This is a genomic window from Pseudooceanicola aquaeponti (assembly GCF_050897975.1).
Classification (GTDB): Bacteria; Pseudomonadota; Alphaproteobacteria; order Rhodobacterales; family Rhodobacteraceae; genus Pseudooceanicola.
The window spans coordinates 111475-166761 of sequence record NZ_JBPAXY010000008.1 but is presented as its reverse complement, the minus strand read 5'-3'; the positions used below and the strand labels follow the sequence as shown (position 1 = coordinate 166761).

The window sequence follows — 55287 nt, the reverse complement described above, 5'->3', positions numbered from 1 at the left end:
GTGCCGATTGCCCAGCGTCCCTATGTGCTGCCGCTGCGCGGTGGCGAGATCGACCTGGGCGATTGATCCCGGACCCCGTGACAGGACCCCGGGCGGCCACGCTGCCGCCCGGGGCCGGCCTGCCCTCAACGGATCCCTGCCATGCTGCGTTTCCTTGCCCTGCGTTTCGGCCGTGCGCTGATCACCATCTCGGCGGTGCTGGTGATCGCCTTTCTGACGGTGCGCCTGTCCGGCACGCCCTTTGAACAGATGTATCCCGACGGGCTGACCGAAGAGATGGAGGCGGCGCTGAACGCCAAGTACGGCCTGGATCTGCCGCTGTGGCAGCAGTTCTGGAACTACCTGCGCGAGGTCGCCCAGGGGGATTTCGGCCGCTCTCTCGACAATCGCCAGAAGGTGGTCGAGATCTACGCCTCGCGCATCGGGTTCACCCTGCAAATCGGCGCCCTGGCGCTGGTGCTGGCCACCGCCGTGGGGATCCCGCTGGGCGCCTATGCCGCCCTGCGCCGCACCGCTCCGGGCGCCCGGGCGGGGATGAGCTTTGCCTTCCTGGGCTATGCCCTGCCGCATTTCGTCATCGGGATCGGGATGATCCTGCTGTTCGGCTATTACCTGCGGCTTCTGCCCACCACCGGGCTGGACAGCCCGGCCCATTACATCCTGCCGGTGATCACCCTGTCGATCCCGATGATCGCCAGCCAGGCGCGGTTCATGCGCGCGGCCACCCTGGATGCGATCAGCTATTCCCACGTGCTGACGGCGCAATCCATGGGGCTGAAGCGCGGCCCGCTGGTGCGGCGCCATATCCTGCGCAATGCCATGCTGCCCCTGGTCACCGTGCTGGGGCTGGAGGTGGCGGGGCTGCTGAACGGGTCGATCTTCGTCGAGACGGTCTTTTCCCTGCCCGGCGTCGGCCGGGTTCTGGTGGGGGCGGTGAAGGCGCGCGACTTCCCGGTGCTGCAATTCGGTGTCATCGCCTATGCCGCCATCGTGGTGGTGGTGAACCTGATCGTCGATCTTCTGTATGTCGTGGCCGACCCCCGGGTACGGCTGGAGGAATGAGCCCATGAGCCTGCTCGACGATCCCGCCCCCAAAAGCGCCGCGCCGCAGCCGGACGCGCCCGCCCGGCCCGAGGCGCCCGCCGCCGTCGCCTCTGCCGCGCCCACGCCCGCGCCCCTGCGCCATCCGCTGCGCTTTCGCTGGGACAAGCTGACCCTGGCGGGGCTGGGCCTTTTGCTGATCATCGCCGCGGGCGCCGCGGCGCCCCTGCTGGCGCCCTATGATCCCGACGCTGTGGCGCTGCTGGCGCGCAACCGGCCCCCGGCCTGGCTGGCTGGCGGCAGCGCCGAGCATCTCTTCGGCACCGACAACCTGGGCCGCGATCTGCTGTCACGCTGCCTGTTCGGCATCCGCACCAGCTTTGCCATCGCCAGTATCGGCCTGATCTTCTCGGCCTGCCTCGGCATCGCCATCGGCGTGGCGGCGGGCCTGGGCGGCGCGGTGGTGGACCGGGTGTTGATGACCCTGGTCGATGTCTTCCTGACCCTGCCCAACCTGCTGTTGATGCTCTGCGGCGTGGCCCTGCTGGGCACCGAGACCTGGGTGCTGGTGCTGATGATCGGGCTGGTGAAATGGGAAGGCTATGCCCGGCTGGTGCGCGGCCAGGTCCTGGCCCTGCGCGAACAGGGCTATGTCGAGGCCGCCCGCACCCTGGGCGCCTCGGGCTGGCAGGTGGCCTGGCGCCATATCCTGCCCAACCTCGCCTCGCCGCTGGTGGTGATCCTGACCCTGGCCTTCCCGGGCGTCCTGCTGATGGAGGCGGGCCTGTCCTTCCTCGGTGTCGGCGTGCAGCCCCCCACCTCGTCGCTGGGCCGGATGATCGGCGACGGGCGCGATTACCTGATCCATTCCTGGTGGATCTCCGGAATGCCGTCGCTGGTCATCGTCGTCATCACGCTGCTGTTCCAGCTGATCGGTGACGGGCTGCGCGACCGTTTGGATGTGCAGATTGATGACTGACCCTGTCCTGCCCCCCGATTTCCCCGCCCCCGATCTGCTGGCGCCCGCGCTTCTGGCGGCCTCGGCAGGCGGGGCCGCGCCGCTGCTGTCCGTGCGCGACCTGGCGGTGCGGTTCGACACCCTGGGCGGACCCTTGCAGGCGGTGCGGGGCGTCTCGCTGGACATCCGCCCGGGCGAGACCCTGGCCCTGGTGGGCGAAAGCGGCTCGGGCAAATCGGCCTTCGCCCGGGCGCTGTTGCAGATGAACCAGCCGCCCTTCACCACCAATCGCACCCATATCCAGGGGCAGGCGACCCTGACCCTGGCAGGCAGCCGCACCGATCTGGTGGGGGCCGCGCCCGAGGCGCTGAACGCGGTGCGCGCGCGCCAGGTGGCGATGGTCTTTCAGGATGCGCTTTCGGCGCTGAACCCGGTGCTGCGTATCGGCGCGCAGCTGGCCGAGGCGCTGGCGGCGGCGCATCCGGGCCTGGGCCGGGCCGAGGCCCGCGCCCGCTGCCTGCGGATGCTGGAAGAGGTGGGCATTCGCGATCCGCAGGCCCGGCTGCGCCACTATCCGCACCAGCTGTCGGGGGGGCAGCGGCAGCGGGTGATGATCGCCATGGCGATGATCCGTGAACCGGCCCTGCTGATCGCCGACGAACCCACCACGGCGCTGGACGTGACGGTGCAGGCCAGGATCCTGACCTTGCTGCGCCGCCTGCGCGAGGCGCGCGGGCTGGCGATGCTGTTCGTCACCCATGACCTGGGCGTGGTCGAGCGGATCGCGGACCGGGTCGCGGTCATGTACGCGGGCCAGGTGGTCGAGACCGGCCCCATGGCCCGGGTCTTTGCCGCGCCGCGCCATCCCTATACCGCCGGTCTGCTGGCCAGCCGCCCCGGGCACCGGCACCGGGGCGAGGGGCTGCGCGGCACCGCCCCCGATGCCCGCCATCTGCCCCCGGGCTGCGCCTTCGCCCCGCGCTGTCCGCGCGCCGGGGCCGACTGCGCCCGCCCGCCCGCCTTGCTGGACGGCGTGCGCTGCATCAGGCCCCAGACATGACGGCCCAGACAGGAAGACCCCGACCATGAGTGCGATTTCCCTGACCGACGTCACCGTCACCTTCGGCGGCGGGCTGCTGCGCCGCCAGGCGCCCTTTACCGCGCTGCGCGGCGTGACCCTGTCGGTGGCCCCCGGCGAAACCCACGGGCTGGTCGGCGAAAGCGGCTCCGGCAAGACCACCCTGGGCCGCGTTGTGCTGGGCTTGCAGGGGATGGAGGCAGGCCGGGCCGAGGTGGCGGGCGCGGCCCCCGACGCCCTGCCGCGCGGCCTGCGCCGCAGCTTCCGGCGCCGGGTGCAGTGCGTCTTTCAGGACAGCGCCGCCTCGTTGGATCCACGTTTGACCATCGGCCGGTCGGTGCGCGAGGGGCTGGACATCCACCGCCTGGGCTCGGTCGAGGCCCGCGAAGAGGCGGTGCGCGAGATGCTGCTGCGCGTTGGCCTGAGGCGCGACCATGCGGAGCGCTATCCGCATGAGCTGTCGGGCGGGCAGCGTCAGCGGGTGAACATCGCCCGCGCCCTGGTGCTGCGCCCCGAGGTGCTGGTGGCGGACGAGCCGGTTTCGGCGCTGGACGTCAGCGTGCAGGCCCAGGTGCTGGATCTCCTGGCCGATCTTCAGGCCGAGATGGGGCTGACGATGCTGTTCATCTCTCATGACCTGGGCGTGGTGCGCGAGATCTGCCGCAGCGTTTCGGTGATGACCGAAGGGCAGATCGTGGAAAGCGGCCCGGCGGAACAGATCTTTGCCGCGCCGCGCCACGGCTATACCCAGGCCCTGCTGGCCGCGATCTAGGCGCAGGCCGGGTCGGGGGAGGGCCGGGGTAGGGCTGGGGCAGGGAGCGGGCCGGGGCCCGCCGCCCCTGCGGTCAGCCGCAGACCTCGGCCAGCCAGGCGCAGATGGCGCGCAGCCGGGCCTCGCTGTCGGGGCAGTATTCCAGCGCCCGCAGGTAGCCATGGATCAGCCCCTCGCCCGCGTCCAGCGTCACCGGCACCCCGGCGGCGCGCAGCGCCTCGGCATAGGCCGCGCCGCTGTCGCGGATCGGGTCGCATTGCGCCAGGGCCACGAAGGCCGGCGGCAGGCCCGCGTGGCTGGGGGCCGCCAGGGGCGCCACGCGCGGATCGCTGTGCCGCGCCTCGGGGTCGGGGCAGTACATGGCGTTGACCGCCTCCATCCCCGCCACCTTCAGCAGCGGCCCCTCGGCATTCTCGGCGTAGGACGGGCGGGACTGGTCGAAATCGCAGGCCGGGTAGATCAGCAGCTGCGCACAAAGCGCCAGCCCCTCGTCGCGCGCCGCCAGGGCGGCGGCGGCGGCCAGGTTGCCGCCCGCGCTGTCGCCGCCGATGGCGATCCGCGCCGGATCAATCCCCAGCGAGGCCGCCTGGGCATGGGCCCAGCGACAGACCGCCAGCACCTGAAGATAGCCCTTGGGGAAAGGGTGTTCCGGGGCCAGGGCATAGTCGACCGAGATCACCGTCTGCCGGTTCCAGGCGGCGATGCGCGCGGTGATGTCCCAATGGGTTTCCGGGCTGCCCTGCATCCAGGCGCCGCCGTGCATGTAGATCAGCGCGGGCTGGCGGTCGCCGCCCTCCGCATGGCGGAACAGGCGCACCCGCACCGGGCCGCCCTCGCTGTCGATCCAATGCTCTTCGTCGGTCTCGACCTCGGGCGGGGTGGGCAGGCGCATGTCGCGGGCGATGCCCTCGAAATGGCGGCGCCGGTCGGCGGGGGTGGCCCCGGGCGCCAGGCTGGCCCATTTCTCGTCCCAGACCTCCAGAAAGCGGAAGATGTCGGGGTTGATCACCCGTCGTTCCTCCCTCGGGCGGGGCAGTTCGCCTTCCGCCGACAGCCCCGGTTTCATCACCAGCCCCAGGATCATGTCGCCCACATGGCGGCGCAGCATGTGCTGGCCGCGCTCGGTGAACAGTTCCTGGCCGAAGATCTTCGAGAAGGTGGCGCGGTTCGACACGTTGAAGACCGACACCGCCGAGATGTGCCAGTGCAGTTCCAGCGCCGTCAGCCCGCGCCGGAACAGCCCGGCGGCGACGCCGCGCCGGTAGATGTCGTCCAGCAGCCGGATCACTGACGAATTCTTGCCCGCGATCGCATCCGAGGCGTTCATATGCTCGCCCAGGTGGACGTTCTCGATCATCACCAGGCGGACGAAATCGGTATTGTGGCGGTGGTGGTCGAAGGTGAATTCGGCCAGCTGGCGCAGCGCCGCGACCGGGTTCAGCGCCGCCAGATCCAGCGCGTCCTCGCCCTGGCGCATCCGAGAATAGGCATCCTCCAGCACCGCGCGATAGAGTTTGTCCTTGTCGCCGAAATAGTAATAGATCATGCGCTTCGACGTGCGGGTGCGGGCCGCGATCTCGTCCACGCGCGCGCCGGAAAGTCCTTGCGTGGCAAAGACTTCGCGGGCGACTTGCAGGATGTTCCTGCGCACCGCGTCCGGATCTTGTTTCCAGCCGCGACGCGTGCCGTCGCCGCCTGCCTCCCCCTCGGCCATATGCTCCTCCGTTGCTGGCATCCCGCCGGGATTGTCTAGCCCATACGGCCGCGCAAGGAAACGCACGACCTGCCGCGTTTTGAACCGTGGCGAACAATCTGTTGACATAATTAACCGCACAGAACAATGTGTCGTCAAGAACTACGGCCCGCGCGGGCCGACAGGACCTGACGGGAGGAGGTGCGGCAGTGCCGCAAGACGAGACTTTGAAACCGGTTGTCGGCAAGGATACCCCTGTGCGCATTGGCCTTCTGGGACGCGGCATCGCCGCATCGCGGACCCCGCGGATGCATATGGCGGCGGCCTCGGCCCTGGGTCTGGACTTCGATTACAAGCTGATCGATTCGCAGGTTCGCGACCTGCCCGAAGACGCGGGCGCGATCCTCGACCTGCTAGAGGGCGAGGGCTTTACCGGGCTCAACGTTACCTATCCCTACAAGCGGGCCGTGCTGGCCCATATGGACGAGCTGTCCGAGGCCGCGGCCAATGTGGGCGCGGTGAATACGGTCGTCTTCCGCGATGGCAAGCGCTTTGGCCATAACACCGACCACTGGGGCTTTGGCGAAAGCCTGCGCCGCAACCTGGCCGATGCGCCGCGCGACCGCGTGGTGATGATCGGCGCGGGCGGGGCCGGGGGCGCCGTGGCCCATGCCCTGCTGGACGCCGGGGTCGGCACGCTGGCGGTGGCCGATATGTCGCCCGAGCAGGCCGCCGCCCTGGTGGCCACCCTGACCGACCATTACGGCCCTGGCCGCGCCGAGGTGGCGGGGGATCTGCCCGCCGCCTGCGCCGCCGCTGACGGGCTGGTCAACTGTACCCCCATGGGCATGGACAAGCATCCCGGGATGCCGGTCGCCGCGACCGACCTTCGTCCCGATCTCTGGGTCGCGGATATCGTCTATTTTCCGCTGGAAACGGAACTGCTGCGCACCGCGCGCGCCCTGGGTTGCCGGGTTCTGCCCGGCTCGGGCATGGCGCTGTTTCAGGCGGTGCGGGCCTTCCGGCTCTTTACCGGGCTGGAGCCGGACAATGATCGGATGTGGGAGGCATTCCGGTCATTTGACACGGGGCAGGCATAGGCACACGCCGGGCAATCGTGAGGGAGGAAGACATGACACATAGCAGATGGAAGGCCGCCCTGTGCGCGCCGGGCAGGGCGGCAGGCCCCGTCCGCCAGACCTTCCGCACAGCGACGGTTTCGCAGGACCGGCCCGAGGGCGTCCTGGAGGCAATCAACGGCCTTTGAGGCCTCTTCATATGGTTCCGGGGGCGGCGAAACGCAGCGCCGCCGGGGCTTTTGGCAATCCGCACCCAAGGTAAGCGAACGGGGGGGACATGGAGCGACTAAAGACCATAGCGGGATGGGGCAGGGCCGGGGCCGAGGTGATCCTGGCGCTGATCCTCGGCTCTCTCTTCCTGAGTTTCCTGGTGCAGATCGTGTTCCGCTACGTGCTGAACCTGCCGCTGGGCTGGACGGTGGAATATGTCTCTATCGCCTGGCTGTGGGGGATCCTCTTCGGCTATGCCTTCGTGGTGCGCGAGGCGGATGTGATCCGGCTCGACATCATCTACGCCGCGCTGCCCCGCTGGGCGCGCCGGGCGCTGGACGTGATCACCGGCACCATCTGCGCGGGCATCTTCCTTTGGACCCTGCCGAAGGTCTGGGGCTACATCGACTTCATGTCGATCGAGAGCACCTCCTACATGAAGATCCGCTTCGACTACGTCTTCGCCATCTACGTGCCCTTTGCCCTGTCGGTGGTCATCCGCTGCGGCATCTCCATCTGGCGCGGCCTGAGCGGCGTTGGCCCGGGCTTCGACACTCCCAAATCGGCGGGAACCCACGACTATGACTGATCCCTTTACCGTTTCGATCCTGCTGATCGCCTTCCTGGCCTTTGGGGGCCTGTCCATGGGGCTGGCGATGATCTGCGGCTCTTCCGTCTATCTGATCCTGCGCGGCTTCGACCCCTCGATTGCCTCGGAGACCCTGCTTCAGGGGCTGTTCAACAGCTACACCCTGCTGGCCATTCCTCTGTTTATCCTGGCGGCCGACATCATGAACATCGGCTCGCTGGCCGACCGGCTGCTGCGCTTCAGCCAGGCCCTGGTGGGCCGGTTCCGGGGCGGGCTGGGGCATGTCAACGTGGTGTCCTCGCTGATCTTCTCGGGCATGTCGGGCTCGGCCGTGGCCGATGCCGTGGGCATGGGCAAGATCATCATCAACATGATGACCAAGGACGGCAAATATACCGCCAGCTACGCCGCCGCGATCACCGCCGCCTCGGCCACCATCGGACCGATCATCCCGCCCTCCATCCCCATGGTGCTTTACGCGCTGGTCTCGGACCAGTCGGTGGGCTTCCTCTTCGCGGCGGGCATGATGCCGGGCCTTCTGATGGGCGCCGTGCTGATGGTGATGAACCTGACCATCGCGCATCGCCGCGGCTTCGACGTGGACGAGGCGATCCCGCTGCGCGAGATGCCCGGCGTCACCTTCCGCGCCATCCCCGCGCTGCTCTTGCCGGTGATCCTGCTGGGCGGCATCTACGGCGGCATCATGACGCCGACCGAAGCCGCCGCTGTCGCCGCCTTCTATGCGCTGGTGATCTCGGTCGTGCTTTACCGTTCGGTCACGGCAGGGCAGTTCTATCAGACGCTGCTGTCCTCGGCGCGTTCCACCGCCACGGTGGGGATCCTGATCGCGGGGGCGCTGACCTTCCAATATGTCGTGACGCGCGAAAACGTGCCGGATCAGCTGGCCGAGTTCCTGGGGCAATACGACCTGGGCCCCGTGGGCTTCCTGCTGGCCATCAACCTGCTGTTCCTGGCCCTGGGCTGTATCCTGGAAGGCAGCGCGATCCTGCTGATCATCGTGCCGATCTTCATTCCCACGGCGCAATCGCTGGGGATCGACCTGGTGCATTTCGGGGTGATCTGCGTGGTCAACGGCATGATCGGTCTGATCACGCCGCCCTACGGGTTGCTGTTGTTCATCGTCTCTTCGATCACAAAGCAACCGCTGGGCCGGATCATCGCCGACCTCTGGCCCTTCCTGATCGCCCTGCTGATCGCGCTGATGATCATCACCTTCGTGCCCGACTTCGTCCTCTGGCTGCCGCGCCTGCTGGGCTACCAGGGCTGATCGGAAAGGATCGCGGATGAAAACCTCTATCGCCACCGTCTGCATTGCCGGGGATCTGCGCGAGAAACTGGCCGCCATCGCGGCGGCCGGCTTCGACGGGATCGAGATCTTCGAGCAGGATTTCATCGCCTTCGACGCCTCGCCCCGCGACGTGGGGGCGATGGTGCGCGATCACGGGCTGGAGATCTCGCTGTTCCAGCCCTTCCGCGACTTCGAAGGGCTGCCGGAACCCGAGCGGACCCGCGCCTTTGACCGGATGGAGCGCAAGTTCGACCTGATGCAGGAGTTGGGCACCGACCTGGTTCTGGTCTGTTCCTCTTGCCACCCCAAGGCCCTGGGCGGCATCGACCGCATGGCCGCCGATTTCGCCGAGCTGGGCGATAGGGCCAGCAAACGCGGGTTGCGCGTCGGCTACGAGGCCCTGGCCTGGGGCAAGCATGTCTGGGATCACCGCGACGCCTGGGAGGTGGTGCGCCGCGCCGATCATCCCAATATCGGGCTGATCGTCGACAGCTTCCACACCCTGGGCCGCAAGCTGGACCCCGACAGCATCCGCCGCATCCCCGGCGACAAGATCTTCTTCGTGCAGCTGGCTGATGCGCCGCTGATCGAGATGGATCTGCTGTACTGGTCGCGCCACTTCCGCAACATGCCGGGCGAGGGCGATCTGGACGTCACCGGCTTCATGCGGGCCGTGGCCGCCACCGGCTATGACGGGCCGATCTCGCTTGAGGTCTTCAACGACCAGTTCCGCGGCGGCAGCCCGCGGGCCATCGCCCAGGACGGGCACCGCTCGCTGGTCTATCTGATGGACCAGGTGAAACGGGCCGAGCCCGAGCTGAAGATCACCGCCCCCGACATCCCCGCCCGGGTCGAGGCCGAGGGCGTGGCCTTTGTCGAGTTCGCCGCCTCCGAGGCCGAGGCCGAGGGGCTGCGCAAGCTGCTGTCCTCGATGGGCTTCCGCCGGGCGGGCAAGCATGTGTCGAAACAGGTCGAGGTCTGGCAGCAGGGCGAGATCCGCATCGTTTTGAACACCGAGCAAGAGGGCTTTGCCCATACCGCCCATATCGCCCATGGTCTGAACATCTGCGACGTGGGTCTGACGGTGCACAGCGCTGCCGACACGGTGACCCGCGCCCGCGCCCTGGGCGCGACGCCCTTCAGCCAGCCCGTGGGCCCGGGCGAGCTGGACATTCCCGCCATTCGCGGCGTGGGCTCTGGCCTGCTGCATTTCATCGACCACGGCTCGGACCTGGCCAAGGTCTGGGAGATCGAGTTCGAACCCGCCCCCGGCGGTGCCGCGACCGAGGCCGGGCTGACCCGGATCGACCATATCGGTCAGACGATGAACTACGAGGAAATGCTGACCTGGTCGCTGTTCTACCTGTCGCTGTTCGACGTGGCGAAACAGGCCACCGTTGACGTGGTGGACCCGGGCGGGCTGGTGCGCAGCCAGGCGATCGAAAGCCCCGATGGCGCCCTGCGCCTGACCCTGAACGGCGCCGAGACGCACCGCACCTTCGCGGGCCGCTTCATCGCCGACAGCTTCGGCTCTTCGGTGCAGCACGTGGCCTTTGCCACCGACGACATCTTCGCCACCGCCGAGGCCCTGCGCGAGACCGGCTTCGAGGCCCTGCCGATGTCCGACAACTATTACGACGATCTGGCCGCGCGCCTGGGGCTGGAGCCCGAGTTCACCGACCGGCTGCGGCGTGGCAACATCCTGTATGACGAAGACGCCAATGGCGCCTTCTTCCAAGTCTATACCCGCAGCGTCGGCGACGGGATCTTCCTGGAGATCGTCCAGCGAAAGGGTGGCTACGTGGGCTATGGCGCCCCGAACGCGCCCTTCCGGATCGCCGCCCAACGTCGCCTGATGCCGCAACCCGGCATCCCGCGCACCTGACCCAACCCGCCGAGGAGCAAGAAGTGTCCGAACGTAAAGTCGATGTCGTGCAAAAGGTAGACGCCCGCCTGGGGGAAACGCCCCTGTGGGATGCCGCCGCCAACCGCCTGTGGTGGATCGACATCGAACAGCCCACCCTGTGGCAGCTGGATCCCGACAGCGGCGCCGCCGAGGCAGAGGCCCATCCCGGCACCTACCTGGGCTCGATCGCCATGACCCGTTCGGGCGGGCTGATCGCGGCGCGCGACCTGACGCTGGTGCACCGCGCCGCCCAAAGCCGCGACTGGACGCCCTTTGCCGTGACCCCGGATGAGGCGATGCCCGCGACCCGGCTGAACGACGGGCGTGTCGATGCCCAGGGTAGCCTGTGGATCGGCACCATGGACAACGGGCTGAGCCAGGGTCTGGGCGGTCTCTACCGCGTCGACCCCGACGGCACGATGACCCGGATGCTGGAGGATGTGATCGTCTCGAACGGGATCGCCTTCGCCCCCGACGGGCGCTCGATGTATTTCACCGATACCCGCCGCCACGTGACCTGGCGCCTTGGCCTTGACGAGACCGGGCGCGAGATCACCAGCCGTGAGGTTCTGGCCGACTACAGCGCCAGTGGCATCCGCCCCGACGGGGCCTGCGTGGATGCCGAGGGCTGCCTGTGGCAGGCCTTCTTCGCAGGGGGCCAGGTGGTGCGCTATGCACCCGATGGCCGCCTGGACCGGCAGATTGCCCTGCCGGTCACCAATCCCACCTGCCTGTGCTTCGGCGGGCGGGACCTGAAGACTCTTTTCGTCACCTCTGCCTTCAAGTTCCTCAGCGATGAGCAGCTGGCCTCCGAGCCCCTGGCCGGATCCGTGCTGGCCATCGAGGGGGTGGGGCAGGGCGTGCCGGAAAACCTGTTCAACATCTGACGTGATCAAAGGGAGGATACCATGATCCACAAGAACTTCCGCAATGTCACCGCCGCTGCCGCGCTGGTGCTGGGCCTGGCCGGGGCCGCTTCGGCCCAGGTCGAGCTGATCTTCTCGGACGTGAACCCGGCCGAAGTGCCGCGTTCCAAGGCGATGACCGAGATCTTCGCGGCCGAGCTGGGCGACGATTTCGCCTTCCAGCCCTATTTCGGCGCCACCCTGATGAAGCAGGGCACCGAGCTGGTCGGCCTGCAACGTGGCAACATCCAGATGGCCGGCCTGCCGCCGTCGGACCTGGCCCAGCAGGTGCCCGAGTTCGACATCCTGGGCGCCGCCTATGTGGTGCGTGACCAGGCCCACCTGAAGGCCATCTTCGACAGCGAAGTGGGCGCAGAGCTGAAGGCGCTGGCCCGTGAAGAGCTGGGCGTCGAGATCCTCGGCACCTTCTACTACGGCACCCGTCACCTGAACCTGAAGGGCGATGCCGAGTACATGACCCCCGCCGACCTGTCGGGCGTCAAACTGCGGATGCCGGGCGGCGAAAGCTGGCAGTTCCTGGGCAAGTCCCTGGGCGCCAACCCCGTGCCGATCCCCTACACCGAGCTTTACACCGCCCTGCAATCGGGCGTCGTGGACGGCCAGGACAACCCGCTGCCCAACAACCGCCAGATGAAGTTCGACGAGGTCACCGACCAGATCGTCCTGACCGGCCACAACGTTGGCTTCGGGATGCTGCTGGTGTCGTCGCGCGTCTGGGACGACCTGAGCGATGCGCAGAAGGCCACCATGCAGGCGGCTGCCGACAAGGCCACCGCCTGGTCGGATCAGCAGTACCTGGATCAGGAAGCCGAGCTGGTGGAATACTTCGAGGGCAAGGGTCTGAAGGTCTATGAACCCGACCTGGCCGCCTTCCAGGCCTATGCGCAAGAGCAGTACCTGAACTCGCCGATGTCCGACAACTGGCCCGAGGGTATGCTGGAGGCGATCAACGGTCTGTGATCCGTTGCCAGCACTGCAAAGGGCCCCGCGTTGGCGGGGCCGGGAAGGGGTGGCCTTGGCCGCCCCTTTCGCGTTTCAGGTGGGATCAGAGCAGCGCCGAGATCTCGCGCGCGGTGGACAGGACGCGGGCCACATTGTCCTGATCGACGATCATCTGCACCTCGTGGCCCGACAGGTTCATCGCCGCGATGTAGCGCCCGTGGCGCGACACCAGCGGCGCGGCAATCGACACCGTGCCGGTCGCCAGATGCGAGCTTTGCGCCACATAGCCCCGCGCCCGGTCGGCGCGCAAAAGCGGCTTCAGCTCGGCCAGAGAGCGCGGCGCCGAGGGGCTCATCCGTTCGAAGGCGTAGCCCTCGAACCGCCGGTCCAGCTCGGCCTCGGGCAGGTCCGACAGCAGGACCCGGCCCATGGTGGTGGAAAAGGCGGGCAGGCGGCTGCCTACGGGCACGTTCGAGACCATCGAGCGGTCCGACAGGGCGCGGTAGACATAGACGATGTCCGTCCCCTCCAGCACCGCCACATGCACGGTGAATCCGGTGGCGTCGCGCAGCGCATCCGCAGGCAGGCGCGCCACGTCATAGACGTCGAGAGAGGCCAGATAGCGATAGCCCAGATCCATCACCCGCGGCGCCAGCCGATAGCGATTGTCCTGCCGCGACAGATAGCCCTCGCGCTCCAGGGTGACGACAAAGCGATAGGCGGCGGAACTGGTGACCGAGATCGCCTCGGCAATCTCGGTCAGGGTCATTTCCGCATGGCGGTGGTCGAAACATTCCAGGATGCTCAGGCCGCGCAGAAGCGAGTTCGAACGGTAGTCTGGTTCCTTCGCCATGGGCGATGCGGCCCTCCCCGGGCTTAGCTGGTGCCGCGCGCGTTCAGCCGGTCGGCAATGCGCGTCATCGCGGCGGCGTAGTCGGCGAGGATCGCCTGTTCTTGCGGGTGCTGCCCAGCTTGGACCACCCTACGCCCGCGTACAACCACGTCGCCCACATGGAAACCCCGGCCCGCGAAGATGTGGAAATCAAGGCTGGCTTCGGGGGCGGTGGCGGCCAGACCGGCGGGTTCGGGGCTGGTCAGTTCCACGAAACTGGCCATGCCGCCGGGGGTGATCGCGCCCGTGGGTCGGCCTGCGGCCTGGGCCCCGCCCAGGGCCGCGCGGGCCCAGAGGTTGGTGCCCGTATGGGGCTGGTCGGTGGCGGCCAGCACGTTGCGGCGCCGGTCGCGGAAGCGCTGGCTGTATTCCAGCGATTGCAGTTCCTGCGCCGCGACGGTGGCGATATTGCTGTCCGACCCGATGCCGAAAACCCCGCCCTGGGTCAGGAAATCCGTGGCCGGGAAGATGCCGTCGCCCAGGTTCGCCTCGGTCAGCGGGCAGAGGCCCACCACGGCGCCAGAGCGGGCGATCTGGCTGACCTCGGCTTCGGTCAGGTGGGTGGCGTGGATCAGGCACCAGCTGTCGTCGACCGGGGCGAAGTCGTAGAGCTGCTCGACCGGGCGGCGTCCGTTGAAGGCCAGTGCGTCGTTCACCTCCTTCATCTGCTCGGCGATGTGGATATGCACCGGGCAGCCGGGCAGCTTGTCATCGCGCAGGGCCAGAAGCGTGGTGATCTCCTCCGCCGTGGCGGCGCGCAGGGAATGCGGCGCGATGCCCAGGACGTGACCGGCTGCGGCGGCGGGGCCGCGCAGGGCCTCGATCATCTCGGCATAGCCGTCCAGGCCCTGGATGAACCGGCGCTGGCCTTCGTTGGGCGCGGCGCCGCCAAAGTCGGAATGGGCGTAGAAGACCGGCAGGTGCGTCAGCTCCAGCCCCGTGGCCTGGGCGGCCTCGAAGATCGCCAGCGACAGCTCTTCGGGGCGGGCATAGCGGCTGCCGTCAAGGTCGTTGTGGACGTAGTGGAACTCGGCGATGCCGGTATAGCCGCCCTTCAGCAGCGACAGATAGAGCCGCGCCGCCACCGCCCGCATGTCCTCGGGCGAGAGGTTGAGGGCGAAGAAATACATCATGTCCCGCCAGGACCAGAAACTGTCCACCGGGTTGCGGCGCACTTCGGTCAGCCCGGCCATGGCATATTGGAAGGCGTGGCTGTGCAGGTCGGTGATGCCGGGCACCACCGGGTTTTCATAGACCGGCAGGGCGTCCGGGTTGTCGTCCCGGGCCATCGTGGCGATCGTGCCATCGGCGGCGAAATGCACCGACAGGTTGCGCTGCCAGCCCTCGGGGGTCAGGGCCAGGTGGAAATGCGCGCCGGAAAGCTCAGGAGCAGACATCTGGGGGGCGGTCATGTCAGGAGAACTCCGCTGCGGGGGTAAAGTCGGTCATCGCGGCGATCAGGCCCGACAGGGCGCCCTTCAGCCGTTCAGCGCGCTCGGGCAGATAGGTCCAGGGGCTTTGCTCGACCATGTAGCAGTCCTGGGCGATCTCGATTTGCAGGGCGTGGACGCCCCGGGCGGGCTGGCCGTAGTTGCGGGTGATGAACCCACCCTTGAAGCGGCCATCGCGCACGGCGCTGAAGCCGCTGTCCTGAAGCGCGGCATAGGCCGCATCCGACAGGGCGGGGGCGCAGCTTTCGCCGACATTGGTGCCCAGGTTCAGATCGGGCAGGCGCCCGTCGAAGAGGCGGGGAATGCGGCTGCGGATCGAATGCACGTCCAGCAGCAGGCAATAGCCGTGCTGGGCGCGGATGCGCTCGATCTCGGCCGCCAGGGCGTCGTGATAGGGCTGCCAGTAGGTGGCGATGCGGGCGGCGCGCTCGGCGGCGTCGGGCTCCATCCCGTCGCGGTAAAGGGGCGTGCCGTCGAAGTCGATCGTCGAGATCAGCCCGGTGGTGGCGCTTGAATAGAGCGGCACGTCATCGGCTGGCCGGTTCAGGTCGACCACGTAGCGCGAGACCTTGGCGGCCATGAGGCTGGCGCCCTCGGGCAGCACGTCGCGGGCGATCCGGTCCATGTGCCAGTCGGTATCGCAAAGGTCCAATGCCTCGGGTTTCAGCGCCTGCCGCACCGGGTCCGGCAGGTCGGTCCCCGCGTGCGGCACGTTCAGCAGCAACGGCGATGCCCCGGATGTCTGGAAAAAGAGGTTTGTTTCCATGGGTTTGTCTTCTCCTGACCGGCAGGTCGGCGTCATTTCATATTTGAAATCAGATATTGACATGCAAAATCTGAAGGTCAAGATCTGTTCATCCATCCCGCAGGCCCCGGGGCCGCGCCCTTTCGCCTGCGGGGGACCAACAGATCCAGGAGGATTTCACATGACCCTTTCCCGGCGCCACTTCCTTGGCACCTCCGCCGCCGCCGCCACCCTGGCGGCCATCGCCACCCCCGGTCTGGCCCAAAGCCGCACCTTCTTCGGCATCGCCACCGGCGGCACCGGCGGCACCTATTACCCGCTGGGCGGGATGCTGGCCCAGCTGATCTCGAACACCGCCGAGCTGCCCGAAACCAAGCTGTCGGCCACCGCCGAAACCGGCAACGCCTCGGTCGCAAACGCCCAGCTTCTGGGTCGTGGCGAGATCGAATCCGCCTTCGTCGCCGCCGACATCCTGGACGCCGCCTTCCACGGCAAGGGCCAGTTCGAAGGCGAGCCGATCGAGAACCTGCGCGCCATCGGCGCCCTGTACCCGGAAACCGTGCAGCTGGTGGTGCGCGCCGACAGCGGCATCGCCACCTTCGAGGACCTGAAGGGCAAGTCGGTCTCCTCGGGTTCGCCGGGTTCGGGCCAGTGGCAGCTGCTGGGGGACCTGCTGGAAGCGCACGGCATGACCCGTGAGGACATCAACGAAGACTATTCGTCCTTCGCCCAGTCCGTGGACAAGATCAAAGACGGCAACCTCGACGCCTCGCTGATCACCGCCGGCCTGCCGACCTCGTCGGTGACCGACCTGGCCAACGGCCATGACATCGCCATCGTGCCGCTGAACGGCCCGGCGATTGCCAAGCTGCAAGAGACCCAGCCCTACTACGCCAACTCGACCGTGCCCGCGGGCAGCTACAAGGGCATCGACGCCGACGTCGAGACCCTGGCCGTGCGCGCCATCTGGGCGACCCATGCCGATGTCTCCGAAGACGTGGTCTATGCCGTGACCAAGGCGCTCTACGAGAACACCGAGACCCTGGGCAAGGTGCACCCGATGGGCAAGCGCATTGCCATCGACACCGCGCTGGAAAGCGTCTCGATCCCGGTCCACCCGGGTGCCGAGACCTACTACACCGAGAAGGGTGTCGCGAAGTAATGCACCGGCGCGGATATCTGCGCCGGGCGGGGATGGCGGTTCTGGCCGCCATCCTCTCCCTGATTTCCGGCTCCGCTGCCCTTTGGGCGGCGGAGCCGGGTCTTTTCCTGTGCCTGACGGAAACCCGTGGCGCGCAGGCGCTGATCCGGCGCGTGCCCCTGGGCCCCGAGGGCCGTTTCGAGCTAAGTTTCATTCATTCCGTGTCGCGCACGCCGGTCACCGATACCTACCGGATCGACGCGGGCCGCATCCTGCAAACCAGCGAGGTCTTCATGGCCCATGGTGCCGGGCTGCCCTCGATTGCCAATGACATGGATGCCACCGGCTGGCGCCACGAGAATGGTCATTTCATTCTCGACATGCACCGCTATACCGGCCCGATCCCGCTGCGCATCCAGGCGCAGTTCAAGAACACGCTGCATGTCGCCGATACCGAGCTGCCCCTGGCCAGCCTCGGGCATTCGGCGCTTACCCTTGCCCCCTGTGACGAGGAGACACCCGAGTGACGCAAGAAAGCCCCCCGAAGTCCGACAACCGCGGCCACACCGCCGCGGACGGCGATCACGAGTTCACCGCCGACGAAGTCGAGGCGCTGGTTCGTGAATACGATTCGGAATCGAATTTCCGCAACCTGGTCGGCCCGGTTGCGATCCTGGTGACGGTGACCTCGGTCATCCTGTCGCTGTTCCATGTCTACACCGCAGGTTTCGGCCTGCTGAACGAGGTGATGCACCGGACGATCCACCTGGCCTTCGTCATGGGGCTGATCTTCCTGGTCTTCCCGCGCAAGCGGGCAAAGCCGACGCCGGGCCTGTGGTTCCAGTCCGGGATCTTCGCGGCCTTCTACCTGTACCTGCTGTGGCAGATGGTGCCCTCGCTGCCCGAGGGCGCGATCCGCTATGTCTTCATCGCCGTGGTGCTGGTGCTGATCGGGCTGACCCTGCCGTTCAACCGCCCGGGCGCCGACCCGGAAAAGGTCGCCCTGCGCGACTGGATCTTCGCCGCCTGTGGCGCGGGCTTCTCGGCCTATCTGTCCTTCGGGTTCCACCACATCTTCATCGAGAACGTCGGCAATCCGCCGCAGCCCGTCTACATGATGGGGCTGATCGCGATCATGATGACGCTGGAGGCAACCCGCCGCACCATGGGCCCGACCCTGGCCTATATCGGCATCGGTTGCCTTCTGTACGCGCTGTTCGGGCCCTATCTGCCGGGGATCTTCGCGCACCGGGGCTATACGATCACCCGGATCATCAACCACCTGTTCATCGGCACCGAAGGGATCTACGGCGTCGCCGTGGGCGTGGTGGCGACCTATGTGTTCCACTTCGTCCTGTTCGGGATCCTGGCGCAGATGTCGGGGCTGGGGCAGCTGTTCATCGATCTGGCGACGATCATTGCGGGCCGCGCCTCTGGCGGTTCGGCCAAGGTCTCGGTCGTTTCCTCGGGCTTCTTCGGGATGATCTCGGGCTCGCCCATTGCCAACACCGTGACCACCGGCGCCTTCACCATTCCGCTGATGAAGAAATCCGGCTTCTCGGGGCGCTTTGCCGGCGCGACCGAGGCCTCGGCCTCTTGTGGCGGGCAGATCACCCCGCCGATCATGGGGGCCTCGGCCTTCGTGATGACCGAGATGCTGGGCGTGCCCTATAACGAGCTGATCCTGATCGCCATCGTGCCCGCCGCCTTCCACTACATCGCCATCCTGCTGATGGTGCACCTGGAGGCGAAGAAGTTGGGCCTGACCGGCATGACCAAGGAAAACATCCCCCAGTTCGGCAAGGTCCTGGCCAAGTCCTGGCACCTGTTCATCCCGCTGGGCGTGATGGTGGCGATGCTGCTGATGCAGTACACGCCCTTCCTGGCGGCCTTCTGGGGCATCATCCTGACCATCGTGTGCAGCTATGTGCCGCTGATCATGCGCCAGTTCGGCAATACCGCGATGGACACCTCGACCGTGCTGACGCCGCCGCGTCTGGTGCGCGGCTTCGAGGATGGGGCCAAGTTCGCCCTGGCCATCGGCGCCGCCTGTGCCTGCGTGGGCTTCCTGCTGGGCATGACCACCCTGACCGGCCTTGGGTTCAAGTTCTCGGCCGCCGTGGTCGAACTGGCCCATGACCTGGCGGGCTGGGTCACCGCGATCGACTTTACCGGCCTGCTGTCGGAAGAGGGCATGGCGCTGTTCTTCGGTCTGATCTTCGTCGCCATCGCCTGTATCATCATGGGCGCGGGCATCCCGACGACGCCGACCTACATCATCCTGGCCTCCATCGCGGCGCCCGCGCTGACCGAATTCGGTGTGCCGCTGATCGCCACGCACTTCTTCGTCTTCTACTTCGGGGTGCTGGCGGATGTGACGCCGCCGGTGGCGCTGGCCGCCTATGCGGCGGCGGGTCTGGCCCGGTCGGAACCGATGACCACCGGCACCACGGCCTTCCGCCTGTCGATGGGCAAGGCGCTGGTGCCCTTCATGTTCATCTACGCGCCGTCGCTGCTCTTCGTCGACTTCACCTGGCTGGAGTTCATCACCGCGCTCTTGTCGGGCCTGGTGGGCGTGCTGGCCCTGTCGGCGGCCTATATCGGCTGGTTCCGCCGCAGCCTGGCCCTGTGGGAAAAGCTGGTGCTGACCCTGGCGGGTCTGCTGCTGATCTCGACCAACATGATTGCAATCTCCGTGGGCGCCCTGATCGTTCTGGCGATCCTGGCACGTCCAGCCCCGGCGGTTGCCTCTCCCAGTGCCTGAGACCGGAAGGTAGAGGGGGAGTGAGCGGGCGGCGCAATAGCGTCGCCCGTTTTCCTTTGAGAACGGGGTAGGGGGCGCAGAGCGCGCGCGGCACGAATCACGCGGCGCAAGACGCGGAAACGCCCTGCGGGGTGGGGATTTTTGTTGTTTCACCTAAGGAGGTTAGTGGTGCTGCTGGAGAGAATTGAACTCTCGACCTCTCCCTTACCAAGGGAGTGCTCTACCTCTGAGCTACAGCAGCATCCGGGGGCCGTTTTGCGGTGTCGCATCTGGCGTGGCCCGTAGCCGTGGCCGCCGTCTCCGGCTGCCGTGGGCGGGGATTTAGACGCAAACCGCCGAGGGTGCAAGCACAAACTGGACGCTTTTTTGCAGCTCGTTTACAGAAGGCCTATGGCAAGGAAAACGAGCGTTGGAAAAGACGCGCAGACGCGCGAGGACAGGCTGAAATCGGCCCTGAAGGCGAATCTCGCCCGGCGCAAGGCGCAGGCGCGGGCCAGGGCGGATGCAGACAGCCGCGGCGAGGACGACAGCGCCTCGGGCGCGGATAACGGTAAAGAGGACTAGGGCAGATGGATTCGATCATGGTGACGGGCAATGGCCCGCTGAAGGGCAGCATCCCGATTGCAGGGGCCAAGAATGCCTGCCTGACGCTGATGCCGGCGACGCTGCTGTCGGAAGAACCGCTGACGCTGACCAATGCGCCGCGCCTGTCGGACATCAAGACGATGTCGGCGCTGCTGCAATCGCTGGGCGGCGAAGTGGCGGCGATGCAGGACGGCCAGGTGCTGGCCCTGTCCAGCCACGACCTGACCTCGACCCGCGCCGACTACGAGATCGTGCGCAAGATGCGCGCCTCCAACCTGGTGCTGGGCCCGCTTCTGGCGCGCGAAGGCCACGCCGAGGTCTCGCTGCCCGGCGGCTGCGCCATCGGCGCCCGGCCGATGGATCTGCACGTGCATGGCCTCGAGGCGCTTGGTGCCGAGATCGAGCTGCGCGACGGTTACCTTTACGCCAAGGCGCCCGGCGGGCTGAAAGGGGCCGAGATCGCCCTGCGCTTCGCCTCGGTCGGCGCGACCGAGAACATCGTCATGGCCGCCACCCTGGCCAAGGGCACCACGGTGCTGACCAATGCCGCGCGGGAACCTGAGATCGTGGACCTGGTGAAATGTCTGCGCGCCATGGGCGCCCAGATCGAGGGCGAGGGCACGGACCGGATCGAGATCCAGGGCGTCGACCGCCTGCACGGCGCCACCCACCAGGTGGTGGCCGACCGGATCGAGCTGGGCACCTTCATGCTGGCCCCGGCCATCGCCGGGGGCGAGGTGGAATGCGTCGGCGGCAGCCTGGACCTGCTGGGCGCCTTCGTCGAGAAGCTGGACCAGGCGGGCGTTGACGTGGAAGCCACCGAAAAGGGCGTGAAGGTGCGCCGTCGCGGCGACCGCATCCAGGCCGTCGATGTGACCACGGCGGTCTTCCCCGGCTTCCCCACCGACCTTCAGGCGCAGATGATGGCGCTGCTGTGCACCGCCGAGGGCACCTCGGTGCTGGAAGAGACGATTTTCGAGAACCGCTTCATGCACGCCCCGGAACTGGGCCGCATGGGCGCCAATATCGAGGTCCACGGCGGCACCGCCACGGTGCACGGGGTCGAGCGGCTGAAGGGCGCGCCGGTAATGGCCACCGACCTGCGGGCCTCGGTCTCGCTGATCCTGGCAGGCCTGGCGGCCGAGGGCGAAACGGTGCTGAGCCGGGTCTATCACCTGGATCGCGGATACGAGCGGCTGGAGGAAAAGCTTCAGGCCTGCGGCGCCAAGGTTGAACGGATTTCGGGCCAATGACCGAGGACGCGCGTTTCGAAGATGGCGGCGAGGCGCCGCTGAACCTGGGTGCATTGACCGCCGAGGATTTGCAGGTGCTGTCGGCACTGATCCAGGATGCGGTGCTGCCGGTGTCGGAGATGCGCTGGTTCCGCGACGAGCGCCGCTTTGCCATGCTGCTGAACCGCTTCCGCTGGGAAGACGCCGCGCGCGACCGGCACGGGGCCGAGCGGGTGCGCTCGATGCTGGTCTTCGAGAATGTCGAGGCCGTGGCCTCGCAGGGGGTCAGCCGCGATGATCCCGAGATGATCCTGTCGCCCCTGGCGCTGTCCTTCCTGCCCGATGCCGAACCGCCCTCGGGGCTGGTCGAGATCACCCTGGCGGGCGATGGCGCGATCCGGCTGAAGGTCGAGGCGCTGGAAGCGGTGCTGAAGGACGTGACGCGCCCCTATCGCGCCCCTTCGGGCCGGGTGCCCGGGCACGAGGACTGATCCCGGCAGGCGGGCAGGGGGCGGCGGGCCGCGCGCGCCCTTGCTTGAACCCCGCCGCCGCTTCGGTCTAGAGAGATCCGACCTTCGGAGAGACCCATGCCGCATTTCCTGTCCACCGCCGACGCCGATTTCGAAACCCGCTTCACCGCCCTGCTGGGCGCCAAGCGCGAGGACAGCCCCGATGTGGACGACACGGTGGCCGCGATCATCGCCGATGTGCGCGCCCGCGGCGACGCCTGCCTGGTCGAGCTGACGGCGAAATTCGACCGGCTGGAGCTGACCCCCGACACCCTGGCCTTCACCCCTGAAGAGATCGACGCCTATTGCGCCCAGGTCTCGGCGGAAGAGAAACAGGCGCTGGAGACGGCGGCACAGCGCATCCGCGCCTATCACGTGCGCCAGATGCCCGAGAATGCCTTCTGGACCGATCCCGACGGCGCCTCGCTGGGCTGGCGTTGGACGCCGGTGTCGGCGGCGGGTCTTTACGTGCCGGGCGGCCTTGCCTCCTATCCCTCGTCCGTTCTGATGAACGCGATTCCCGCCAAGGTGGCCGGGGTGGAACGGCTGGCCATTGCCGTGCCCACGCCCGATGGCAAGGTGAACCCGCTGGTCCTGCTGGCGGCGCGCCTGGCCGGGGTGGACGAGATCTATCGCATCGGCGGCGCCCAGGCCGTGGCGGCCTTTGCCTATGGCACCGAGACGGTGCGGCCGGTGGACAAGATCACCGGCCCCGGCAATGCCTTTGTCGCCGCCGCCAAGCGGCGCGTTTTCGGCAAGGTGGGGATCGACATGATCGCCGGTCCGTCGGAAATCCTGGTGATCGCCGATGCCGACAACGATCCCGACTGGCTGGCCCTCGACCTGATGAGCCAGGCCGAGCATGACGAAAGCGCCCAGTCGATCCTGATCACCGACAGCCCGGATCTGGCCGACAAGGTCGTGGCGGCGGTCGAGGCGCGGCTGGAGACGCTGGAGCGGCGCGAGATCGCGGGCGCCAGCTGGCGCGACTATGGCGCGGTGATCCTCGTGCGCGACCTGGACGAGGCGGCGGCGCTGTCCAACCGTGTGGCGCCCGAACACCTGGAGATCTGCACCGCCGAGCCGCTGAAACTGTCCGAGAAATGCCAGCACGCCGGGGCCATCTTCCTGGGTGGCTGGACGCCCGAGGCGATCGGCGACTACGTCGGCGGGCCGAACCACGTTCTGCCGACCGCGCGCTCGGCCCGATTCTCTTCCGGTCTGTCGGTCCTCGACTTCCTGAAGCGGACCACCCTGGCGCAGATGACCCCCGCCGCGCTGAAGGCCATCGGCCCCGCCGCCGAACGGCTGGCCACCTCGGAAAGCCTTGAGGCGCATGGTCTTTCGGTCCGCGCGCGCCTGGACAAGCTGAACGAGGGTTGAGTGACGTCACGTTTACGTCGTATCCCTGTCGCGCAATCTTAACCTTCGGGTAAGAATTTGTGGCGTTTTTCTGCGGCGCAGCATAATCTGGCTGCCAGAACTGCGCTGACAGGAGCCCGAGGGAAACACGCCATGTCCCATATCGCGCAAATAGAGCTGGACGACCGCAACCTGCCGCCTCCGACCCCGGAGATCGAGCAGGAACGCCGGGTGGCCATGTTCGACCTGATGGAAGAGAACTCTTTCACCCTGCCGAAGCGGGATGACCGCATCGTGCCTGAAGGCCCCTACAAGGTGGGCCTGTCGATCCGCGACAAGCGGCTGGTCTTCGACGTGCAGACCGAGACGGGCGAACCGGCGGCGCAATTCCTGCTGTCGCTGGGCCCGTTCCGCCAGGTGGTGAAGGATTATTTCGCCATCTGCAAAAGCTATTTCGACGCGGTGAAGAATCTGCCGCCCGCGCAGATCGAAACCATCGACATGGCGCGCCGGGGCATCCATGATGAAGGCGCGCGGGTGCTTGAGGAACGACTCGAAGGCAAGGCCATCGTGGATCACGACACCGCGCGACGGCTGTTCACGCTGATCTGCGTGCTGCACTTCGGAGGATAACGGACCCTTGTCAGCGGAACGTCCGCAATCGGTATTGTTCTGCTGCGACCACAACGCGGTCCGTTCCCCCATGGCCGAGGGCATCATGAAGAAGCTCTACGGCATGGATATCTACGTGCAGTCCGTGGGGGTGAAGAACGACCTCGAGATCGACGGTTTTGCCATCGCCGTCTGCCAAGAGCTGGGGGTCGAACTGTCGCGCCACCGCTCGCGCTCTTTCGAAGAGATGCAGGACTGGGGCGACGACCTGTCGTCCTTTGACCTGGTGGTGGCCCTGTCGCCCGCCAGCCAGCGCTCGGCGTTGGAGCTGACGCGCTATTTTCATCTTGACGTCGAGTACTGGCCGATCATGGATCCCACGGGCATTGGCGAGACGCGCGAGCAGAAGCTGAACGCCTACCGGCAAAGCCGGGACCAGATCATCAATCGACTGAAGGACCGTTTCGGTCCCCCTACAGAGGCCGCATGACCCAGATACTCCAGCGCTATTTCGACGCCTTCAACGCGGGCGAGACCGACGCCATGCTCGACTGCCTGTCCGAGGATGTGCGCCACCATGTGAACGAGGGCCAGGTGCGCGTGGGCAAGGCGCTTTTTGCCGAGTTCAACGCCCATATGACCCGCTGCTACAAGGAACTGTTGACCGACATGGTGCTGTTCGAGGCCGAGGGCGGGCGTCGCATGGCGGCCGAGTTCGTGGTCAACGGCACCTATCTGGCCACCGATGAAGGCCTGCCCGAGGCCAAGGGTCAGACCTACCGCCTGCCCGCCGGCAGCTTCTTCGACATCGACGAGGACGGGCTGATCTGCCGCGTCACGACCTATTACAACCTCGCGGACTGGGTGGCCCAGGTTTCCGCATGAAGGTTGAGGTGCTGACCGGCGCCGCGCTGGAAGGGGCGCTGGATGATGTGGCCCGGCTGCGCATCGAGGTCTTCCGCGCCTGGCCCTACCTTTACGATGGCGACCTGGCCTATGAACGGCGCTACCTGACCGAGTATCAGGCCGAAAGCGCCGTGGTCGTGGCCGCCATCGACGCAGGGCGGATCGTCGGCGTCGCCACCGGCATGGCGATGGAGGCGCATTCCGAGGATTTCGCCGCCCCCTTCGCCGCCCGGCCCGAACCGCTGGACCAGATCTTCTACTGTGCCGAGTCGGTGCTGCTGCCCGAATACCGCGGCCAGGGCTTGGGGCACGCCTTCTTTGACGCGCGCGAGGCCCACGCCCGCGCCCTGGGCCGCCGCTATTCGGCCTTCTGCGGCGTGCAGCGCCCCGAAGATCACCCGGCACGCCCCGAGGGCTACCGCCCGCTGGACGGCTTTTGGCGCAAGCGCGGCTATGCGCCGCTGCCCGGGGTCGTCGCGCATTTCCGCTGGACCGACATCGGCGACAGCGAACAGACCTCTCACCCGCTGCAATTCTGGATGAAGACCCTATGAAGATCGCCGCCGCCGCCTATCCGCTGACCCGTTTCGACACCTGGGCCGACTACGAGGCCAAGCTGACCCATTGGGTGGGCGAAGCGGCAGGGCAGGGGGCCGATCTGCTGGTCTTTCCCGAATACGGCGCCATGGAGCTGGCGACCCTGGGCGGGGCCGAGGCCTGCGCCGATCTGGCCCGGGCCACGCGGCAGGTCTCGGACGTCATGGAGGATGTGAACCAGCTGCACCGCGATCTCTGTGCGCGGCACGGGGTGCATATCCTGGGCGCCTCGGGGCCGGTGGTCCTGGGCGACGGGCGGATCGTCAACCGGGCGCATCTGCACACGCCGGGCGGCCAGACCGGGTTTCAGGACAAGGTCGTGATGACCCTGTGGGAACGCGACCCCTGGCAGGTGACCGGCGTGCCCGAGTTGAAGGTCTTCGACACCGCCCTGGGCAAGATCGCGATCAACATCTGCTATGACAGCGAGTTTCCCCTTCAGGCCCGCGCACAGCGCGCCGCCGAGCTGCTGCTGGTGCCCTCGGCCACCGACGCGCTGGAGGGCTATTGGCGGGTGCGCATCGGCGCCATGGCAAGGGCGCTGGAAAATCAATGCGTTGCGGTCATGTCCTCGATCGTGGGCGACTTTCCGGCGCTGGAGGCCGTGGATGTCAGCGTCGGCATGGGCGGCATCTTCGGTCCGCCCGACGAGGGGTTCCCGCCCACGGGCGTGGTGGCCGAAGGGGTGCTGAACCAGCCCGGCTGGACCTATGCCGAGGTCGACCTGGCCGCCGTGCGCCATGTGCGAAATGCCGGTCGGGTGCGCAATCTGGAGCACTGGGACGAGCAGGCGGGCGGCGATTCCGTCGAAACCTGCGACCTGAGGTAGATTATTTCCTTGAATTCCTGCCGTTCTGCGCCCATTTACGCGACACGGTCGCGCGCTGGCGGGACCGTCACGCAAAACAGGAGAACACATGGCCAAGGAAGACATTCTCGAATTCCCCGGCGTCGTGAAGGAACTCCTGCCTAATGCGACTTTCCGGGTCGAACTCGAGAACGGCCATGAAATCATCGCACATACGGCAGGCAAGATGCGCAAGAACCGCATCCGCGTTCTGGCTGGCGACAAGGTGCAGGTGGAAATGACCCCCTACGATCTGACCAAGGGTCGGATCAACTATCGCTTCAAGTGACGTCGCGCGTTTCGCGCGGCGCCGCCACTGACAAGAGGGCCTGACTTGAAACTCGTCCTCGGATCGGGCAGCCCCCGGCGGCTAGAGCTTCTGGCCCAGCTGGGGGTGACACCCCACGACATCCGTCCCCCCGACATTGATGAAACGCCCCTGAAGGCCGAGCTGCCGCGCCCCTATTGCCAGCGCATGGCCCGGGAAAAGGCAGAGGCGGTTCCGGCCGCGCCCGATGAGATCGTGCTGGTGGCCGATACCACCGTGGCCCTGGGCCGCCGGATCCTGGGCAAGCCCGAGGATGCGGGCGAGGCCGCGGCCTTCCTCTATGCCCTGTCGGGCCGTCGCCACCGGGTGATCACCGCCCTGGCGGTGAAGCGGGGCGAGCGGCTGTGGCAACGCGACGTGGTCACCACGGTGCAGATGAAACGCCTGTCGGATGCCGAGGTGAACGGCTATCTCGCCACCGGCGACTGGCAGGGCAAGGCCGGGGGCTATGGCATCCAGGGGCCCGCGGGCGCCTTCGTGCCCTGGATCCAGGGCTCTTATTCCGCGGTCATGGGCCTGCCCGTGGCCGAAACCGCCGCGCTGCTGGCTGCCGCAGGCTGGCCGCTGTGGGCCGAGCACCCGGAGGGGGACGCATGAAGGGCTGTCAGATTGTCCTGGATACCCGCGCAGGCGCCGATGGCGAGCCCATCGAGATGGCCGCGCTGATCGAAGAGGGCCGGCTGAGCGATCTGCTGATCGACGACCCCGAGCTGGTCGCCCCCGGCACCATCTACCGCGCCGTGGCCGATCGCCCGGTGAAGGGGCAGGGGGGCATGTTCATGTCCACCCCCGACGGCAGCGCCTTCCTGCGCCAGGTCAAGGGCATCGCGCCGGGCGACACCATGCTGGTGCAGGTCACCGGCTACCCCGAGCCGGGCAAGGCCCTGCCGGTCACCGCTAAGATCCTGTTCAAGAGCCGCTATGCCATCGTCACCCCCGGCGCGCCGGGGATGAACATCTCGCGGTCGATCAAGGATGACGACCTGCGCGACGACTTGCAGGTGCTGGCCCATGAGACCTTTGGCGAACACCCGGTCGCGGCGCGGGGCGCGGGGCTGATCCTGCGCTCGATCTGCGCCGAGGCCGAACCCGACGAGATCGCCGACGATATCCTGGCCATGGCCGATCTGGCCGAACAGGTGCTGGCGGACGAGGGGCAGGGGGCGGAACTGCTGCTGGACGGCCCCTCGGCCCATGACCTGGCGCTGCGCGACTGGCCGCGGGGCGACGTGCTGGACGGGGCCGCACTGCCTGCCAAGGAACGCCAAAGCGCCTTCGAACTGGCCGGTGTGCCCGAGCTGGCCGAACCGCTGTGGTCGGGCCCGGCCCTGGCGGGGGGCGGGCGGATGTTCGTCGAGGCCACCCGCGCGGCGGTCTGCGTCGATGTGAACACCGGCGGCGACAACAGCCCGGCGGCGGGGTTCAAGGCCAACCTGGCCGCCGCCCGCGAGCTGCCCCGGGTGCTGCGCGCCCGTGGCCTGGGCGGCATCATCTATCTGGACCTGGCCCCCATGGGCAAGAAGGACCGCCGCCAGTTCGAAAGCGTGCTGCGCGCCGCCTTCAAGGGCGATCCGGTGGACACCGTGCTGGCGGGCTGGACGCCCCTTGGCAACTACGAGCTGCAACGCAAACGTGCCCGGCTGCCGCTGGACCGCCTGGCCGAGGGGCTGTTCTGATGGCCTGTCCGATCTGCAACGCGGCGACCGATCCCGCCTACCGCCCCTTCTGCTCGCGCCGCTGTGCCGACCGCGATCTGGCGCGCTGGATGAACGGCAGCTACGCGGTGCCCTCGACCGACCCCGAGGACATCGAGGCGGCCCTGGAGGCGGTCGAGGCCGAGGTCGAGAAGGCGTTGAAGGCGCAGCGTTTTTCCTGAACGGTTCCGGGGTGTTGCGCGGCGCCGTTTGGGCCGCGTGGGGCCGGGTTGAGGGACGTGCATCTTTTTGCAAAAACCCTCTGGACACTCCCGCGCCCCTCCCCTAGAACGCCTCCACCCAACGACGAAAGTCGTTCCCGTGCCCGGGTAGCTCAGGGGTAGAGCAGTGGATTGAAAATCCTCGTGTCGGTGGTTCGATTCCGCCCCCGGGCACCATTTCCTCCCAAAGTCCTGCGATGTGAGTGACCTGCCGTGCGGTGTAGGACTCTTTCAGGATTTTGCGGGACAGTTACCCCTTGAGCGTCAGCAGGTCGCCAGGCGTCGGGGGCGTTGCGCGCCTCTGGGGCGCCTGTTGATAGTCGGGAAGCCGACCGGCGGGTTGCGCGGCACTTCCGCCCGCTCTGCGGCCTATTGGGAAACGGCCCTAAGAACCTTGATCATGTTGTCTGCGATGCCCGGTCTGTCAGCCCGGGCATCGCGCACTGGGATGCGGGCGGTGGTGGGCTGACAGCGCAGCATGTGACCGAGGGACGGCCGCCGATGAAGCCCTGGGAAAGGGCAAACGGGCGGCTTTAAGGAGATCGGGCGGCGTGAGGGAGCGAAGCAGGCCGGGGCGGAGGCTTCGGCGGCTAGTCGTCCAGGTTCATGGCGCTGGCGGCAAGGGCCAGGGCCCTGTGCAGGTCGCTCTGGCTCAGCGGCTTGCTGAGGAAATCATTCATTCCCGCCGCCATGCAGGCATCCCGATCCGAGGAGAAGGCGTTCGCCGTCAGGGCGATGATGTAGGGTTGTCGGATGTCCTGGCCCCTGATTTCGCGCGTGGCGTCGAGCCCGTCCAGCTCGGGCATGGACAGGTCCATCAGGATGACATCGGGCTGTCGGGAAAGCGTGGTCTCGACGGCCTGGCGGCCGTCTTCGGCGGTGATCACTGTCACCGGGGTCGTCTTCAGGAACTGCTCGACCAGGACGCGGTTTATCGCGTTGTCATCGGCGATCAGCACGGTCAGCGGTTTCAGCGCCGCCGGCAGGGCGTCGGTCCTTTCGTCGCCGGTGACCTCCTGCGCAGCTTTCTCCAGTTGAAGGGTCAGCTCCAGCCGGGTGCCCGTCGACGCCCCCGGGGGCAGCAGTTGCAGATCCCCGCCCATGCGCCGGGCAAGCGCGCGGCTGATCGACAGGCCAAGCCCGGTTCCGCCATGGCGGCGGGTCGAGGCGTTGTTGCCCTGGTAGAAGGGGTCGAAGATCTTTTCCTGACTGTCCTGCGGGATGCCGATGCCGGTGTCCGACACCAGGATGCGCAGGCGCCAGCCCTGATCGTTTTCGGTGGCACTGGCGTGGATGCGGATCTCGCCCTCTTCGGTGAACTTGATCGCGTTGCTGGTCAGGTTCATGAGGATCTGCTTCAGGCGCGTTTCGTCGCTGACGGCACGGGCGGGAAGGGGGCCGTCCAGATCCAGGGTGAAGCGCAGCCCCTTCTCTTCGGCGAGAGGCTGCATCAGGGCCCGGGTCGCTTCGAGGGCGTCCCGGGGCGAGAAGGGGCGATGTTCGAGCGTCAGCTGCCCCGCGTCGAGGCGCGAGAAATCCAGCACGTCGTTGACGATCCGCAGCAGCGATTTCGAGGCGTCGCGGATGGTCGTCACGTAGCGGCTGGCCTCGGTATCGAGATCGCGGTTCTGTAGCAGCTCGCCCATGCCGGAAATCGCATTCAACGGGGTGCGGATCTCGTGGCTCATGGTGGCCAGGAAGGCGGATTTCGCCTGGGCGGAGGCTTCGGCCTCCAGCCGAGCGGCCTCCAGCTCTCTGTTGGTGGCCTCCAGATAGGCGGTGAATTCCATCAGCTGCCGTTCGTTCAGCAGGCGCTTGCGCCAACTGCGCAGCCCGAACCCGACAAAGGTATAGGAGAGATAGCCAAGCAGCAGCACTTCGAGCATGTGCACCCAGAAGGTGCTGTCGAGGGGGGTGTGTGACGACAGCATATGCACGACGTAGAGCGGGATGGTGCTGGCCAGAATCCCCAGCTTGACCCAGGAGGCCAGGGGGTGGTGGCTCATCACGAAGCCCGCGTTGATCGTGGCGGCCATCAGGAAGCACAGCGCGATCAGCACGGACTCGTCCGCCTGTGCCGCGAAGAGCAGCACCAGCACACAGGAGGCGATCGTGGCCGATTGCAGCGCGGCGGACAGGGCCGTCAGTTTCAGAAGCGGGGGCAGGGGCCGATCCTGTGCCGATCGTGCCAGCGCGTATTTCAGTGTCAGCGTGTCGATGCCCTCGCCAAGCAGGGTGATCCCCACGCAGAAGGCCGCGGCGAAGGCGCCGACAAAGTACCAGACCGCTGCGGCGCCGATGGCTGTCGCAATCTGCCGGAGCGGCAGTTGGCGCATACGTGTGTGGGCGTATCGCTCGAACAGCGGCCGCCGACCATATTTCTCGTCGAAGGAGGGTTGGTCTGCGGAAGAAGCCGTCAAACGCTGGTTCATGACTTTGCCTTGGCTGACTATTGCTCGAAAAACTAGCAATTTCCGAGCAGCTGTCCAAGGAAGCTGTATTGGCGAGGCGAAAGAGCGGCAAGGCGTGAGGTCTGGAAACCTGTCGAAGCCTGCGGATAGGGGAAGGAAAAGAAAGGGCGTTTCTGGCCATCTGGGGGGCAGAAACGGTGCGTTAGCCCCGGCGGTCTAACCCAAGTCCAACGCGCGCTGCTTGTCGATTGAGGCCTGACGACGCTGCCATGGGCCGGTGCCACCCGGTGCCCCGAGGGGGCACCGAAAATCAGGGCAGACACCGCCGTGCCGGTGGGATGATCGGCGCCGTTCCGCGCCTGATTGGAGAAAAGCCGACCTCAGGGGATTGGTCGGGGCTGGTCGGTCTGCCTGAGCCTGGATCCGCGCCCGAGCGGTTTCAGGGAAACAGGTCCGGCAGTTGCCGGACCTGACCGGTGAGTTTCAGTCGGCGCCCTCGAAGCGGACGCTTTCTTCGCCCGCCTCGCCGACGATGTACCAAACGGTCGCCGGGCTGGCCGAGTTGTTGCGGAACCAGTGCTTTCGGCCTGCCGGCGTCTTGACCAGGTCACGCGGGCCCAGCTCGACCTCGGTCACCTCGCCATCCTCTTCCCAGCCAACGGTCAGGCTGCCGTCTAGCACCAGGAAACTGTCCTCGACATCGCGCACGAAGGGCTTCACGCCGACGCGCGAGGGGATGCCCAGCATCTCCTTGCGGCAGGTGTCCGTCTCCACCCCGCCGGGGCCACAGTAGATCTTGCGCGTGAAACCGGCGCCTTCCCAGATGGTCGGCTGATCCACATGGCGGACAACGTATTTCGCCATCAGCTGTTGCAGCGGATGCGCGCCCTCGGGGTCGAAGGGCAGGGTCTTGCCCGGTTCGGCGCCGAAGGTGCGCGCCAGTTCCGGGGCGCAGTCCTTGGGGTGGTAGTGGTAGACCGGCGGCAGCGGCTTGCCCACGTCGACCGAGATCGACATCATCACCGGTTCCACCCCATCGACGCGGAAACCGTGGCCGATCTCGCGGGCGTTCAGGATCATGTCCTTGGGGCCCAGGTTCACCTCGACGACCTCGCCGTCCTTTTCCCAGCCGACGATCAGCGCCCCGTCGATGATCAGGAAGCTTTCCTCGATCTCGTGGCTGTGGCAGGCGGCGTAGCGGCCCGGCTCCTTGTAGATCAGCGACAGGGTGAAATGGTCGGGCTTCAGGGTCGAGGTATCGCCAACCTTGGGCGAGCCACCGGCGCCGATATAGCGCATCTGGGCCCGGGCCAGCTCATCGTAGCCGTCGTTGGAAGGGAAGGCATTCCAGTCGAAGCTCTTGTCGGTGAAACGCCCGACATGGGCTTTCATCGCGGCCTCAAGCGTCGTGAAGTTCTGGTCCTGAACACTCATGCATCGTCCTTTCATGATCGCGTCTGCATTTCCTGCCGAAAGGCTAGACTGCGCTTGTGTCCGGTCGGAGTTCTCGTTTTACTGGCAAAACACCTGTCGGTCCGGGGCTGCCTGGATGCCGACGCCCTGCGGGCCACGCTGGCCCTGTTTCCTTCCCCCAAGGAGTTCGGATGTCCGCATTGTCCGGAGAAGATCGCTATCTCGTGCCGGGACTGGTGCGGGGGTTGGAGGCCTTGAAGGTGTTCACGCCCGAGAATCCCTCCATGACCCTCAGCCAGATCGCGCGCGAACTGGGGGTGTCCCGCTCGGCCGCCTTCCGCACCGTCTATACGCTGTCCGAAACGGGCTGCCTGCTGCATGATGATCGCAGCGGCCTCTACTCTCTCGGGCCGGGGGTGCTGCGGTTGACCCATGGCTATGCGGCCTCGCGCGAGATCGTCGAGGCCTCGCAGTCGGAATTGGAGGATCTGCACCGGCGCACCGGCTGGTCCTCGCACCTGGGGGTGCGCGACGGCACCTCGGTGCTTTACCTGCTGCGGATCTCCGGGGTCGAACAGCGGGTCTCGATCGTCCAGGTGGGGACGCGCCTGCCGGCGCGCAACACGGTGCTGGGGCGGGTGCTGCTGGCGGATCTGTCGGAGGAGGAGCTGATCCAGCTTTACCGCCAGGACGGCAGTATGCCCGGGCGGGGCACGGGGCCGTCGCTGCCGGAGATGCTGAAACAGCGAGAGCGGGACGCGGCCGCGGGTCTGGTGACCCATGCGGGGGATTTCGAGGCGCGCATCCTGTCGGTGGCCGCGCCGCTGCGCAGCGCCGACGGGCGCGTCGTCGCGGCCATCAGCCTGACCGCGCCTGTGTCGCCCAAGGCCGAATCGGAATTGCAGGGGCGGGCGCGGCACGAGCTGGAGGAAACGGCCCTGAAACTGTCGCGCCGCCTGGGCTGGTCGCCCGAGGGCGATGAGTGAGCGCCAGAGCGGCGGGCGGGATTTGTCCAGCGGGACAGCGCTTTGGGGTTCCGTGTTTTGCCTGTAAAACTCTTTCTGTTCCCGCGACGGCCTCTCGGATCAAAGTTGACTCACAAAAGCACGAAACAGGGAAAACAGCATGACGACCTTCAGCCTGACCCGCCGCGGCTTCCTCGGAGCTTCCGCCGCGACGACCGTCTACCTTGCCACAGGCCGCCCGGGTTCCGCCTCGGAGATGGATTTCAACTTCATCACCCCGTTCAGTTTCTCGCTGTCCTTCGGCGCGGTGCTCTATGCCGATGCCATGGGCTACTATGGCGCGGAAGGGCTGAACTTTCATGCGCAATCCGGCAAGGGCGCCGCGCTGGCGTCGCAGATGGTCATCGCCGGACAGATGCATTCGGGCCGCACCGGCGGCACCAACTACATCCTGTCGCGGGTCGAGAACGGCGCGCCGCTGACCTCGATCGCGACCATTGCCCAGCTCTCTCCGTTCTTCGTCATGTCCTCTGCCGAGACCCCCGCCACCGGCGTGCATGACCTGACCGGGCGCACCGTGGGCATGGCCTCGCTGGGTGGGTCGATGGAAGGCACCCTCGACCTGATGATGCTGAAGGGCGGTCTGGACCCGAGCGAGGTCAACAAGGTCAAGGTGGCCGATACCGGCGCCTCCTACGCGCTGATCGAGGCAGGCCGGGCCGGGGCCTTCATCGGCAATACCTCTTCCATGATCATGGCCTCGGCCGCCAACAGCGCGGTGCAGTCCTTTGCCATGGATGACGGGATGCCGGGCCAGGTCTATGTCGCGCGCCCCGAGGACATCGACGCCGCACCGGACAAATATGTCGCCTTCCTGCGCGCCACGCATCGCGCCGCCACCGAGATCGCGGCCCTGCCCGAAGCGGAACTGGATCCGGTGCTGGCCAAGATCGGCGAGAAATTCGATGTCTCCGGCCTCGACGTGGCCGAGACGGCCCGCAAGGATCTCTACACCAACGCCCGCAACTGGGTCGCCAAGGGCGAGGACAACCTGTTGCGCAACATCCCCGAGGTCTGGGAAGGGGCGGTCGAGATGCTGCATGAGGCCGGGATGATCTCGCAGGCGGTCGATCCCACCACGCTTTATACCAACGCCCTGCTGGAGCAGGCACTGGCGTGATGAAGCAGGATACTGGACTGCGTCCGGCCGAGATCGAGATCCGCGGCCTGACCAAGATCTTCGGCGAGGGCGACCGCGCCGTCACCGCGATCTCCCGCGCAGACCTGATCCTGGAGCAGGGAGAGTTCATCTCCCTGCTTGGGCCGTCGGGCTGCGGCAAGACCACGCTGATGCGCATCGTCGCCGGTCTGGAATACCCCACCGAGGGCGAGGTCGAGGTGCGCGGCCTGCCGGTCTGGTCCGGCAAGCGTCGCTCGAAAAAGGCGACGAAACCCGTTTCGATGATGTTCCAGGAGGCCCGCCTGTTCCCCTGGTTCACCGTGGCCCAGAACGTCGCGCTGCCGCTGCGCATCGCCGGTGTCGGCAAGGCCGAGCGCATGGCGCGGGCCCATGAGATCTGCGAGACGGTCGGTCTGAAGGGGTTCGAGGGCCATCGCCCCGGGCAATTGTCGGGCGGTATGCGTCAGCGTGCCTCGCTGGCCCGTGCCCTGGTGACCGATCCGCAGGTGCTTTTGCTGGACGAACCCTTCGGTGCGCTGGACGCCATGACCCGCGATGCGCTGAACCTTGAACTGATGGAGGTCTGCGCCCGGGCCAAGGTGACGACGATCCTGGTCACCCACTCGATGGCCGAGGCGGCCTTCCTGTCGGACAAGGTGGTGGTGCTGGCCTCGCGCCCGGCCCGGATCACCGGCGTCGTCGACATCCCCTTCGAACGCCCCCGCACCCTGGACCTGCAACGCAGCGTCGCCTTCCAGGACATGGTGGCGGACCTGCGCAACCAGCTTCAGGAGAGCCACCATGGATAACCCGCGTTTCTGGCGACTGGCGCTGCCGGTCATCGCCGTCTGTCTCTTCCTGCTGGGCTGGTCCTGGTACGTGCGCGCGGCCGAGGTCTCGGCCTTCGTGCTGCCGACGCCCGAGGCCATCCTGATGGCGCTGATCGCCCTGGTGCAGGACCCCGAGCTGTGGCGCCATGCCCGTGTCACGGTGATCGAGGCGGTCTCGGGCTTTGCCATCGCCGTGACCCTTGGGGTGGTCCTGGGCGTCGTCATGGCGCGGGTGCCCCCCGTGGAATGGGCCGCGAAGCCCTTTATCGTGCTGCTTCAGCTGATCCCCAAGATCGCCCTGGCGCCGCTGTTCATCCTGTGGTTCGGCTTCGGCCTGGAATCCAAGATCGTCATTGCCGCGGCCCTGGCCTTCTTCCCGATCTTCTCCAACGCGCTGATCGCCTTCAAGTCGGTCGAAAAGGGCGATGCGGATGTGATGACCATGCTGCAAGCCAGCCCGGCACAGCGGTTCGTCCTGCTAGAGCTTCCGCACGCCCTGCCGGTCGTTCTGACGGGGATGGAAGTCTCGGTCGTCATGGCGATGATCGGTGCCATCGTGGGCGAGTTCATCGGCGGCAACGAGGGGCTGGGCTTCCTGGCGGTGAAATACCTACAGGAGCTGAATGTGCCGAACCTCTTCGCGGTGATCGTGGTTCTGACCCTGGTCGGGCTGACGCTCTACACGGTGATCGGGCGCCTGCGGGCCTGGGCCGTGCCGTGGCACGCCGCCTCGTCGGGCAAGCAGGCGGCCTGACGCGGGCTCCGGGCCGTCCCTGCGGGCGGCCCGTTTCCCTTCGCTCTTTTCCTTTCCCCTGAACGGCGGTGCGCGCGGGCGCCCGTGCCGGTGGCCTGCCCATGCGCGGCCCCCGGCCCGCCGTTCCCCGCCACGGAGGCAGACATGGCCTTTCAGACCAGACGCACGGGTCCGATCGAGTATGACGAACGGCCCGGGGCGGGCCCGGTGCTGGTGCTGTTGCACGGCATCGGATCGAACGCCGGCAGTTTCGCGCCCCTGCTGCCGGAGCTGCCCGCCGACTGGCGGGTGATCGCCTGGAACGCCCCGGGCTATCGCGGCTCGGCGCCGCTGGAGGGCGCGCGGCCCGTGGCCGCTGATTACGCCCGGGCGCTGGCCGATTTCCTGGACCGGCTCGACCTCGGATCGGTGTTTCTGCTGGGGCATTCCCTGGGCGCGCTGATGGCCGCCTCCTTTGCCCGCCAGGCGCCCGAGCGGGTCCGGGCCCTGATGCTGGCCTCCTGTGCCCTGGGTCATGGCCGTCCGCCGGGCGGGCCGCTGTCAGAGGCCGCCTCCGCGCGCCTGGCCGAGCTGGAGGCCCGCGGTGCGGAGGCCTTTGCCGCCGCCCGTGCCGCCCGGCTGCTTCATGATCCGCAGGCGGATCCGGCGGCGCTGGCGCGGGTGCAGGCCGCCATGGCCGAGGTGCGGATGCCCGGCTACGCGCAGGCGGTCGGGATGCTGGCCTCGGGCGATCTCTGCGCCGATCTGGCGGGGCTGAAGGTTCCCACCGCCGTGGTCTGCGGTGCCCAGGACGTGGTGACCCCGCCAGAGGCCAACCGGCGCGCCCATGCGGCGCTGCCCCTGCCGGTGCGCGGCGCGCTGACCCTGCTACCCGACGCGGGCCATGCGGCCTATGTGCAGGCGCCGGGGGCCTTTGCGGCGGCTCTTGTCGCCCACCTGGGGGCGGTGTGATGCAGCGCTACGATTACGAGGGCCACGTCGCGGTGGTCACCGGCGGCTCGTCGGGGATCGGTCTGGCGACGGTGCGCCTTCTGCTGGACAGCGGCGCGCGGGTGGCCTTCTGCGCCCGCGACGCGGACCGGCTGGACCGGGTCCGGGCCGAGCTGGCCGGGCGCTTCGGCACCGACAGGATCCGCGCCGAAGCCCTGTCGGTTCTCGACGCCCCGGCCATCGAGGCTTTCGCGGCCTCGGTCGCAGAGGGGTTCGGGCGCTGCGACCTGCTGGTCAACAACGCAGGCCAGGGCCGCGTCTCGACCTTCGCCGACACAAGCGATGCCGACTGGCGGGCAGAGTACGAGCTGAAGCTCTTCAGCCAGATCCACCCGGTCAGGGCCTTCCTGCCCTTGCTGCGGGCGGCGCGGGGATCGGTGGTGGCGGTGAATTCGCTGCTGGCACTTCAGCCCGAGCCCCACATGGTCTGCACCGCCTCGGCGCGGGCCGGGGTGCAGAGCCTGATCAAGAGCCTGTCGGTCGAGCTGGCCCCCGAGGTGCGGGTAAACGCGATCCTGCTGGGGCTGGTCGACAGCGGCCAGTGGGCGCGCCGGTTCGAGGCCCGCACCGAGCGCGGCGAGACGCGCGCAGAGTGGGACGCCGCGCTGGCGGCGCGCAAGGGCATCCCCTTGGCCCGGCTGGGCAGGCCCGAGGAGGCCGCCCATGCCATCGCCTTCCTCGGCTCGCCCGGGGCCTCCTACGTGACCGGGGCGCAGATCGAGGTCTCGGGCGGCCTGTCGCGGCACATCTGAAGAACAAGGAACCAGCACCATGACCCAGCACAGCGATTGTGCCACCGTCGGCGAGGCGATCGCCGACTACCTGGCCCGGATCGGCGTGACGACGATCTTTGGCGTGATCTCGATCCACAACATGCCCATTCTGGACGCCGTGGCCCGGCAGGGGCGGATCCGCTTCGTGCCGGCTCGGGGCGAGGCCGGGGCGATGAACATGGCCGATGCCCATGCGCGGGTCTCGGGGCGCCTCGGGGTCTGCCTGACCTCGACGGGCACGGCGGCGGGCAATGCCGCGGGCGCCCAGGCCGAGGCGCTGACCGCGGGCAGTCCGGTCCTGCATATCACCACCCAGGTGGATACCGCCTTCGCCGACCGTGACCGCGCCGCCATCCACGACGTGCCGCGCCAGCCGCAGATGCTGGCGGGGGTCTCGAAGGCGGTGTTCCGCATCTGGGAGGCCCGGGGCGCCCTCGGCACCTTGCAGGCCGCCGCCTCTGCCGCGCTTTCGGCGCCAAGCGGGCCGGTGGCCCTGGAGATCCCGGTCGACGTGCAACGCCAGGCGCCCGAGGGCGCGCTGCGCGGTCATGCGCCGGTGGTGCAGACCCCGGTGGCGCCGCAAGAGGCCATCGAGGAACTGGCGGCGCGGCTGCGCGCCGCGCGCCGTCCGCTGCTGTGGCTGGGGGGCGGCGCCCGGGGGGCAGGGGCCGAGGCGGCGGAGCTGGTCCGGCGCGGTGTCGGCGTCGTCACCTCGACCAATGGCCGGGCCGTGGTGGCCGAGGATCATCCCCTGAGCCTTGGCGCCTTCAACATGACGCCAGAGGCCATGGCGCTGTACCAGCGCTGCGATCTGATGGTGGTCATAGGTTCGCGCCTGCGTGGCAACGAGACCCACAACAACCGGATGCCCCTGCCGGAACAACTGGTGCAGATCGACGTCGACGCCAGCCAGTGCGGCCGCAACTATCCGTTGGCGCAGATGGTTCAGGGCGCGGCGGCGGACACCCTGGCGCGGGTGCTGGCGCAGCTGCCAGAGCAGTTGGACACCGACCCGGGCTTTGCCGCAGAGATCGCGGAGGCCCGGGAGGCGGGGGCGGCACGGCTGATGGAGCAGCTCGGGCCCTATGCGGCGCTGGCGCGGGCGCTGGACGCGCGGGTGGCCGCCGGGGGGCACCCCTGGGTGCGGGATGTGACGATCTCCAACTCGACCTTCGGCAATCGCTTCGTGCGCCTGGCCTCGCCTCGCCACGGCGTCCATGCGCTTGGCGGCGGGATCGGGCAGGGCGTGGCGATGGGCATCGGCGCCGCCCTGGCCGGGGAGGCTGGCAAGACCATCACCCTGCTGGGCGACGGTGGCACCCAGCTCGGCCTGGCCGAGATGATCACCGCAGTGCAGGAGCGCGCGCCGCTGGTCTATATCCTGATGAACGACCAGGCCTATGGGGTCATTCGCAATATCCAGGACGCGCAATATGGCGCCCGGCATCACTACAGTGCGCTGGCGACCCCGGATTTCGCGACTTTCGCGGCGGCCATCGGGATTGCCTACCATCGCGTCGGGCAATTGGATGCCGGGTTCGAAACCGTGCTGGACGCGGCGCTGGCGGCCGAGGGGCCGCAGCTGATCGAGATCGACATGACGGCCATCGGGCCCTTCGCGCAAAGCTTTGCCGGCCCTCCGGCTGGCGCGGCGGGCGGGGCCGTGGACGGGGACAGGAAGGAGAGATGACATGCATCTGGGCGTGATCGGCTACGGGGCCATCGGTCAGGAACTTCTGGCGCTGCTGGCGCCGCTTGGCATTGCGCGCACGACGCTGCTGGTGCGCCCGGGCCGCGAGGCCGCGGTGCGGCAGGCCCTCGGCGCGGGCGCGGGCGGGCAGGGGGTGCAGGTCACGGCTGATCCCGCCGCCCTGCTGGACTGCACCCTGGTGGCCGAGGTGGCAGGCCATGCCGCCGTGGCCGCCCATGGCGAGAGGCTGCTGGCCGCCGGGCGCGATCTGCTGGTGGTCTCGGTCGGGGCGCTGGCCGATGCGGCGCTGCATGATCGGCTGGTTGCGGCGGCGCGCGCCTCGGGGGCACGGCTGATCCTGCCCTCGGGCGCGGTCGGCGGGATCGACATCCTGGCGGCGCTGGCCCCGGCGGGCGACATGGCGCTGCGCTATACCGGCACCAAGCCGCCGCAGGCCTGGAAGGGTACCCCGGCGGAAGAGGTCTGCGACCTGGACTCCCTGACCGCGCCGCATGTCTTCTTCGAGGGCAGCGCGCGGCAGGCGGCGCTGGCCTATCCTAAGAATGCCAACGTGGCCGCGACGCTGGCCCTGGCGGGACCGGGCTTCGACGGGCTGACGGTGCGGCTGGTCGCGGATCCCGATGCCCCCGGCAATGCGCATCGCTACGACCTGGTGTCGCCGCTGGCCACCGTCGGCGTGGATATCGCCAACCGGGCCTCGGGCGACAATGCCAAGACCTCGCTCGCCACGGTCTATTCCGTGTTCCGCGAGATCCGAAACCAGCTGGGGCCGGTGGCGATCTGACCCGCCCCCCAGTGATGACAAGGGAGAGAGGGATGCACGACGCCCCCGCAACCGACAAGACCGCGACCGATCCGGCCCTGAAGGACCTTCTGCCCGATGGGAGGATCTTCGTCGCGGGCAGCTGGCAGGAGGGGCGCGGCGCCGAGATCACCTCGATCTTTCCCGCCGACCTGACGGTGAACCGCCGGTTCCGGGGCGCCTCGCGCGCCGATGGCGAGGCGGCGATTGCCGGGGCAAAACGCGCCCAGGCCGATCCCGCCTGGCGCGACATGGCGCCGCCGCAGCGGGCACGGATCCTGCACCGGATCGCCGAGGGGATCGAGGCCGCGCAAGAGCGGATCGCCCAGATCCAGATGCGCGATACCGGCAAGACCCTGACCGAGACCCGCGCGCTGGCGGCCTCTGCCGCGGGCACCTTCCGCTATTTCGCCGCCGTGCTCGAGACCATGGACGAGGAGATGACGGCCCCGCGCGGCAACAGCCTGACCCTGTCCCTGCACGAGCCCATCGGGGTGGTAGCGGCGATCACGCCGTGGAATTCCCCGATTGCCTCGGATGCTCAGAAGGTGGCCCCGGCGCTGGCGGCGGGCAATGCGGTGGTCTTGAAACCGGCCAGCTGGGCGCCGCTGGTGGCGCTGGAACTGGCGCGGATCATCGAGGCGGCAGGGCTGCCAAAGGGGCTCTTCTCGGTGCTGCCCGGCTCGGGGCGCGAGATCGGCGCGCTGCTGGTCGAGCATCCCGACATCGGGCGGGTGTCCTTCACCGGCGGGACCGCGACCGGCCTTGGCATCGCCGCCGGTGCTGCGGCCAAGCTGATGCCGGTCTCGCTGGAGTTGGGGGGCAAGTCGCCGACGATCGTTTTCGAGGACGCGGATCAGGATCAGGCCCTCGCCGGTGTTCTCTACGGCATCTTCTCGTCTTCCGGGCAAAGCTGTATCGCGGGCGCGCGCCTACTGGTGCAGCGTGGCATCCATGACGCCTTCCTGGGGCGGCTGGTCGCGGCGGCCAGGGCGCTGAGGGTCGGTCATCCGCAGGATCCGGCCACCCAGGTGTCCTGCCTGGTGCACCCCGACCACCGCAACGCGGTCGAGGCCCAGGTCGCGGCGGCGGTGGCCCGGGGCGCCCGGGTTCTCTGCGGCGGCGCCCGGCCCGAGGGGGCGGCCTATGCCGAGGGCGCCTACTATCTGCCGACGATCCTGACGGATGTGGGCCCCGAGGATCCGATCTGGCAGGAAGAGGTCTTCGGCCCGGTCCTGGTCGTGCGGGCCTTCGACGACGAGGCAGAGGCCATCGCCCTGGCAGAGGACAGCGACTACGGTCTGGCCTGCGGGATCTGGACCCGGGATTTCCCCCGAGCCTGGCGGGTCGGTCGGGCGGTGACCACGGGCACCGTCTGGATCAACACCTACAAGCAGTTCTCGATCTCGACCCCGTTCGGCGGCGAGAAGATGAGCGGGATGGCCCGAGAGAAGGGGCGGGACGGTCTACGGGCCTACATGCGCCAGAAAAGCCTTTACGTCGATCTGTCCGGGACGCCGCTTCCCTGGACTGCGCTTTGATCGGAATGCCGCGCCTCGTCGACAGGCTCGGCGTGGTGGCGGGGCCAGGCAAGGCAGGTCGGTCCATGAAGATTGCGGCGGAAATGACCTAGCGGGGCAGCTGGTGGCGGGACGTATTAGGCGTTTCGCGGCTCTCTTCTGGTCGCTTCGCTACAAGGAGGCTCCCCGGCTAAGGACTGGGCCTGCTCCTGCGGGTGTGACCGGATCACAGGCGACCAAGGAGGCGCCTGGCCGCTGCAAGACCGCAAGGCGATCCCCGAAGGGCCTCACTCCACAAGGTAGCGTGCGACGATCGGACGATAGCCCGCGCCAAGCGCGCAGGCCTTGGTTCCCAGCGTACCGGCGAGGATCTGCGGGCGATGGATGCCCCTCGCGTCCCAGACCGAGACCAGGGCGTCGACCCGCGACACCAGCGTCTCCCGCACCTCGGGGGGAAAGCTTCCGTCGATGGCGATGACGGGAAGATCGAGGACGGCCACAAGGGTCATGCTCGCCGCTGCGATGTGGCGGGCCGTCTCTTCGATCCAGGCCGCCTTCAGGTCGTCGAAGCCGACCCAGGCGTCCTGCGTCAGCAGTGCCGCCCCTTCCCCGGGGCTGGGGGCATCAAGGCGACGTTCGAGGCTATGGATCGAAGCGACCTCGACCATCTGTGTCATGCTTCCGTCCGCCCCCGGCACGGGCAGCGAGGCCAGGGCCCCGGCATTTCCGCGCGTCCCGAGATAGAGGCGCCCGTCGAGGACGATGCCGCCGCCCAGGAAGGCACCGACATAGATATAGCCGAAATCCGGCAGGTCCCGCGCGGCGCCGAAAAGATGCTCGCCGTGGCAGGCGAGAGAGCCGTCATTGCCGACGAAGGCGGGCAGCCCGAGCGCTTCGGAGAAGGCCTCCTGCGCCGGGAAGTCGCGCCAGGCCTGCATCTCGGCCCGGGGGGCGTTCAGCAGGTCCAGCCAGTTCCACAGGTCGAAGGGCATCCCGATTCCGATCCCCGCGATGCGCTCTTTCTGGTCCGGTGTAAGAAGCGCGCCGAAGGCTTCGAGCCCGGTCCGCGCGAGGTCGAGGCACTGGGAGGGCGTCGGATAGGCATAGGTGGCCGTGCGCTGGCCCAGGACCCGCCCCTCGAAATCAATCAGGATCAGGTCCGAACGCCGCCGACCGATCCGCAACCCGATCGAGAAGGCGCCGTTCGGGTCGAGGCTGATCGGCCGCGACGGCTTGCCGATCCGGCCCCGAACGGGCGCGCCGCGCTGGACGAGCCCCTCGGCCTCAAGCTTGCGGGTGATGACCGAGGCCGATTGCACGGAAAGGTCCATCCGCCGGGCGATTTCGGCCGCAGGGGTGGGCCCTTCCTGCCGGAGCAGGTTCAGGATCGCCCGTTCGTTCGCGCTGCGCTCCTGCGCGGTGTCCAGGCGATCTTGCAGAGCATCGTCCATATCAGCACCTCCCTTAGGTTATTTTTGTCAACTAGACTTTCTAAAGCAAGTTTAGAAAATCGTTGACGAGCGCTTTTTCGGTGGTCCATGCTTTGCGTGTCGGCAGGAGGAGTCGGCCACTTTCGGCGGTACGGCGGGCTTGGCCCGTCGCGACTGGCCGCGAAATTTTGGGAGGAGAGATCATGAAATACGCAATGGCACTCACGGCCATGGCGCTTGCCGTGTCCGGCGGCGCAGCGATGGCGCAGGACCAGACGACAGCCTGCCTGATCACCAAGACGGACACCAACCCGTTCTTCGTGAAGATGCGCGAAGGCGCGCAGCAGAAGGCGGACGAGCTGGGCATCGAGCTGATGAACTTCGCCGGCAAGTATGACGGCGACCACGAAACCCAGGCCCAGGCCATCGAGACCTGCATCGCCGCCGGAGCAGACGGCATCCTGCTGCTGGCCTCGGACACCTCCTCGATCGTGTCCTCGGTCGAGCAGGCGCAGGAGGCGGGCGCCATCGTGATTGCCCTGGATACCCCGCTGAGCCCGGCAGATGCCGCCGACGCGACCTTCGCCACGGACAACTTCCGCGCCGGTGAGCTGATCGGGCAATGGGCCGCCGCCAAGCTGGGCGACGCGGCCGAGGATGCGCGCATTGCCTTTCTCGACCTGAATGTCAGCCAGCCCACGGTGGGCGTGTTGCGCGACCAGGGTTTCATGCAGGGCTTCGGGATCGATATCAAGGATCCGGGCCGCTACGGGGACGAGGACGACCCGCGCATCGTCGGACATGACGTGACGCAGGGCAACGAGGAAGGCGGCCGCCGCGCCATGGAGAACTTGCTGGCGAAGGACCCGGGCGTCAACGTGGTCTACACCATCAACGAACCCGCCGCCGCCGGGGCCTACGAGGCGCTGGACGCGCTTGGCCGGGCCGGTGACGTGCTGATCGTGTCGGTCGATGGCGGCTGTCCGGGCGTCCAGAACATCCGCGACGGGGTGATCGGGGCGACCGCACAGCAATATCCGCTGGACATGGCGGCCCTCGGGATCGAGGCGATCCACCAGTATGCGCAGGACGGCACGCTGCCGCAGCCGACCGAGGGCAAGGACTTCTTCGACACCGGGGTCGAGCTCGTGACGGGCGAACCGGTCGAGGGCGTCACCTCGATCACCGTGGACGAGGGTCTGGCGCGGTGCTGGGGCTGAGCCCTACCGCTTCACATCAAGCCTGAACATGCCGGGGCGGGCACGCCCCGGCCGCAACGACTGTCACGGGAGAGGGGCGGCGCATGAGCCAGAATGACGCCTTTGAGGATGTCGTCAAGACACGGCGAGACGAGAGCTTTGCCTCGTTCGAAAGCCGGCAGAAGGGGCCGCTGCACAAGGTCCACGAGCTGCTTCACGGGAACCCGGCGCTGGTGCCGCTGATCGTCCTGCTGGCGTCGATCGCAGTCTTCGGACTGCTGCTGGGATCGCGGTTCTTCTCGCCCTTCGCGCTGACGCTGATCCTGCAACAGGTGCAGATCGTCGGCATCGTCGCGGCGGCGCAGTCGCTGATCATCCTGACCGCCGGGATCGACCTGTCGGTGGGGGCGATCACGGTCTTCTCGTCCGTCGTGATGGGCCAGTTCGCATTCCGCTACGGGATTCCGCCCTTCATCGCGGTGACCTGCGGGCTTGCCTTCGGCACGCTCTGTGGCGCCCTGAACGGGCTGCTGGTCAGCAAGATGAAGCTGCCGCCCTTCATTGTCACGCTGGGGACGTGGCAGATCATCCTGGCGTCGAACTATCTCTATTCCCGGAACGAGACGATCCGCTCGCAGGACATCGAGGCCAACGCGCCCATCCTGCAATTCATGGGCACGCGGTTCGAGGTCGCGGGCGCGGTCTTTACCATCGGCGTGGTCTTCATGATCCTTCTGATGCTGGGCCTGGCCTGGGCGTTGAAGAACACGGCCTGGGGGCGGCATGTCTATGCCGTGGGCGACGATGCCGAGGCGGCGGCGCTGTCGGGCGTCAACGTCCACCGCACCCTGATGTCGGTCTACATGCTGGGCGGGCTGATCTGCGGCTTTGCCGGCTGGGCGCTGATCGGGCGGCTCGGCTCGGTCTCTCCGACCTCGGCCTACGAGGCGAATATCGAATCCATCACCGCCGTGGTGATCGGCGGCATTTCCCTGTTTGGCGGGCGCGGGTCGATCCTGGGCGCACTCTTCGGGGCGCTGATCGTCGGTGTCTTCTCGCTGGGGCTGCGGCTTCTGGGGGCCGACGCGCAATGGACCTACTTCTTCATCGGCGTGCTGATTATCGTCGCCGTCGCCGTGGACCAATGGATCAGAAAGGTATCGGCATGACCCAGCCCGTTCTCTCTGCAAAGAACCTGACCAAGCGCTACGGCAGGGTCACCGCGCTGGATAGCTGCGACTTCGAGCTGTACCCGGGCGAGATCCTGGCCGTGATCGGCGATAACGGGGCCGGAAAATCCACGCTGATCAAGGCGTTGTCGGGGGCCGTGACCGCCGACGAGGGCGAGATCTACGTCGAGGGGCAACAGGTCCGCTTCGCCTCGCCCAATGACGGACGCGAGGCCGGGATCGAGACCGTCTACCAGACCCTGGCCATGTCGCCCGCGCTGTCGATTACCGACAACATGTTCATGGGCCGCGAGATCAGGAAGAAGGGGGTCATGGGAAAGTTCCTGCGCCAGCTTGACCGCAAGGCGATGGAGGATTTCGCCCGGCAGAAGCTGTCGGACCTCGGGTTGATGACCATCCAGAACATCGGTCAGCCGGTCGAAACCCTCTCGGGGGGCCAGAGGCAGGGCGTCGCCGTGGCGCGGGCGGCGGCCTTCGGATCGAAGGTGATCATCCTTGACGAGCCGACGGCGGCCCTCGGCGTGAAGGAAAGTCGGCGGGTGCTGGAACTGATCCAGGACGTGAAGAAGCGGGGCATCCCGATCATCCTGATCAGCCACAACATGCCCCATGTCTTTGAGCTGGCCGACAGGATCCACGTCCACCGCCTCGGCCGCCGCCTCTGCGTGATCGACCCGAAGAAATACAGCATGTCCGATGCCGTGGCCTTCATGACCGGCGCCAAGGAGCCGGACGACCCCCAGGCGGCCTGACGGGGGCGCCCGCCAGAGCCTCTCCGCTCTCTCTGCGTCAAGGCTCTGGCGGGCGATTGCGGACCCTAGGCGAAGACCAGAGACCCGATCGGCTTGTCGTCCAGCATCAGGCGCCGCAGGGATTGGTAGACGCGGATGTTCTGTTCGATCTCCTGGGCGGAAAGGTCCAGGGCCAGGGTGGCGCGGGCGTCGTTCTCTCGACCGGCCAGGCCGTAGACAAGGGCGAGGTTGCCGCGCACATGGGGTGCCGCCACCGGGTCGCGGACAAGTTCCTGCAAGATGCTGATCGCGCGTCCCTGTTGACCTGTCAAAGCCAGCGACAGGGCGTAGTTGCTGCGCAGGATGAAGTTCGTCGGATAGAGTTTCAGCCCGTATTCGTAGACCGCCTGCGCCTCGGCGTGGCGCGACAGCGTGTCCAGGGCGACGCCCTTGCCGGTCAGGGCCGAGACATTGCCCCGCTGCGCCTTCAGGGCGGCGTCGTAGTTCCCCAGGGCGTCGGTGGGGCGGTTCATGGCCAGGTGGACCCTGCCGAGAATGGCCAGGATGTCGGAATTGCGGGGCGAGAGCTCGTCCGCGCGCAGCAGGATCGCCTCGGCGCGGCTGTTCTGGCCGATACGCGCATAGCTGTCTCCGGCCCCCATCAAAGCCGCGACGTTCTGGGGCTCTGCGGTCAGAACCTTCTCATAGAGTTTGACGGCGCGGGCATGGTCGCCGGATTTCGCCGTGGCCTGCGCCAGGCTGAGCGTCGTTTCGGTCTCTTGGGTCTGTGCCGGGGGCGCCGATGTCGTCGGCGCCTGAAGAGAGCAGGCAGAGAGGGCCGCGATAAGGAAGAGGGGCGCCAGGGGGCGGATCAGGAAAGAGGGCAGGGGCAAGGCAGGCTCCGGTCTTGAAGGTTTGTGGGCAGCTGAAACGGGCATGGGCGGCAGCCGTTCACGGTGGCGGGACGGGTCATCGCACCAGCATGACAGCCCCGCATTGAACATCGTTGAGGGTCAGTTCGGCCTGGCCGACACCGACGCCAAGGGCGCCCAGCAGGGCGTCGAGGATTGCATCCAGCGGGGTGAGGACCAGCAGCAGAACGGGGTGCAGGATCAGGGTCACCAGATCCAGGACGCCGTCCACGATCGCCCCGACCAGGCCCAGGTCCAGAAGGCCGACTTCCAGGTCGATGTCGGTGTCGAGGTTGGTCAGCAGGGTCGAGACGGTGGAACTCAGCAACCGGCCCGCACCGATGGTCTTGGTCTCGCCGATCTCGGCCAGGGTAAAGTCGAGCTGTTCGGTGAGAGAGGTGCCGATGGCGACGTGGGTCTTGACCTTCAGGGCGACATCGACAGCCAGGACCTCGGGGCTGAAGAGGCTGAGAAGGTCGAGGTCGATGCGCAGCCCGAGAAGCTTGGCATAGTCCAGGTCCGCCGCGTCGAGGGGGGTGGTGGTGTCCTGGAAGGTCGGGGTGTCGAAAGAGCCCAGGAACAGCTCGGCCACATGGGTGCCGGTGGTGCCCGAAAGCGGGTCGATCCCGGTGTCGAAGCGGACCAGAAGGTCGTCCTCCTCGGAGGCCGAACAGTTCATGTCGGAGAGCGTCGCCGTGCCGCTGGCGATCTCCAGGTAGACGGGCAGGTTCACCGAGACGATGTTCAGGTTTTCGTCGATCTCCTCGAGCATCGACGGCTCCAGGGTCAGCCCCAGCCGAAGGCGCACCTGGGCGGTGTGCAGCGTGGCGCCCCGCGCCCCGAGGGTGATCCAGCCCGATCCCGCCGGTTTCTCGCCGACAACCAGCTCCAGATCGGTGTCCAGCAGCCCGGGAATGTCCAGGTCGAGCGAGGCATCTATGATGCGGTCGGCATTCACCACATCGACCGAGGCCATGAGGATATCCAGAAGCGAGACGGTGATGCGCGGCAGGATGTCCTCAAGCTGCACGCCAACGTCATCGCCGTCGATCGCGATCAGCTCTCCGGTGTTCAGAAGGACGTTGGTTGTCGCGTTCAGGATCGTGGCGAGGACATCTGTCGTCGCGTCGACCGGGCTGGCGTCGAGCAGCGCCCCGACAAGATCCAGAAGATCGACATCGGCGGCAAGGATCTCTTCGTAGGGGGCTGCCGTCAGGCCGATACGGTTGGCCAGAAGGTCGGTGAAGGTCAGCAGGTTGATTTCGGCATCGGCCAGGGCCTGGTAGTCCAGAACCGACAGCGAGATGTCGGTGCCCAGGGCCGCCGACAACAGCGCGTTCAAAATGCCTTCGTCCAGCTCCAGCAGACGTGAGGCCAGGCTGAAGGCGGCGAAATCGAAACGGGCCGCCGTGGCGCTGGCCGACAGCCGGGTGCTGCTTTTGTCCAGGAAGCTGCTGGCGAAATAGAGCGGCACCTCTTCTGTGACGGCGACCGTCGCGGCGTTCACGTCGGTATCGCCAAGGGCGCGATCCTCCAGGCGGGCGGCCTGCGGCAGGTCGGGATCGCGAAGGAAGCGGGCATAGCGGATGTCGGTCAGCGCCTCTTCCGGCAAGCCGTTTCCCGCGACCGTTGCGCGGGCCCGATCCTCGGAGGCCTCGCCCAGATGAGAGACCGCACTGATCGCGGCCAGGTCCGCCCGGGTTTGTAGGGATTTCTGCCGGGCATAAAGCGAGGACAGGTCGACACCGATGGCGACGAAGCCGATCAGCACCGTCAGCATCAGCCCGACGATGATCGCGATGGCGCCACCCTCGTCCGACAGGGCGCGCCGCAGGAAGGGCTTAATAGGCAAGATAGCTCCTCCGCGTGATCGTGGGGATGTCGAGGCCGAGGAACCCGTCGGCGATGTCGACCGCCGAGCCGGTCAGATCGTAGGTCACGGCAATTTCGATGGCGGGCACGGCGCCGGGGATCATGGTGACGGTCGAGCTGACCTTGTCCGCCCCCAGGAAAGAGAAGCGGGCGCCGGTGGCGTCGAGATAGGCCGCCGCGAGATTGGCGCGCTCGCTTTCCGCCAGGCCCGAAACCGAGTGGCGGGCCGCTTCGGCGGCCAGTTGCTGAAGGCTGTTGGCAATGGCGAAATACTGGCCGAAGCAGATGATCCCGAAAAGGATCGTCAGCAGGACAGGCAGAACCAGGGCGAATTCCACCGCCGTGGCTCCGTCTTCCTTGCGCAGGAAACGCCGCAGTCCCCGGGTCATTTGCCGAACCCCCCTGCCAGGATGTTGTCGATAATGCTGAGGACGGCGGGTCCGACCAGGACGATGAAGAGGGCGGGCATGATGAACAGGATCAGGGGGACGGTCATCAGGGCCGGAACCTTCGCGGCCTGCTCCTCTACCCGCAGCAGCCGGGCGGCGCGTTCGTCTTTCATCAGGCTTCTCAGAGCCCCGGCGAAGGGGGTGCCGTAGCGTTCGGCCTGTAGCAGCGTGTTGGCGAAGACCGCGATCTCGGGCAGGGGCAGGCGCTGTTCGAAGTTCTGCCAGGCTTCGGCGCGGCGGGGCAGGACCCCCAGTTCGACGACCAGCTGTTCCAGCTCCAGGGCCAGGGGGGGCGAGGTCCGGCGCAGCTCATGGGCGACCCGCTGCATGGCCGGGCCGGGGCCCAGGCCCGCCTCGCTGGCGATCACCAGAAGTTCCAGCATGTCGGGGAAATCCTTTCGGACGCGGGCCAGTCGACGCTTGACCAGGCGGCCCAGCACGACGTCGGGCGCTTTCGATCCCGCCAGGGCGATCGCGCTGGTCCAGATCACCAGGACCAGGGGGGCGGGGGCACCCCGGTCCCGCAGGTAGAACCAGCCCAGGGTCAGGGCGGCACAGCCCAGGGGCAGGACCAGTTTCAGGAAGGCATGGATCAGCACGGCGTCCCGGTTTCGGAACCCCGCCGCCCGCAGTTGCGCCGCCGTTGTCTCTGCGTCGCCTCCGCGCAGGATTTGCAGCCGTTCCGAGGTGCCCGCGGCCAGGCGCAGCACGGCCTGCCCGGCGCGTCGCCCGACCGAGGGCCGGGGCGCGGTCTGGCGCGCGGCGCCCCTGCCGGTGCTGCGCGCCAGCCTTGCGGCGCGGGTCTTGCGGTCGATCGCCGTCAGCAGGGCCAGCTGCGCGGGCACCAGAAGGAGAAGCGTAAGAAGGATGAGGGGGAACAGGGACATCTCAGGCCTCGATCCTGGCCAGCTTGTACATGCTGTAAATGCCGAGCCCGAGGCACAGCACCCCGGCGGCGGTCATGATCTGCCCGCGCGGGTCAACCGCCAGCGGGATCAGGTAGCCGGGGTTCATCAGGAAGAGGATCGCGGCAATGACGAAGGGCAGGCTGGACAGGATGAAGGCGCTGACCCGGGTCTCGGCCGACAGGGCGGCGGCCTTCTTGCGCAGCTTGCGCCGTTCCCGCAGCAGCTCTGCCAGGTTGTCGAGCGTCTCGGCCAGGTTGCCCCCGGTTTCGGTCTGAAGCGCGGTGGCCACGGTGATGAAGTGGGCCTCGGGGCTGCCGATGCGGCGCGACAGGGCCGACAGCGCATCAATCAGGGCCACGCCGCCCTTCAGCTCGTCATGGCAATGAGCGAATTCCTCGCGGGTGACCCCTCGGGCATGTTGGGCGACCACGCCAAGGGCGCCGGGCACGGTCTGCCCTGAGCGCAGCCCGCGCGAGAAGATATTCAGGGCATCGGGCAGGGCATCGTTGAACTGGCGGATGCGGCGGGCGCGCAGGCCGTCGAGCAGGATGTTGAACATCATCCAGCCCATCATCAGGGCCGCCGGTGCCGCCAGCAGGGGGGGCACCAGCCCGCTCAGCCAGGCCAGGGCAAGAAAGACCCCGGCCAGAAGGGCGATCAGCGCCAGCGCCGCGCCGGGCCACAGGTCCAGACCTGCCAGGCGCAGGCGGTCCTCCAGCAGCGCGACCAGCCCGGTGCGGCGCTGCCGAAGCGCGTCTCCGCTCCGGGCTTTCTCCAGCTTTTGCAGCACCTGTTGCGTTGCGGCCCGGTGGCCGGATCCTTGCCGCACCAGCCTTGCGCGCCGCACCCGTCGAGAGCGATCCACCAGCATCAGCACCACCATGCCACTGGCCATGGTGGCGACGAAGGTCAGCAGCATCAGAAGGGCGAGGGCCATGGCGCCTATCCCTCGATCGTGGCGCGCAGGGCGCCTTCCAGGCCGTGTTCCGCGGCGCGGCTCACGAAGGCGGGGGTGGTGCCGCAGCTTTCGAAGCGGCCCGACACCTCGTCCCCGCCCCGGCCGCTGTCGGCCCGGAAGCGGAAGAGTTCCTGCATCGAGACCACCTCGCCCTCGATCCCCACGATCTCGGAGATCGAGGTGATGCGGCGCACGCCGTCCCGCTGGCGCGAGATCTGCACGACCAGGTGGATCGCATCCTTCAGCTGTTGCCGGACGAACTGGCTGGGCAGCTGGATCCCGGACATGGCGATCATGTTCTCCATCCGGGTCAGCGCTTCGCGGGGGGTATTGGCGTGCAGTGTCGACATCGACCCGTCATGGCCGGTGTTCATCGCCTGAAGCAGGTCCAGGGCCTCGTCCGAGCGCACCTCGCCGATGATGATCCGGTCGGGGCGCATCCGCAGGGCATTGCGGAACAGGTGGCGCATGGTGATCTCGCCGGTGCCTTCGATGGTCGGCGGGCGGGTCTCAAGGCGCACCACATGCGGCTGTTGCAGGCGCAGTTCGGCGGCGTCCTCGATCGTCACGATCCGTTCCGTTTCCGGGATTTCACGCGAGATTGCGTTCAGCAGGGTCGTCTTGCCCGATCCCGTCCCGCCAGAGATCAGGATGTTCAGCCGCAGCCGCGCCGCGATGCGCAGAAGGTCGGCCATGCGCGGCGACAGGCTGCGTCGGTCGACCAGATCCGGGAGGGCCAGGTTGTCGCGGGGAAACTTCCGGATGGTCATGGTGGGCCCGTCCAGGGCAAGCGGGGGCAGGGTCACGTTGATGCGACTGCCATCCGGCAGGCGGGCATCGACCAGCGGAGAGCTTTCATCGACCCGCCGGCCGGCCAGCGAGATGATGCGCGTGGCAATATTGGTGACATGCTGGTTGTCTCGAAACGAGACGTCGGTCAGGTGCAGCCGACCGGCCTGTTCGATGTAGACCTGTCGCGGACCGTTCACCATGATGTCCGAGATACTGTCGTCGGACAGGAGCCGTTCCAGCGGACCGAAGCCCATCATGTCGTCGATGACATAGCCAACCAGTTCCGCGCTTTCAGCGCCGTTCAGATCCAGCCGGTGGGACTTGCTGACGTTGAGGACCGCGTCGCGGATGGTGTCCCGCTGATCCTGCGGGGGCAGATCCGCAAGGGCGCGGAAATCCAGCAGGGCGATGGCCTCGGGCAGGATCTCTCGGCTCAGCGCATTGAGGCGCCGGGCAAAGCTGTTCGGCATCGACGCGGGCGTTGCGGCGTCGGATGTCGGGGCGGTGCGGCTTGCCGACGGCGTGGGCGTGACCGTGGCGGGGCGCGCGCCCGGGGTCACCAGCGCGTGCATCAGCCGTGCCTGCACCTGCGGCGGGATCTTTCGCCCCTGGCTGGTCTCGACGTGGTCTATCGCGAGGCTGACCGCATAGGCGTCGGCGCCGCCTGTCGCCGCGCCTCCGGCCGAGAGCTGGTCGGCCACAAGGCTGCGCAGGGCCGCGAAGTCGTCCTCTTCTGGCGGAGCAGAGGTCATGGCGTCGCTTGCGGGGATCATGTCTTGGCCCTCTTTCGGGCAAAGAAGGATCGGCGCGACGGGCCGCTGTCCTGCGGAGTGGTGATCGCCTGGGCGAGAGAGGCAACCGCGCGGGCATAGGCGCTGCGCGGCGCAAGCAGCTGGAGCGGCTGGCCCTTGACCTGGGCGCGGGACAGCTCGGCGCCACAGTGCGGCAGCTCCAGCGTGATCTCGCGTTCCAGGGTTTCGGCGATCTCGGCCCGTTTCAACCCGGCATCCCTGCGGGTGTGGGACAGGATCGGCCAGATCCGGGGGCTGTTGGCGGTGTCGCCCAGCCGGTCCATCAGCTTGACGAAGGATCGGACGGAGCCGAACCCGGGGCCCAGCACCAGGATCAGGTCGTCCAGGCGGCGCGCAAGCGTGGGCGCCCTCATCAGCTGGTCGCGGGGCAGGTCGATCACGATCGCGGGGCAGTCCTGCCGGAGCCTGCCGATCAGGTCCGGCAACCCGTTGCGGTAGCGCTCCAGCTGATCGACATCTGCCAGCTCGGCCGAGAACAGGGACAGCTCGGGCAGCGGGTGCGCCATGGTGGTGCCCAGGAAGGTCCGGTCGACACGGCCAGGCGATTGCAGCGCATCCAGCAACCCGGTGGTCGGGGGCACGTCGAAGTCGACGGCCTGGCTGCCGAAGGTCAGATCGGCATCCAGCAGGGCCACTGGCCCGAGCGGGGCCGCGGCCTTGGCCGCAATCTCGGGTCGCTGGCCCAGTGCGATGGCAAGGTTGGCCGCCAGGAGGCTGGCGCCGACACCCCCGCTGACGCCGCAGACCCCTATGACGCGCGAGGGCGTGCCGGGTGCCACGGCCGCCGGCGGCGGGGTGACGCCTGACGCCAGCTGAATGTCGAAGGGGCCGTCCAGTGGCAGCACCAGATAGTCCGCGGCACCGGCGGCGAGCAGGCGGCGATAGGTGGCGATGTCGTTGCGCCGACCAAGCACGATGACCTGCTGCCCCTCTCTGCCGAGGGCCTGGATCGCCTCGCAGGCGGCCTCGTCGCCGCGCGTCTCGTCCAGCTCGGCGATCAGCACATCCCCGAAGTCGGTCATGCCGACCATGCGGGCGGCGGTGGACAAGGACCCCTCGCGCGGGGGGGCGCCGGTCGTGCTGCCCAGCTGATGAAGGATGCGCTGGACGGCGGCACGCGCCTCTTCGGTCTGCACGAAGGCCTCTAGCTGGCGCGGCGCGGCGGCTTGCAGGGGGGCGGGGACTGGGCTGTTCACGTCGCTCTCCTTGCCGGGGTCACAGGCCGGCGCTCGACCCGGTGATGGCCGGGGTCAGAATGTCGCCCGGCTCGTGGATCATCGTGGCCAGGTTCGTTGCGTTGGCGCAGCCGAGGTCGCCGAAGGACGCCGTGCAATCGACCTCGATCCCCTGGGCGCGGGCGACGCGGATGATCCCGAGCTGGCTGCGCGGCGTCGGGCGTCCGCCGAAAGAGCTGTCCTGAAGGATCCGCACCCGGCCTGGCACCCGGGCCAGGGCGGCCCGCATCGTCTGTGCACGGCCCTGGTCGACCTGGGACACGCCCGAGGCGGGGATGGTGACCAGCACGACATCACCGCTCTGCAAGGCCTGGCTCGACAGAAAGTCGTGGATCCGCGACCGTTCTGCGGTGGACAGCGACGTGGCCCCGCTCGCGAAGCGATACTGGTGTTGCCGCTCCACATAGGGGGTCGACAGGCGGCTGACGACGCCGGTTTGCGGCGTGTTCCCGGCGCAGGCCATCAGGGCCAGGGGCGCGAGAAGGCACAGGGGGCGGAGGAGGGAGAAGATGGGTTTCATTGCAGCAGAAGTCCCGCTTTGCCGTTGACGTTTCGCACCGAGACGCCCGGGGTGCCGTTGCCGCCCGGGGTGCCCTCGAACTGACCCAGGAGCAGTTGTTCTGCCGCATCCGGAGGGGTGAAGTCGTCGACGGGCGTCTTGAACCGCCCGGGATCGCCCGGCTCGACGATGTAGGGGGTCACCAGGATGACCAGCTCGGTCTCGCCTTGCTGGTAGCTCGTGGAACGGAACAGCGCGCCAAGCAGGGGGACGTCACCCAGCCCCGGCACCTTGTCGATGTCCTGCTGGGTCGTGGAGGAGAACAGGCCCGCGATGGCGAAACTCTGCCCGCTGCCGACCTCGATCGTCGTGCGGGCGCTGCGCTCGCGGATCAGCGGCAGGTTCTGACTGCCGGTCGTGCTGCCGTTGGAGAAGTCCAGCTCGCGGATCTTCGTGTCAACGTTCAGCTTGATCTGGTTGGTCTGCATCACCTGCGGGGTGAATTCCAGCTCGACCCCATAAGGTTCGAAGGCGACGGTCACGTTGTCGCCCTCCCCCGAGGA

The 55287-nt window shown here is 67.7% G+C and carries 56 protein-coding genes and 2 tRNA genes (2 of these 58 cut by a window edge); 41 read left to right on the top strand and 17 right to left on the bottom strand.

The genetic code is table 11. The annotated features are described in order from the left end of the window. The 5 genes from ACRARE_RS19840 to ACRARE_RS19820 form a co-directional block, all read left to right on the top strand. Positions 1 to 66 carry the final stretch of an ABC transporter substrate-binding protein gene (locus ACRARE_RS19840; RefSeq protein ID WP_432658211.1) on the top strand. 1455 nt of this gene lie to the left of the window's left edge, so the window shows 66 of its 1521 coding nt (coding positions 1456–1521); its start codon lies beyond the left edge, outside the window; the stop codon is at positions 64 to 66. 75 nt (positions 67 to 141) lie between these two features. Continuing rightward, on the top strand, positions 142 to 1062 hold the full coding sequence (locus ACRARE_RS19835) for an ABC transporter permease (protein WP_432658210.1): 921 nt from the start codon (positions 142 to 144) through the stop codon (positions 1060 to 1062). Positions 1063 to 1066: 4 nt separating this feature from the next. Further along, the gene (locus ACRARE_RS19830; protein WP_432658209.1) at positions 1067 to 2020 is read left to right on the top strand and encodes an ABC transporter permease; all 954 of its coding nucleotides are present in this window, start codon (positions 1067 to 1069) and stop codon (positions 2018 to 2020) included. Next, a complete protein-coding gene (locus ACRARE_RS19825) occupies positions 2013 to 3059 on the top strand; it encodes an ABC transporter ATP-binding protein (protein WP_432658208.1) in 1047 nt (348 codons plus the stop codon). The genes ACRARE_RS19830 and ACRARE_RS19825 overlap by 8 nt, the downstream gene beginning before the upstream one ends. A gap of 25 nt (positions 3060 to 3084) precedes the next feature. Beyond that, the gene (locus tag ACRARE_RS19820) at positions 3085 to 3849 is read left to right on the top strand and encodes an ATP-binding cassette domain-containing protein (protein WP_432658207.1); all 765 of its coding nucleotides are present in this window, start codon (positions 3085 to 3087) and stop codon (positions 3847 to 3849) included. Between the two features lie 73 nt (positions 3850 to 3922). On the opposite strand, the gene ACRARE_RS19815 is transcribed toward ACRARE_RS19820, so the two are convergent. Next, positions 3923 to 5563 (bottom strand): alpha/beta hydrolase fold domain-containing protein, encoded by a 1641-nt coding sequence (locus tag ACRARE_RS19815; protein ID WP_432658206.1) that lies wholly within the window; start codon positions 5561 to 5563, stop codon positions 3923 to 3925. Positions 5564 to 5799: 236 nt separating this feature from the next. Between ACRARE_RS19815 and ACRARE_RS19810 the strand changes: the two genes are divergently transcribed. The 7 genes from ACRARE_RS19810 (at position 5800) to dctP (ending at position 12521) form a co-directional block, all read left to right on the top strand. Continuing rightward, positions 5800 to 6642, top strand: coding sequence for a shikimate dehydrogenase (locus ACRARE_RS19810; RefSeq protein WP_432658205.1), 843 nt, complete (start codon positions 5800 to 5802; stop codon positions 6640 to 6642). 32 nt (positions 6643 to 6674) lie between these two features. After that, positions 6675 to 6809 carry a hypothetical protein gene (locus ACRARE_RS19805; protein WP_432658204.1) on the top strand — a complete coding sequence of 45 codons (135 nt, stop codon included), beginning with the start codon at positions 6675 to 6677 and terminating at the stop codon, positions 6807 to 6809. Between the two features lie 89 nt (positions 6810 to 6898). Then, on the top strand, positions 6899 to 7420 hold the full coding sequence (locus ACRARE_RS19800; RefSeq protein ID WP_432658203.1) for a TRAP transporter small permease: 522 nt from the start codon (positions 6899 to 6901) through the stop codon (positions 7418 to 7420). Beyond that, entirely contained in the window at positions 7413 to 8708 is a 1296-nt protein-coding gene (locus ACRARE_RS19795; protein ID WP_432658202.1) for a TRAP transporter large permease, read from the top strand. The genes ACRARE_RS19800 and ACRARE_RS19795 overlap by 8 nt, the downstream gene beginning before the upstream one ends. Positions 8709 to 8724: 16 nt before the next feature. Beyond that, on the top strand, positions 8725 to 10614 hold the full coding sequence (locus ACRARE_RS19790; RefSeq protein ID WP_432658201.1) for a bifunctional sugar phosphate isomerase/epimerase/4-hydroxyphenylpyruvate dioxygenase family protein: 1890 nt from the start codon (positions 8725 to 8727) through the stop codon (positions 10612 to 10614). A gap of 23 nt (positions 10615 to 10637) precedes the next feature. Beyond that, positions 10638 to 11522 (top strand): SMP-30/gluconolactonase/LRE family protein, encoded by an 885-nt coding sequence (locus ACRARE_RS19785; RefSeq protein ID WP_432658200.1) that lies wholly within the window; start codon positions 10638 to 10640, stop codon positions 11520 to 11522. A gap of 21 nt (positions 11523 to 11543) precedes the next feature. After that, positions 11544 to 12521 (top strand): TRAP transporter substrate-binding protein DctP, encoded by a 978-nt coding sequence (gene dctP / locus ACRARE_RS19780; RefSeq protein ID WP_432658199.1) that lies wholly within the window; start codon positions 11544 to 11546, stop codon positions 12519 to 12521. An 85-nt stretch (positions 12522 to 12606) separates the two neighbouring features. Here the strand turns inward: dctP and ACRARE_RS19775 are convergent, their stop codons facing one another. The 3 genes from ACRARE_RS19775 to hutG are packed head-to-tail and all read right to left on the bottom strand — an operon-like array spanning position 12607 to position 15612. Then, positions 12607 to 13356 (bottom strand): IclR family transcriptional regulator, encoded by a 750-nt coding sequence (locus tag ACRARE_RS19775; protein ID WP_432658198.1) that lies wholly within the window; start codon positions 13354 to 13356, stop codon positions 12607 to 12609. A 23-nt stretch (positions 13357 to 13379) separates the two neighbouring features. Beyond that, positions 13380 to 14807 carry a formimidoylglutamate deiminase gene (locus ACRARE_RS19770; RefSeq protein ID WP_432658197.1) on the bottom strand — a complete coding sequence of 476 codons (1428 nt, stop codon included), beginning with the start codon at positions 14805 to 14807 and terminating at the stop codon, positions 13380 to 13382. Between the two features lies 1 nt (position 14808). Next, the gene (hutG, locus tag ACRARE_RS19765; RefSeq protein WP_432658196.1) at positions 14809 to 15612 is read right to left on the bottom strand and encodes an N-formylglutamate deformylase; all 804 of its coding nucleotides are present in this window, start codon (positions 15610 to 15612) and stop codon (positions 14809 to 14811) included. A gap of 160 nt (positions 15613 to 15772) precedes the next feature. Here hutG and ACRARE_RS19760 point away from each other — a divergent pair, with 160 nt between their 5' ends. The 3 genes from ACRARE_RS19760 to ACRARE_RS19750 are packed head-to-tail and all read left to right on the top strand — an operon-like array spanning position 15773 to position 19496. After that, positions 15773 to 16753, top strand: a complete 981-nt coding sequence (locus ACRARE_RS19760; protein WP_432658195.1) for a TAXI family TRAP transporter solute-binding subunit — start codon at positions 15773 to 15775, stop codon at positions 16751 to 16753. After that, positions 16753 to 17259, top strand: a complete 507-nt coding sequence (locus ACRARE_RS19755) for a DUF1850 domain-containing protein (RefSeq protein WP_432658194.1) — start codon at positions 16753 to 16755, stop codon at positions 17257 to 17259. The genes ACRARE_RS19760 and ACRARE_RS19755 overlap by 1 nt, the downstream gene beginning before the upstream one ends. Next, on the top strand, positions 17256 to 19496 hold the full coding sequence (locus tag ACRARE_RS19750; protein WP_432658193.1) for a TRAP transporter permease: 2241 nt from the start codon (positions 17256 to 17258) through the stop codon (positions 19494 to 19496). Before ACRARE_RS19755 ends, ACRARE_RS19750 begins: the two co-directional genes overlap by 4 nt. Before the next feature lie 166 nt (positions 19497 to 19662). On the opposite strand, the gene ACRARE_RS19745 is transcribed toward ACRARE_RS19750, so the two are convergent. Then, positions 19663 to 19737: transfer RNA gene (locus ACRARE_RS19745), tRNA-Thr, on the bottom strand. A 149-nt stretch (positions 19738 to 19886) separates the two neighbouring features. Between ACRARE_RS19745 and ACRARE_RS19740 the strand changes: the two genes are divergently transcribed. The 14 genes from ACRARE_RS19740 (at position 19887) to ACRARE_RS19675 (ending at position 28566) form a co-directional block, all read left to right on the top strand. Further along, the gene (locus tag ACRARE_RS19740; RefSeq protein ID WP_432658192.1) at positions 19887 to 20060 is read left to right on the top strand and encodes a hypothetical protein; all 174 of its coding nucleotides are present in this window, start codon (positions 19887 to 19889) and stop codon (positions 20058 to 20060) included. 5 nt (positions 20061 to 20065) lie between these two features. After that, on the top strand, positions 20066 to 21334 hold the full coding sequence (gene murA / locus ACRARE_RS19735; RefSeq protein WP_432658191.1) for a UDP-N-acetylglucosamine 1-carboxyvinyltransferase: 1269 nt from the start codon (positions 20066 to 20068) through the stop codon (positions 21332 to 21334). Further along, positions 21331 to 21804: a DUF2948 family protein gene (locus ACRARE_RS19730; RefSeq protein ID WP_432658190.1), complete on the top strand. Its 474-nt coding sequence runs from the start codon at positions 21331 to 21333 to the stop codon at positions 21802 to 21804. The genes murA and ACRARE_RS19730 overlap by 4 nt, the downstream gene beginning before the upstream one ends. A gap of 96 nt (positions 21805 to 21900) precedes the next feature. Further along, complete coding sequence (hisD, locus tag ACRARE_RS19725) at positions 21901 to 23205, top strand: histidinol dehydrogenase (protein WP_432658189.1); 1305 nt, start codon at positions 21901 to 21903, stop codon at positions 23203 to 23205. Between the two features lie 132 nt (positions 23206 to 23337). Next, complete coding sequence (locus ACRARE_RS19720; protein WP_432658188.1) at positions 23338 to 23817, top strand: UPF0262 family protein; 480 nt, start codon at positions 23338 to 23340, stop codon at positions 23815 to 23817. 7 nt (positions 23818 to 23824) lie between these two features. After that, positions 23825 to 24286, top strand: coding sequence for an arsenate-mycothiol transferase ArsC (locus ACRARE_RS19715; protein ID WP_432658187.1), 462 nt, complete (start codon positions 23825 to 23827; stop codon positions 24284 to 24286). Further along, a complete protein-coding gene (locus tag ACRARE_RS19710) occupies positions 24283 to 24681 on the top strand; it encodes a ketosteroid isomerase-related protein (RefSeq protein WP_432658186.1) in 399 nt (132 codons plus the stop codon). The genes ACRARE_RS19715 and ACRARE_RS19710 overlap by 4 nt, the downstream gene beginning before the upstream one ends. After that, the gene (locus tag ACRARE_RS19705) at positions 24678 to 25256 is read left to right on the top strand and encodes a GNAT family N-acetyltransferase (protein ID WP_432658185.1); all 579 of its coding nucleotides are present in this window, start codon (positions 24678 to 24680) and stop codon (positions 25254 to 25256) included. Before ACRARE_RS19710 ends, ACRARE_RS19705 begins: the two co-directional genes overlap by 4 nt. Continuing rightward, entirely contained in the window at positions 25253 to 26128 is an 876-nt protein-coding gene (locus tag ACRARE_RS19700) for a carbon-nitrogen hydrolase family protein (RefSeq protein WP_432658184.1), read from the top strand. Before ACRARE_RS19705 ends, ACRARE_RS19700 begins: the two co-directional genes overlap by 4 nt. Before the next feature lie 88 nt (positions 26129 to 26216). After that, positions 26217 to 26435: a translation initiation factor IF-1 gene (gene infA, locus ACRARE_RS19695; RefSeq protein WP_010137880.1), complete on the top strand. Its 219-nt coding sequence runs from the start codon at positions 26217 to 26219 to the stop codon at positions 26433 to 26435. Between the two features lie 45 nt (positions 26436 to 26480). Next, positions 26481 to 27071 (top strand): Maf family protein, encoded by a 591-nt coding sequence (locus tag ACRARE_RS19690; RefSeq protein WP_432658183.1) that lies wholly within the window; start codon positions 26481 to 26483, stop codon positions 27069 to 27071. Further along, positions 27068 to 28150, top strand: a complete 1083-nt coding sequence (locus tag ACRARE_RS19685; protein ID WP_432658182.1) for a ribonuclease E/G — start codon at positions 27068 to 27070, stop codon at positions 28148 to 28150. Before ACRARE_RS19690 ends, ACRARE_RS19685 begins: the two co-directional genes overlap by 4 nt. Next, positions 28150 to 28350, top strand: coding sequence for a DNA gyrase inhibitor YacG (locus tag ACRARE_RS19680; protein WP_432658181.1), 201 nt, complete (start codon positions 28150 to 28152; stop codon positions 28348 to 28350). The genes ACRARE_RS19685 and ACRARE_RS19680 overlap by 1 nt, the downstream gene beginning before the upstream one ends. A 141-nt stretch (positions 28351 to 28491) precedes the next feature. Continuing rightward, a tRNA-Phe gene (locus ACRARE_RS19675) sits at positions 28492 to 28566 on the top strand. A gap of 413 nt (positions 28567 to 28979) precedes the next feature. On the opposite strand, the gene ACRARE_RS19670 is transcribed toward ACRARE_RS19675, so the two are convergent. Continuing rightward, positions 28980 to 30821, bottom strand: a complete 1842-nt coding sequence (locus tag ACRARE_RS19670) for an ATP-binding protein (RefSeq protein WP_432658180.1) — start codon at positions 30819 to 30821, stop codon at positions 28980 to 28982. A 462-nt stretch (positions 30822 to 31283) separates the two neighbouring features. Next, positions 31284 to 32234 carry a cupin domain-containing protein gene (locus ACRARE_RS19665; RefSeq protein WP_432658179.1) on the bottom strand — a complete coding sequence of 317 codons (951 nt, stop codon included), beginning with the start codon at positions 32232 to 32234 and terminating at the stop codon, positions 31284 to 31286. 170 nt (positions 32235 to 32404) lie between these two features. Between ACRARE_RS19665 and ACRARE_RS19660 the strand changes: the two genes are divergently transcribed. The 9 genes from ACRARE_RS19660 (at position 32405) to ACRARE_RS19620 (ending at position 41759) form a co-directional block, all read left to right on the top strand. Continuing rightward, the gene (locus tag ACRARE_RS19660) at positions 32405 to 33199 is read left to right on the top strand and encodes an IclR family transcriptional regulator (protein ID WP_432658178.1); all 795 of its coding nucleotides are present in this window, start codon (positions 32405 to 32407) and stop codon (positions 33197 to 33199) included. 139 nt (positions 33200 to 33338) lie between these two features. Beyond that, complete coding sequence (locus ACRARE_RS19655; protein WP_432658177.1) at positions 33339 to 34358, top strand: ABC transporter substrate-binding protein; 1020 nt, start codon at positions 33339 to 33341, stop codon at positions 34356 to 34358. Further along, positions 34358 to 35167 carry an ABC transporter ATP-binding protein gene (locus tag ACRARE_RS19650; RefSeq protein ID WP_432658176.1) on the top strand — a complete coding sequence of 270 codons (810 nt, stop codon included), beginning with the start codon at positions 34358 to 34360 and terminating at the stop codon, positions 35165 to 35167. The genes ACRARE_RS19655 and ACRARE_RS19650 overlap by 1 nt, the downstream gene beginning before the upstream one ends. Beyond that, positions 35160 to 35942, top strand: coding sequence for an ABC transporter permease (locus ACRARE_RS19645; RefSeq protein ID WP_432658175.1), 783 nt, complete (start codon positions 35160 to 35162; stop codon positions 35940 to 35942). Before ACRARE_RS19650 ends, ACRARE_RS19645 begins: the two co-directional genes overlap by 8 nt. Before the next feature lie 144 nt (positions 35943 to 36086). Continuing rightward, positions 36087 to 36893 carry an alpha/beta fold hydrolase gene (locus tag ACRARE_RS19640; RefSeq protein WP_432658174.1) on the top strand — a complete coding sequence of 269 codons (807 nt, stop codon included), beginning with the start codon at positions 36087 to 36089 and terminating at the stop codon, positions 36891 to 36893. Next, positions 36893 to 37684 carry an SDR family oxidoreductase gene (locus tag ACRARE_RS19635; protein WP_432658173.1) on the top strand — a complete coding sequence of 264 codons (792 nt, stop codon included), beginning with the start codon at positions 36893 to 36895 and terminating at the stop codon, positions 37682 to 37684. Before ACRARE_RS19640 ends, ACRARE_RS19635 begins: the two co-directional genes overlap by 1 nt. Positions 37685 to 37703: 19 nt before the next feature. Continuing rightward, complete coding sequence (locus ACRARE_RS19630) at positions 37704 to 39395, top strand: thiamine pyrophosphate-binding protein (RefSeq protein ID WP_432658172.1); 1692 nt, start codon at positions 37704 to 37706, stop codon at positions 39393 to 39395. A 1-nt stretch (position 39396) separates the two neighbouring features. Next, a complete protein-coding gene (locus tag ACRARE_RS19625) occupies positions 39397 to 40200 on the top strand; it encodes an aspartate dehydrogenase (protein ID WP_432658171.1) in 804 nt (267 codons plus the stop codon). 32 nt (positions 40201 to 40232) lie between these two features. Continuing rightward, the gene (locus ACRARE_RS19620; protein WP_432658170.1) at positions 40233 to 41759 is read left to right on the top strand and encodes an aldehyde dehydrogenase; all 1527 of its coding nucleotides are present in this window, start codon (positions 40233 to 40235) and stop codon (positions 41757 to 41759) included. A gap of 266 nt (positions 41760 to 42025) precedes the next feature. Here ACRARE_RS19620 and ACRARE_RS19615 read toward each other — a convergent pair whose 3' ends face one another. Continuing rightward, positions 42026 to 43189, bottom strand: a complete 1164-nt coding sequence (locus tag ACRARE_RS19615) for an ROK family transcriptional regulator (protein ID WP_432658169.1) — start codon at positions 43187 to 43189, stop codon at positions 42026 to 42028. Positions 43190 to 43371: 182 nt separating this feature from the next. On the opposite strand from ACRARE_RS19615, the gene ACRARE_RS19610 reads away from it, so the two are divergent. The 3 genes from ACRARE_RS19610 (at position 43372) to ACRARE_RS19600 (ending at position 46309) form a co-directional block, all read left to right on the top strand. Then, positions 43372 to 44388: a sugar ABC transporter substrate-binding protein gene (locus ACRARE_RS19610; RefSeq protein WP_432658168.1), complete on the top strand. Its 1017-nt coding sequence runs from the start codon at positions 43372 to 43374 to the stop codon at positions 44386 to 44388. A gap of 83 nt (positions 44389 to 44471) precedes the next feature. Continuing rightward, positions 44472 to 45536, top strand: coding sequence for an ABC transporter permease (locus ACRARE_RS19605; RefSeq protein WP_432658167.1), 1065 nt, complete (start codon positions 44472 to 44474; stop codon positions 45534 to 45536). Beyond that, entirely contained in the window at positions 45533 to 46309 is a 777-nt protein-coding gene (locus ACRARE_RS19600; RefSeq protein ID WP_432658166.1) for an ATP-binding cassette domain-containing protein, read from the top strand. Before ACRARE_RS19605 ends, ACRARE_RS19600 begins: the two co-directional genes overlap by 4 nt. Positions 46310 to 46374: 65 nt before the next feature. Here ACRARE_RS19600 and ACRARE_RS19595 read toward each other — a convergent pair whose 3' ends face one another. The 9 genes from ACRARE_RS19595 to ACRARE_RS19555 form a co-directional block, all read right to left on the bottom strand. After that, complete coding sequence (locus tag ACRARE_RS19595) at positions 46375 to 47181, bottom strand: tetratricopeptide repeat protein (RefSeq protein WP_432658165.1); 807 nt, start codon at positions 47179 to 47181, stop codon at positions 46375 to 46377. 76 nt (positions 47182 to 47257) lie between these two features. After that, complete coding sequence (locus ACRARE_RS19590; protein WP_432658164.1) at positions 47258 to 49051, bottom strand: pilus assembly protein TadG-related protein; 1794 nt, start codon at positions 49049 to 49051, stop codon at positions 47258 to 47260. Beyond that, positions 49041 to 49460 carry a TadE/TadG family type IV pilus assembly protein gene (locus ACRARE_RS19585; RefSeq protein ID WP_432658163.1) on the bottom strand — a complete coding sequence of 140 codons (420 nt, stop codon included), beginning with the start codon at positions 49458 to 49460 and terminating at the stop codon, positions 49041 to 49043. The genes ACRARE_RS19590 and ACRARE_RS19585 overlap by 11 nt, the downstream gene beginning before the upstream one ends. Further along, the gene (locus ACRARE_RS19580) at positions 49457 to 50407 is read right to left on the bottom strand and encodes a type II secretion system F family protein (protein WP_432658162.1); all 951 of its coding nucleotides are present in this window, start codon (positions 50405 to 50407) and stop codon (positions 49457 to 49459) included. The genes ACRARE_RS19585 and ACRARE_RS19580 overlap by 4 nt, the downstream gene beginning before the upstream one ends. Position 50408: 1 nt before the next feature. Then, positions 50409 to 51365 carry a type II secretion system F family protein gene (locus ACRARE_RS19575; protein WP_432658161.1) on the bottom strand — a complete coding sequence of 319 codons (957 nt, stop codon included), beginning with the start codon at positions 51363 to 51365 and terminating at the stop codon, positions 50409 to 50411. 5 nt (positions 51366 to 51370) lie between these two features. Beyond that, positions 51371 to 52951, bottom strand: a complete 1581-nt coding sequence (locus ACRARE_RS19570) for a TadA family conjugal transfer-associated ATPase (RefSeq protein ID WP_432658160.1) — start codon at positions 52949 to 52951, stop codon at positions 51371 to 51373. Next, entirely contained in the window at positions 52948 to 54186 is a 1239-nt protein-coding gene (locus ACRARE_RS19565) for a CpaE/TadZ family protein (RefSeq protein WP_432658159.1), read from the bottom strand. Before ACRARE_RS19565 ends, ACRARE_RS19570 begins: the two co-directional genes overlap by 4 nt. Positions 54187 to 54205: 19 nt before the next feature. Next, positions 54206 to 54745, bottom strand: coding sequence for a hypothetical protein (locus ACRARE_RS19560; protein ID WP_432658158.1), 540 nt, complete (start codon positions 54743 to 54745; stop codon positions 54206 to 54208). Then, a protein-coding gene (locus tag ACRARE_RS19555; protein WP_432658157.1) for a type II and III secretion system protein family protein crosses the window boundary here: on the bottom strand, positions 54742 to 55287 show its 3' portion. The gene runs 801 nt beyond the window's last position; the window shows 546 of its 1347 coding nt (coding positions 802–1347); its start codon lies beyond the right edge, outside the window; it ends in the stop codon at positions 54742 to 54744. Before ACRARE_RS19555 ends, ACRARE_RS19560 begins: the two co-directional genes overlap by 4 nt.

Coding starts and splice junctions, on each gene's coding strand:
- ACRARE_RS19655 (WP_432658177.1), top strand. CDS start 33,339: ATGACGACCTTCAGCCTGACCCGCCGCGGCTTCCTCGGAGCTTCCGCC.
- ACRARE_RS19625 (WP_432658171.1), top strand. CDS start 39,397: ATGCATCTGGGCGTGATCGGCTACGGGGCCATCGGTCAGGAACTTCTG.
- ACRARE_RS19585 (WP_432658163.1), bottom strand. CDS start 49,460: ATGACCCGGGGACTGCGGCGTTTCCTGCGCAAGGAAGACGGAGCCACG.
- dctP (WP_432658199.1), top strand. CDS start 11,544: ATGATCCACAAGAACTTCCGCAATGTCACCGCCGCTGCCGCGCTGGTG.
- ACRARE_RS19770 (WP_432658197.1), bottom strand. CDS start 14,807: ATGACCGCCCCCCAGATGTCTGCTCCTGAGCTTTCCGGCGCGCATTTC.
- ACRARE_RS19670 (WP_432658180.1), bottom strand. CDS start 30,821: ATGAACCAGCGTTTGACGGCTTCTTCCGCAGACCAACCCTCCTTCGAC.
- ACRARE_RS19740 (WP_432658192.1), top strand. CDS start 19,887: ATGGCAAGGAAAACGAGCGTTGGAAAAGACGCGCAGACGCGCGAGGAC.
- ACRARE_RS19645 (WP_432658175.1), top strand. CDS start 35,160: ATGGATAACCCGCGTTTCTGGCGACTGGCGCTGCCGGTCATCGCCGTC.
- ACRARE_RS19830 (WP_432658209.1), top strand. CDS start 1,067: ATGAGCCTGCTCGACGATCCCGCCCCCAAAAGCGCCGCGCCGCAGCCG.
- ACRARE_RS19680 (WP_432658181.1), top strand. CDS start 28,150: ATGGCCTGTCCGATCTGCAACGCGGCGACCGATCCCGCCTACCGCCCC.
- ACRARE_RS19640 (WP_432658174.1), top strand. CDS start 36,087: ATGGCCTTTCAGACCAGACGCACGGGTCCGATCGAGTATGACGAACGG.
- ACRARE_RS19605 (WP_432658167.1), top strand. CDS start 44,472: ATGAGCCAGAATGACGCCTTTGAGGATGTCGTCAAGACACGGCGAGAC.
- ACRARE_RS19615 (WP_432658169.1), bottom strand. CDS start 43,189: ATGGACGATGCTCTGCAAGATCGCCTGGACACCGCGCAGGAGCGCAGC.
- ACRARE_RS19835 (WP_432658210.1), top strand. CDS start 142: ATGCTGCGTTTCCTTGCCCTGCGTTTCGGCCGTGCGCTGATCACCATC.
- ACRARE_RS19610 (WP_432658168.1), top strand. CDS start 43,372: ATGAAATACGCAATGGCACTCACGGCCATGGCGCTTGCCGTGTCCGGC.
- ACRARE_RS19825 (WP_432658208.1), top strand. CDS start 2,013: ATGACTGACCCTGTCCTGCCCCCCGATTTCCCCGCCCCCGATCTGCTG.
- ACRARE_RS19800 (WP_432658203.1), top strand. CDS start 6,899: ATGGAGCGACTAAAGACCATAGCGGGATGGGGCAGGGCCGGGGCCGAG.
- ACRARE_RS19705 (WP_432658185.1), top strand. CDS start 24,678: ATGAAGGTTGAGGTGCTGACCGGCGCCGCGCTGGAAGGGGCGCTGGAT.
- ACRARE_RS19815 (WP_432658206.1), bottom strand. CDS start 5,563: ATGGCCGAGGGGGAGGCAGGCGGCGACGGCACGCGTCGCGGCTGGAAA.
- ACRARE_RS19760 (WP_432658195.1), top strand. CDS start 15,773: ATGACCCTTTCCCGGCGCCACTTCCTTGGCACCTCCGCCGCCGCCGCC.
- ACRARE_RS19570 (WP_432658160.1), bottom strand. CDS start 52,951: ATGATCCCCGCAAGCGACGCCATGACCTCTGCTCCGCCAGAAGAGGAC.
- ACRARE_RS19580 (WP_432658162.1), bottom strand. CDS start 50,407: ATGTCCCTGTTCCCCCTCATCCTTCTTACGCTTCTCCTTCTGGTGCCC.
- ACRARE_RS19790 (WP_432658201.1), top strand. CDS start 8,725: ATGAAAACCTCTATCGCCACCGTCTGCATTGCCGGGGATCTGCGCGAG.
- ACRARE_RS19600 (WP_432658166.1), top strand. CDS start 45,533: ATGACCCAGCCCGTTCTCTCTGCAAAGAACCTGACCAAGCGCTACGGC.
- hisD (WP_432658189.1), top strand. CDS start 21,901: ATGCCGCATTTCCTGTCCACCGCCGACGCCGATTTCGAAACCCGCTTC.
- ACRARE_RS19805 (WP_432658204.1), top strand. CDS start 6,675: ATGACACATAGCAGATGGAAGGCCGCCCTGTGCGCGCCGGGCAGGGCG.
- ACRARE_RS19795 (WP_432658202.1), top strand. CDS start 7,413: ATGACTGATCCCTTTACCGTTTCGATCCTGCTGATCGCCTTCCTGGCC.
- infA (WP_010137880.1), top strand. CDS start 26,217: ATGGCCAAGGAAGACATTCTCGAATTCCCCGGCGTCGTGAAGGAACTC.
- ACRARE_RS19630 (WP_432658172.1), top strand. CDS start 37,704: ATGACCCAGCACAGCGATTGTGCCACCGTCGGCGAGGCGATCGCCGAC.
- ACRARE_RS19560 (WP_432658158.1), bottom strand. CDS start 54,745: ATGAAACCCATCTTCTCCCTCCTCCGCCCCCTGTGCCTTCTCGCGCCC.
- ACRARE_RS19820 (WP_432658207.1), top strand. CDS start 3,085: ATGAGTGCGATTTCCCTGACCGACGTCACCGTCACCTTCGGCGGCGGG.
- ACRARE_RS19660 (WP_432658178.1), top strand. CDS start 32,405: ATGTCCGCATTGTCCGGAGAAGATCGCTATCTCGTGCCGGGACTGGTG.
- ACRARE_RS19730 (WP_432658190.1), top strand. CDS start 21,331: ATGACCGAGGACGCGCGTTTCGAAGATGGCGGCGAGGCGCCGCTGAAC.
- hutG (WP_432658196.1), bottom strand. CDS start 15,612: ATGGAAACAAACCTCTTTTTCCAGACATCCGGGGCATCGCCGTTGCTG.
- ACRARE_RS19700 (WP_432658184.1), top strand. CDS start 25,253: ATGAAGATCGCCGCCGCCGCCTATCCGCTGACCCGTTTCGACACCTGG.
- ACRARE_RS19710 (WP_432658186.1), top strand. CDS start 24,283: ATGACCCAGATACTCCAGCGCTATTTCGACGCCTTCAACGCGGGCGAG.
- murA (WP_432658191.1), top strand. CDS start 20,066: ATGGATTCGATCATGGTGACGGGCAATGGCCCGCTGAAGGGCAGCATC.
- ACRARE_RS19575 (WP_432658161.1), bottom strand. CDS start 51,365: ATGGCCCTCGCCCTTCTGATGCTGCTGACCTTCGTCGCCACCATGGCC.
- ACRARE_RS19650 (WP_432658176.1), top strand. CDS start 34,358: ATGAAGCAGGATACTGGACTGCGTCCGGCCGAGATCGAGATCCGCGGC.
- ACRARE_RS19620 (WP_432658170.1), top strand. CDS start 40,233: ATGCACGACGCCCCCGCAACCGACAAGACCGCGACCGATCCGGCCCTG.
- ACRARE_RS19685 (WP_432658182.1), top strand. CDS start 27,068: ATGAAGGGCTGTCAGATTGTCCTGGATACCCGCGCAGGCGCCGATGGC.
- ACRARE_RS19775 (WP_432658198.1), bottom strand. CDS start 13,356: ATGGCGAAGGAACCAGACTACCGTTCGAACTCGCTTCTGCGCGGCCTG.
- ACRARE_RS19755 (WP_432658194.1), top strand. CDS start 16,753: ATGCACCGGCGCGGATATCTGCGCCGGGCGGGGATGGCGGTTCTGGCC.
- ACRARE_RS19665 (WP_432658179.1), bottom strand. CDS start 32,234: ATGAGTGTTCAGGACCAGAACTTCACGACGCTTGAGGCCGCGATGAAA.
- ACRARE_RS19720 (WP_432658188.1), top strand. CDS start 23,338: ATGTCCCATATCGCGCAAATAGAGCTGGACGACCGCAACCTGCCGCCT.
- ACRARE_RS19635 (WP_432658173.1), top strand. CDS start 36,893: ATGCAGCGCTACGATTACGAGGGCCACGTCGCGGTGGTCACCGGCGGC.